Below are 43771 nucleotides of genomic sequence, written 5' to 3' on the forward strand. Positions count from 1 at the left end.
GCTGTGTATACGCGACAGCTTGCGCTCGGCCATGGCCGTCACCGCCCGTTCGTCTCAGGAAGGCCCATGTGTGCGCCGTGGAGCGCGATCTCCCGCGCGGCGTCGACGTAGCTCATCGCCCCGCGCGAGCCGGGGTCGTAGGCCAGGACGGTCTGGCTGTAGCCGGGGGCTTCGGAGACCTTCACGCTGCGCGGGATCACGGTCCGCAGCACGGTGCCGCCGAAGTGCTGGCGCACCTCCGAGGTGACCTGGTCGGCCAGCTTCGTCCTGCCGTCGTACATCGTCAGCAGGATCGTCGAGACGTGCAGCCGGGTGTTGAGGTGGGAGCGGACCAGGTCGATGTTGCTGAGCAGCTGGCCGAGTCCCTCGAGCGCGTAGTACTCGCACTGGATCGGGATCAGCACCTCGGCGGCCGCCACCAGCGCGTTGACGGTGAGCAGACCGAGCGAGGGCGGGCAGTCGATGAGGACGTAGTCGACGTCGAGCTGGTCGAGCACGTGGTCGGCCAGCGCCTGCTTCAGCCGGGCCTCCCGGGCCACCATGCTGACGAGCTCGATCTCGGCGCCGGCGAGGTCGATGGTCGCCGGAACGCACAACAGGTTCGGCGAGGCCGTGCTCTGCGCGGCCGCCTCCAGCAGGCTGATCTCACCCAGCAGCGCCTCGTACACCGACGGGGTCCCGGCGCGGTGCTCCACCCCGAGGGCGGTGCTGGCGTTGCCCTGTGGGTCGAGGTCGATCACCAGGACACGGATCCCGTGCATGGCCAGGGCGGCGGCCACGTTGACCGTGCTGGTGGTCTTGCCGACACCGCCCTTCTGGTTGGCGACGGTGATGACCCGCCGATGGGTCGGGCGCGGCATGGAGTACCGGTCCGGGTGCAGCACGCGGGCTGCCCGCTCGGCCTCCTCGGCGATCGGCGTCCACCCGAGATGCATGCTGGAGTCCGATGTTTCACGTGGAACATCACCGATGGGACCGACCTGATGCGACACGTCGTGCGAGCGCGTCACGATCGCTGCTCCCTTCTCCGCCGGGGCCGCTCGGCGGAACCACCACGCCGATCGGCGACCCGTTCCACGAGCACGACCGTGCTCGGCGGATCGACGATTCCGGCGCCGCAGTGCACCACCCGCGGCTCCCCGCCACCTGACTTCCGGACAGCCCCGGCGTCGCGGGCGACCTCGTCGGCCGCCGACGCGCCCTTGACGGCCAACAGCGTCCCACCTGTCCGCAACAGCGGAAGAGCCCACCCGGCGAGTCGAGCGAGAGGGGCGACGGCACGTGCGGTCACCACGTCAGCCCCCTCCCATCGGCGTCGCACCGCGGACTCCTCCGCCCGTCCCCGCTCCACGAGGACCGGGATCTGCAGATCATCGATCACTTCGCCGAGCCAGTCGACCCGCCTCTGCAGCGGTTCGATCAGAACGATCTGGAGATCGGGACGAGCCAGCGCCAACGGTATCCCGGGAAGCCCCGCTCCCGAACCCACGTCCACGACACGGGCGCCGTGCGGGATCAACTCAGCGGCGACCGCGCAGTTCAGCACATGCCGGTCCCAGACCCGCGCCGTTTCGCGTGGTCCGATGAGGCCACGCTCCACCCCTGAGGTCGCGAGGTGCTCGGCATATCGGCCGGCCAGGGGCAACCTGTCGCCGAAGACGTCGGCAGCCACGGCCGGCGGATGTTTCACGTGAAACATGTCGTCGGCGGTGAGCCCGTCCGGGTCGGACGGGCTCACCGCCGGGGGCTGCTCACCCACTGCGGAAGACGACGACCTGCCGCCGCGGCTCCTCGCCCTCACTCTCGCTGGACACGCCCTCGACGCCGGCGACGGCGTCGTGCACGACCTTGCGTTCGAACGGTGTCATCGGCCGCAGCCGGACCGACTCACCGGTTTCGAGAACGTCCGAGGCGGTGCGGCGGCCCAGCTCGGTCAGCTCGTCGCGCCGGCTCTGCCGCCACCCGGCGATGTCGAGCATCAACCGGCTGCGGTTGCCCGACACCTGCTGCACCGCCAGTCGGGTCAGCTCCTGCACCGCCTCGAGGACGTTGCCCCGGTCGCCGACGAGCTTGATGAGATCGTCGCCGCCGTCGATGCTGACCACGGCACGGCCGGCCTCGACGTCGAGGTCGATGTCCCCGTCGTAGTCGAGGACGTCCAGTAGCCGTTCCAGGTAGTCGCCGGCGATGTCGCCCTCACGGATCAGCTGCTCCTCAGCAGACCTCGCCGCTGTTGGGGCCTCTACGGTCTCAGCGGGCCCATCCTCCGCAGTCTTGGGCACGTGTGTCTCCTCTCCGAGATGTTCCGGCGGAGTGCGGCACACCTCCGCACCCCCGCCGTGAGCGGCCGAACCATCAGCCCGGCCGCTCCCAGGCGCTGGTCAGCGGCGCTTTCGGCCGCGCCGGGCGGCCGGCGGCCGGGAACCGCCGCCGGTCGATCGGCCGTTGCGCGACGCGGCGGAGCCGTTCGTGCCACCGGACTTGCCGGTCGGCTTCGCCCCGTTGGGCGTCGTGCCGTTCGGCTTCGAGGTCACCGGCTTCGCACCCGGCTTCTTGGCCGGGCGGGCATCGGGGGCCTCCTCGGTGGCCGGCGTCGAGTCGTCGGCTGTGGCGTCGACCGCGGGCTCGGGGGCGTCGCCGCCCCGGTTCGGCTTCTGTCCCGGACGCGGGGCGCGGGCCTGGCGGACCGCAGCCTCCTCCTCGCGCTTCGCGGTCTCCTCGGCGTCGATGCGCTTGTACACGAAGTACTGCTGGCCCAGCGTCCACAGGTTGTTGGACACCCAGTAGAGAAGGACCGCCAGCGGCAGGAACGGGGCCCCGACCACGACACCGATCGGGAAGACGTAGAGCATCAGCTTGTTCATGATGGCGGCCTGCGGGTTCGCCGCCTGCGCCTCGGTCTGCCGGGCCACCGAGTGCCGTGCCGTGATGTGGGTGAAGATCCCCGCCGCGATCATCAGCGGGATCATCACGATCAGCATGTTCGGGATCGAGGTGCCGATCGCCCGCAGCGCCGCGTCGCCCTGGGTCACCCAGGCGCCGAGCTTGGCGCCGAACAGGCTGGCCTGGTTGAACGACTCGACCTCGGGGGCCCCGAAGAAGTAGTTCTCGGTCTTGCCAGGCCGGAACTCACGAAGCACGTGGAACAGGCCGATGAACACCGGGACCTGGACCAGAACCGGCAGGCAGCCGCCCAGCGGGTTGACGCCCTGCTGGCTCTGCAGCTTCTGCATCTCGGCAGCCATCTTCTGCCGGTCGCTGCCGTACTTCTTCTTGAGCTTCTGGATCTCCGGGGCGAACTCCTGCATCTTCCGCATGGAGCGCACCTGGCTCACGAACGGCTTGTACAGCAGCGCGCGCAGGGTGAAGACGAGGAACACCACGGACAGCGCCCAGGCGATGCCGCTCGCCTCGCCGAACACGAACCCGAAGGCCTTGTGCCAGAACCACATGATGGCCGAGACCGGGTAGTAGATGAAGTTCAGCACGGGGCTTGCTCCTTGTGGTCCTCGGCCGAGCAGGTTCCACGATCCCGGCGCGGCGGCACCGGATCGATACCGCCAGGGTGCCATGGCCCGCAGCGGAGAAGCCGACAAATCGTCAGCCATGAGCCGCGCAGTACGCCGTGCACCTGCAGCGCTTCCACCGCGTACGCACTACAGCTGGGGTAGAAGCGGCAGGTCGGCGGGAGTGCGGGAGAGATCCACCGCTGGTAGCCGCGGAGGAGACCGATCAGCGCCCGGCCGACCATTGACGGTCGGCGGGGCTCGGGAGCACTCATCGTGGTGTCCCGGGTGTCACGAGCCGGCGCAGCACGGTGCGCAACGCGGCATCGAGGTCTTCACCCAGTTGGGCCGAGTCGGCCGTGGCGGCAGGCGGCAACGCCCGGACCACGAGGCGTGATCCGGGCGGCAGCTCGGCGAGCCGGGGCAGGACGAGATGACGAAGTCGGCGTGTGACCCGGTGCCGGACCACGGCGTTGCCCACGGCCTTGCTCACGACGAATCCAGCGCGCGGTGCGTCGGAGCCCTCGACGTGAAGGTGCACGACGAGTCGCGGCCGGCCACTGCGCCGACCCCGGCGGATCGTCGAGGCGAACTCGTCCCGACGGGTCAGCCGGGCGCCGGCCGGCAACACTCCGACGCCGGCCGGATCAGGCGGAGAGCTTCTCGCGCCCCTTGCGGCGGCGCGCGGCGAGGATGGCGCGCCCGGCCCGGGTGCGCATCCGCAGCCGGAAGCCGTGCGTGCGCGCCCGACGGCGGTTGTTCGGCTGAAAAGTGCGCTTGCCCTTGCTCACGGTCGGCTCTCCCGGTCGACGGCGGCGGTACGGGGCCCGGGCCGTCGGTAGCTCTGCTGAAAGGTCTGACGGGTGGTATTGCGGTGGTACTCGTACTGCGTCGCACCGACTCGACGGCACGCAGAACGTGCCGGTCGGCAGACGCGGCTACGTTCAGGGTACGCAGCCGCGTCACAGGGGGTCAAACCGGCCCGACACGCCATCAGCCGCCCGGCTCTTGCGCCCGGGGCCGCCTTGTGGCAGACGCCGGGGATTGTTAGCGTTTCCGTCCTCATCCTTCGATCTGGCGGGATCGAGCCACACTCGGACACGCCGCTCCACCGCATCGCGATGGGCCCGCACGACGCCCGTCGCGCACCCCTGCGTACCGTTCTTACGCACATGTGTGGATAAGTCTGGGGATCGAGGACATCCCTGGGCCGTCCCGGGCGGGCCGGACAGGACCCGTCGGGAGCCCGATCGAGACACGGAGAGGGGGAGCAGACCGGTGGTCGACCAGCCAGGTGATCTGGGCCGGGTCTGGAACCGGGTCATCGCCGACCTCTCCGGCTCCTCCGCGGACTCCGGCGCGTCGAGCCTGTCCGCCCAGCAGCGCGCGTTCCTCCGGCTGACCCGGCCGCTCGGGTTGCTCGACGGCACCGCCCTGCTGGCCGCACCGAGCGAGTTCGCCAAGGACGCGATCGAGCGGATCCTGCGCCGGCCCATCAGCGATGCCCTCGGCCGCCACCTCGGCGTGGCGGTGAACCTCGCGGTCGTCGTCGACGCCTCGGCGGCGTCCGGTGGCACCGAGGTCCCCGATCCGCCGGACCGGGCCCCGCACGCACGCCCGGCACCACCGGACGTCGACGCCTATTCCCGCACCGCGCCACCCGATCTCGGATCCAGCGACGGTGGCCTGCTCGACCCGATGCTCCCCGGGACCGCCGAGGCCGTCCCCGGCCCCGAGGCCGCTCCCGACGTCGCGGCGAACGGCGCAGGGCAGGACCCGGCCCGTCCGGGCGGCGACGTGTGGCCGACGTACTCCGCACCACAGGCGGGCGACCAGATCACCCCGCGCTCGCAGACCCGGTTGAACGAGAAGTACACCTTCGACACCTTCGTCATCGGTGCCTCCAACCGGTTCAGCCACGCCGCCGCGGTCGCGGTGGCCGAGGCGCCGGCCCGCGCGTACAACCCGCTGTTCATCTGGGGCGACTCCGGGCTGGGCAAGACCCACCTGCTGCACGCGGTCGGGCACTACGCCCAGCGGCTGTTCCCCGGGATGCGGGTGCGGTACGTGTCGACCGAGGAGTTCACGAACGACTTCATCAACTCGCTGCGCGACGACCGCAAGGTGGCGTTCCAGCGCCGCTACCGCGACGTCGACGTGCTACTGGTGGACGACATCCAGTTCCTGGAGGGCAAGGAAGGCACCCAGGAGGAGTTCTTCCACACCTTCAACACTCTGCACAACGCGAACAAGCAGATCGTCGTGTCCTCGGACCGGCCGCCCAAGCGGCTGGAGACCCTGGAGGACCGGATGCGCACGCGGTTCGAGTGGGGCCTGATCACCGACATCCAGCCGCCCGAGCTCGAGACGCGCATCGCGATCCTGAGGAAGAAGGCCGCCCAGGACCGGCTCGCGGTTCCGGGTGACGTCCTGGAGTTCATCGCCGAGCGCATCGAGCGCAATATCCGCGAGCTCGAGGGCGCGCTGATCCGGGTGACGGCGTTCGCGTCGCTGAACCGGCAGCCGGTCGACACCCAGCTCGCCGAGATCGTGCTGCGCGACCTCATCCCGGACTCGGCGGCCTCGGAGATCACCGCGCCGACGATCATGGCGGTGACGGCCGACTTCTTCGGCGTGACGATGGACGAGCTGTGCGGGCCGGGGAAGACGAAGGCGCTCGCCCAGGCCCGTCAGATCGCCATGTATCTGTGCCGCGAGCTGACGGACCTGTCCCTGCCGCGCATCGGGCAGACCTTCGGCGGCCGCGACCACACGACGGTCATGCACGCGGACAAGAAGATCCGCAACGAGATCTCGCTACGCCGCAAGACGTTCGAGCAGGTTCAGGAGCTCACGGCGCGGATCAAGCAGCGCGCCCGGCACTGATCCCCGGGACTCCGCTGCTGTGAAGCGGGGCATCTCACCAGGAGCGCCCGACCGGACGCCTGCTCCCGGCGGTCACCGGGGGCCGTTCGGTGCCCGCTGCGCGGCCCGGGGACCGCGTGCATCTCCCGGGGGGCCTGCGGGAGGACGTGTCCGGTCTCCGTGAGGGACGTGAGGTCGGCCGGCGCGGCTGCGCGTCCCGCGGCCGGAGCCGGCCGGCTGGGGGCCCGGGCGACGGAGGCCGTCGAGTGCCGCCTGGCACGCACCCCCGTCACGCACAGCGACTACGAACGCCCCGGCGACGGCCGCGCCACCCCGCCGTTCCACGCACACAGCCACCTTCCGGTGGATTCCGGACCCACCGCGTGTCGCTGACCCGCCGACCGTTCGTCTTGCGCTAGAGGGCGTTCACCGCTCGGCACGATCGCGGACGGCTCGGCTGCGTAACCGCCGCGGTCACGCAGCGTTCAGATCCGTGTGCCGTGAGGGCACTCTGTGAGTTCCGCACCGCCCTTCGATCCCGCCACGAGCCGGGATTCCGGTCGCGGTGCGTCCACGCATGACCACGCTTCACCCACATCTGGGGACAACTCTGTGGATTGCCGGCTCCGAAGCGGTGGACTGCTCCACCCGGAACCGTGGACAACTCGCCTCCGGGCCGGGGACAGACCGGGGACAGCGGGGGACGGAACGGCTCCATCCACGGGTCCACCGATCCGCCCACCGGCCGTCCCCGGAGCGTATCCACAGGACGCCACACCGTCTGACCTGCGCCGACACCAACCATCCACACTACGCACAGGTCCTAGTACTACTGCTGGATATCTCTTCCAGTTGAACTTCAACAGAAACAACCCCGTGGATGGCCGAGTCACGCGTCGCCCGTCCGTGGCGTGGTTCCCTCGGGACGGGGTACCCCGACAGGCCGACGTGACACCCGGGCTTCGAAGGCTCTACGGTGAACCGACCGACCTGGTCCGCGCCGGGTGTCCGCCCGCTCCGCGTACCCGCATGAACCACCTCTGTATCCCCGCCATTCGGTCGCAACCAGTGACCGCCGGTGAAAGGTCCCTCTCGTCATGAAGTTCCGGGTCGAACGCGACGTACTGGCCGATGCGGCCGCGTGGGTGGCCCGCAGCCTGCCCGCACGACCGCCGGTCCCGGTTCTGGGCGGTGTGCTGATCCAGGCCGGCAGCGAACCCGATGGCGAGGGGTTGACCGTCTCCGGTTTCGACTACGAGACCTCGGCCCGCGTCGCGCTGGATGCGACCATCGGTGATCCGGGCCAGGTCCTGGTCTCCGGCCGGCTGCTCGCCGACATCACCCGCGCGCTACCGGCCAAGCCGGTCGACCTCGTCGTCGACGGGGCCCGGGCGACGATCAACTGTGGGAACAGCCGGTTCAGCCTGCCGACGATGCCGGTCGAGGACTATCCGCAGCTCCCGGCGATGCCTCAGCGGGCGGGTTCGGTCGCGGCCGATCAGCTGGCTGCGGCGGTGGCCCAGGTGGCGGTGGCCGCCGGCCGCGACGACACGCTGCCGATGCTGACCGGTGTCCGGGTGGAGATCGAGGGCTCGCGGCTGACGCTGGCCGCGACCGACCGGTTCCGGCTGGCGGTGCGCGAGCTGGAGTGGGAGCCCGAGGACCCCGGCCTGTCCACCGCCGTGCTGATCCCGGCCCGCACGCTCGCCGAGGTCGCCAAGACCCTCGCCGGCGCGGGCACCGTGGAGCTCGCGCTGTCGGCCGGCGACGGCATGCTGGGGATGACCGGCGCCGGCCGGCGGGCCACGACCCGGCTGCTCGACGCCGAGTTCCCCCGGTTCCGTCAGCTGATCCCGGCCGAGCACACCACCGCGGCCGAGCTCGAGGTCGCCGCGCTGGTCGAAGCGATCAAGCGCGTGTCGCTGGTCGCGGACCGGGTCGCGCAGATCCGGATGGAGTTCGGCGAGGAGGGGCTGCGGCTGGCCGCCGGCGGCGACGACGTGGGCAGCGCCGAGGAGCAGCTGCCCTGCATCCTCGACGGCGCCCCGCTGACCATCGCGTTCAACCCGGGCTATCTGCTCGACTCGCTGGGCGCGCTGCACACCGAGCGCGCCCAGCTCACCTTCACCACGCCGAACCGGCCGGCCCTGGTCCGTCCGGTGCTGCCGCCGCCTGCCGAGGACTCCGACGGCGGGGAACCGGATTCGGCTCCGCCGCCGGCGGGGTACCTGCACCTGCTCATGCCGGTGCGCCTGCCCGGCTGAGTCACGCAGCACGACAGACGTGCTGCGACGAAACCTGCATCACCTGCGTCCTCTCAAGGAGCGAGCCGTGCAACTCGGACTGATCGGCCTGGGCCGGATGGGTGGCAACATGCGGGATCGGCTGCGTGCAGCCGGTCACGACGTCGTCGGCTACGACCCCCGGCCCGAGGTCACCGACGTCGAGTCGCTGGAAGCGCTGGCCGGCGCGCTGACCGCGCCGCGCGTCGTCTGGGTGATGGTGCCCTCCGGGGAGCCGACGCGCAGCACGATCCGGGCGCTCGCGGAGGTGCTCGACCCCGGTGACCTGGTGATCGACGGGGGCAACTCGCGCTACACCGACGACCGGCCGAACGCCGAGCTGCTGGGCGAGCACGGGATCGGTTTCCTCGACGTCGGGGTGTCCGGCGGGATCTGGGGCAAGGAGAACGGCTACGGCCTGATGGTCGGTGGCTCGGCCGAGAACGTCGAGCGGGCGATGCCGATCTTCGACGCGCTCCGCCCGGAGGGGCCGCGCGAGGAGGGCTTCGCGCACGCCGGCCCGGTCGGCGCGGGGCACTACTCGAAGATGGTGCACAACGGCGTCGAGTACGGGTTGATGCAGGCCTACGCCGAGGGCTTCGAACTGCTCTCGGCCTCCGACCTGGTGACCAACGTGCCCTCGGTCCTGCAGGCCTGGTCGCGGGGCACCGTGGTGCGCTCCTGGCTACTCGACCTGCTGGTACTCGCGCTCAAGGACGACCCGACGCTGGCCCGCCTCGACGACTACGTCGACGACTCCGGCGAGGGCCGCTGGACGCTCGAGGAGGCGATCACGCACGCGGTGCCGCTGCCGGTGATCGCGGCCGCGCTGTTCGCCCGGTTCGCCTCCCGGCAGGACTCCTCGCCGGCGATGCGGGCGGTCGCGGCGCTGCGCCAGCAGTTCGGCGGGCATGCCGTGAAGCAGGCCGCCGGCCCGTCGGGCACCCCGGGCGAGATCGCCGGGCCGAGTTCGGGCACCGGCTCTACCCAGGGCTGACCGGGACGTGCACCTACGTCGCCTGGCCGTTGCGGACTTCCGCTCCTGGGAGCGTGCCGAGCTCGATCTGGAACCCGGCGTCACCGTGCTGGTCGGGTCGAACGGGGTCGGCAAGACCAACCTGGTCGAGGCGATCGGCTACCTGGCCACGTTGGGGTCGCACCGGGTGGCCACGGACGCGCCGCTGATCCGCCGCGGCGCGGACCGCGCGATCGTGCGCGGGCTGGTGGTGAACCAGGGCCGCGAGCTGGGCGTCGAGCTGGAGATCACGCCGGGGAAGGCGAACCGGGCGCGGGTCAACCGCGCCCCGGTGGCGCGGCCGCGGGACGTGCTGGGCATCCTGCGCAGCGTGCTGTTCGCCCCGGAGGATCTGGCCCTGGTCCGTGGCGATCCCGGTGAGCGCCGCCGCTTCCTCGACGATCTGCTCGTCGCCCGTTTCCCGCGGTTCGCCGCCGTGCGTACGGACTACGAGCGGGTGCTGCGGCAGCGCTCGGCGCTGCTCAAGACCGCCCGGGCTGGCGGGGACCTGCGTACCCTCGACGTGTGGGATGGTCACCTCGCCCGGCACGGCGCCCAGCTGCTGGCCGGTCGCCTCGACCTGGTCGTCGGGCTGGCGCCGTTGGCCGAGGCGGCGTTCGCCGAGGTCGCGCCCACATCGGACCCGGTCACGCTGGCGTATCGGTCCAGTGCGGATGCCCCTGGCGGTGAGCTGCCCCAGGCGGCGGGTGAGCTGGAGACGCTGCTGCTCGAGCAGTTGTCCCGGGTGCGCCGCCAGGAGGTGGAGCGCGGGGTGTGTCTCGTCGGGCCCCACCGCGACGACCTGGAACTGCGCCTCGGCGACGGTCCGGCGAAGGGCTACGCGAGCCACGGCGAGTCGTGGGCGCTGGCCCTGGCGCTGCGGCTCGCGTCCTACCGATTGCTGCAGGCAGACGACGTGGAGCCGGTGCTGATCCTCGACGATGTGTTCGCCGAGCTCGACGCCCGGCGGCGGCGCGCGCTGGCCGCGGTGGCGGCGCGCGCTGAGCAGGTCATCATCACCGCGGCGGTCTCGGAGGACGTGCCGGCCGAATTGGACGGGGTCCGGTTTGCGGTGGGCGGCGGCGTCGTCACCCGCATGGCGACCGAGCCGCCCGGTGAGGCGGAGTCGAACGCCTCCTGACGAGGGGCGGAACAGCCGGGGGTGAGGATGCGCAAGATCCACCCTTCCTGGGGACAAGGTTGTGGATACTGTGGATAACTCGCGCGCGACTGGTGATGGACGGGGAGATCGACCGTCCGACGACGCAGGAGTACCGCCGAACGTGCGTGAGCCGGACCACTCTGTCCCCATCCCTGGGGACAGCGAGGGCCCGACCGCTCGTCGCGGTGCCGACCTTGCGCGGGAGGCGTTGCGGGCGGCCCGCGAGGCGTCCGCGCAGCGCGCCGCCGAGCGCAGTGGGGTGCGCAAGCGCCCGGGTGGCACGCGGGGCCGGCGGCGGCGCTGGTCCGGCCCCGGCCCCGACGACCGGGATCCGCAGCCGTTCGGCCGCTTGATCTCCCGGGTGGCCATGGACCGCGGCTGGTCGCCGCGGCTGACCGACGCCACTGTGCTGGGCCGCTGGCCGCAACTGGTCGGTGCCGACATCGCCGACCACTGCACCCCGGTGTCGCTGCGCGACGGGGAGCTGACCCTGCAGGCGGAGTCGACGGCGTGGGCCACCCAGCTGCGCACGCTGCAGCGCCAGCTGCTGGCCCGGCTGGCCGCCGCGGTCGGCCCGGACGTGGTGCGCCGGATCCGCGTGGTGGGGCCGACGGGGCCGACGTGGCGGCACGGACCGCGGCACGTACGCGGCCGCGGGCCGCGCGACACCTACGGCTGACGACGGCTCGCGCTGCCCCGCCCGCCGGGAGCTGACCAGCGACGAAGCCTGCTCGGCCGTCCAGGAATCGTCAGGCCCGTCGCGTCGTTGAACTAAGGGTGAACGCCTGCCACGGATTTCCCGACGGGCAGGCGGCGCACTCAGAGCGACGTGACGCCGCGGCAGCCCATTCGCGCACCCCCTTCGGCCGTCGTGACCCGTCCGGGTCACCGTTCGGCGGTCTGTGACGATCCTGGGGGTGTCCTAGCCGTCGTTCTGTCGGTGCGGACCAGTAGAATCAATAGGGTGTTCCGAGCGACCCCCGAGCCGCTCGGTCGAACGGCCGGCACCTCCCACGCGCGCCGCGTGGGCGGGGCGGCTCTCGTGGCGAGGAGACAAGCAGCCCGTGGTTGCGGATAAGAAGAACGCCTACAGCGCGTCGTCGATCACTGTGCTCGAAGGCCTGGAGGCGGTCCGCAAACGCCCCGGCATGTACATCGGGTCCACCGGCGAGCGCGGCCTGCACCACCTGATCTGGGAGGTTGTGGACAACGCCGTCGACGAGGCGATGGCGGGGTACGCCAGCAAGGTCGAGGTGACGCTGCAGGACGACGGCGGCGTCCGCGTCGTCGACGACGGCCGCGGCATCCCGGTCGACATGCACCCGGTGGAGAAGCGGCCGGCGGTCGAGGTCGTGCTGACCGTGCTGCACGCGGGCGGCAAGTTCGACGGGAAGTCCTACGCGGTCTCCGGCGGTCTGCACGGCGTCGGCGTGTCGGTGGTCAACGCGCTGTCCAGCGCGCTCGACGTCGAGATCCACCTTGACAAGAAGGTCTGGCGGCAGCACTACGACCACTCGCGCCCCGGCCAGCTGCGCAAGGGTGAGGACACCACGCGGACCGGCACCGCGATCACGTTCTGGGCCGACCCGGACATCTTCGAGACCACGACCTACAACATCGAGACGATCCAGCGCCGGCTGCAGGAGATGGCGTTCCTGAACAAGGGGCTGACCATCGTGCTGCGCGACGAGCGCAACGGCGACAACGGCGAGGCTGCCGAGCCGGACGCCGAGGGGTACGTGGCGAAGGTCAAGGAGTTCACCTTCCACTACCCAGGCGGGCTCGAGGACTTCGTCGCGCACCTCAACCGCAGCAAGGACCCGATCCACAAGAAGCTCGTGTCCTTCTCCGGCGCGGCCGACAACCACCAGGTCGAGGTCGCGATGCAGTGGAACTCCGGCTACACCGAGTCGGTCTACACGTTCGCGAACACGATCAACACCCACGAGGGCGGAACCCACGAGGAGGGCTTCCGTGCGGCGCTGACCACCACGGTCAACCGGTACGCGCGGGAGAAGAAGCTGCTCAAGGAGAAGGATCCGGCGCTGTCCGGTGACGACATCCGCGAGGGGCTCGCGGCGATCGTGTCCGTCAAGGTCAAGGAGCCGCAGTTCGAGGGCCAGACCAAGACGAAGCTGGGCAACACCGAGGTGAAGTCGTTCGTCCAGCGGGTGAGCAACGAGTGGCTGGCCGACTGGTTCGAGCGCAACCCCACCGAGGCCAAGACCATCGTCAACAAGGCGGTGCAGTCGGCGCAGGCCCGGATCGCGGCGCGCAAGGCGCGTGAGCTGGTGCGGCGCAAGAGCGCCGGCGACATCGGTGGCCTGCCCGGCAAGCTGGCCGACTGCCGCTCGACCGACCCGAGCAAGTCCGAGGTCTATATCGTCGAGGGTGACTCGGCGGGTGGTTCGGCGAAGTCCGGCCGGGACTCGATGTTCCAGGCGATCCTGCCGATCCGCGGCAAGATCATCAACGTCGAGAAGGCCCGGATCGACCGGGTGCTCAAGAACACCGAGGTCCAGGCGATCATCACCGCGCTGGGCACCGGCATCCACGACGAGTTCGACCTGGCGAAGCTGCGCTACCACAAGATCGTGCTGATGGCCGACGCCGATGTGGACGGCCAGCACATTCGCACCCTGCTGCTGACCCTGTTGTTCCGCTTCATGCGGCCCCTGGTGGAGCACGGCCACGTGTTCCTCGCCCAGCCGCCGCTGTACAAGATCAAGTGGGGCGGCCGGGGCGCGGAGCCGGAGTTCGCCTACACCGATCGCGAGCGCGACGGCCTGATCGAGGCCGGCCGGGCCGCCGGCAAGAAGCTGCCCAAGGAAGAGGGTGTGCAGCGCTACAAGGGCCTCGGCGAGATGAACGCCAAGGAGCTGTGGGAGACCACGATGGACCCGGCCCACCGGGTGCTGCTGCAGGTCACACTCGACGACGCGGCGACCGCCGACGAGCTGTTCTCGGTCCTGATGGGCGAGGACGTCGAGTCCCGCCGTTCGTTCATCACCCGCAACGCAAAGGACGTCCGGTTCCTGGATGTGTGAGCGTCACCCGCTCCGTTCCTCGTAGCCGCACACCAACCAGAAGAAGGACCACGTGACCGACACGTTGCTGCCCCCTCCGCCGTCGGAGGGAGACCGGATCGAACCGGTCGACATCCAACAGGAGATGCAGCGCTCCTACATCGACTACGCGATGAGCGTCATCGTGGGCCGGGCGTTGCCACTCGTCGAGGATGGACTCAAGCCGGTACACCGGCGGGTCCTGTACTCGATGGGCGAGAACGGCTTCCGCCCCGACCGGGCGTACGTCAAGTGCGCGCGCGTCGTCGGCGAGGTGATGGGTAACTACCACCCGCACGGCGACAGCTCGATCTACGATGCGCTGGTGCGCCTGGCGCAGCCGTGGTCGATGCGCTACCCGCTGATCGACGGCCAGGGCAACTTCGGCTCCCGGGGCAACGACCCTGCGGCCGCCATGCGCTACACCGAGTGCCGTCTGTCGCCGCTGGCGATCGCGATGCTGCAGGACATCGACGAGGACACCGTCGACTTCCTCGACAACTACGACGGCAAGACCCAGGAGCCTGTGGTCCTGCCGTCGCGGGTGCCCAACCTGCTGATCAACGGCAGCGCCGGCATCGCGGTCGGGATGGCCACGAACATCCCGCCGCACAATCTGCGTGAGGTCGGCGACGGCGTCGTCTGGGCGCTGGAGAACCCCGAGGCGTCCGATGAGGAACTGCTCGCCGCGCTGATGGAACGGGTCAAGGGCCCGGACTTCCCGACCGCCGGCCTGATCGTCGGCCGGGACGGCATCGAGTCCGCCTACCGGACCGGCCGCGGCTCGGTCCGCATGCGCGCGGTCGTGGAGGCCGAGGAGGACGCCAAGGGGCGCACCATCCTCGTCGTCACCGAGCTGCCGTACCAGGTGAACCCGGACAACCTGATCGAGTCGATCGCCGGGATGATCCGCGACGGCAAGCTCGCGGGCATCTCCGAGATCAACGACGAGTCGTCGGACCGCGTCGGCATGCGCATCGTGTTCACGCTCAAGCGCGACGCGGTGGCCAAGGTCGTGCTGAACAACCTGTACAAGCACACCCAGCTGCAGTACAGCTTCGGCGTCAACATGCTGGCGATCGTCGACGGCGTGCCGCGCACGCTGCGCCTCGACCAGGTGGTGCGCAACTACGTCCGCCACCAGATCGAGGTCATCGTCCGGCGCACCCGCTACCGGCTGCGCAAGGCCGAGGAGCGGGCCCACATCCTGCGCGGTCTGGTCAAGGCACTCGACGCGCTCGACGAGGTCATCGCGCTCATCCGGGCGTCGGAGACCGTCGACGTCGCACGGCAGGGCCTGATTCAGCTCCTCGACGTGGACGAGGTGCAGGCCCAGGCGATCCTGGACATGCAGCTGCGGCGCCTTGCCGCCCTGGAGCGCCAGAAGATCATCGATGAGCTGGCCGAGATCGAGCGCGAGATCGCCGACCTCGAGGACATCCTGGCGCGGCCCGAGCGGCAGCGGCAGATCGTCCGCGACGAGCTCATGGAGATCGTCGAGAAGCACGGCGACGAGCGGCGCACGCGTCTGATCGCCGACGACGGCGACGTCACCAACGAGGACCTCATCGCCGTCGAGGACGTGGTCGTCACGATCACGCAGACCGGCTACGCCAAGCGCACCAAGACCGACCTGTACCGGGCGCAGAAGCGCGGCGGCAAGGGCGTGCAGGGCGCGACGCTGAAGCAGGACGACATCGTCGCCCACTTCTTCGTCTGCTCCACGCACGACTGGATCCTGTTCTTCACGAACAAGGGCCGGGTGTACCGGTTGAAGGCCTACGAGCTGCCGGAGGCCAACCGAAGCGCCCGCGGCCAGCACCTGGCGAACCTGCTCGCGCTGCAGCCCGACGAGCACATCGCCCAGGTCATGCAGATCAAGGACTACGAGGCGGCGCCGTATCTGGTGCTCGCCACCCGCACCGGGCTGGTGAAGAAGTCCAAGCTCACCGACTTCGACTCCAACCGCAGCGGCGGGCTGATCGGCATCAACCTGCGCGAGGACGACGAACTGGTCGGCGCCGTGCTGGCCGGGCCGGAGGACGACCTGCTGCTGGTTTCGGCCGAGGGCCAGTCGATCCGGTTCACCGCGTCCGACGAGGCGCTGCGCCCGATGGGCCGCGCGACGTCCGGCGTGCTGGGCATGCGGTTCAACGACGGTGACCGGTTGCTGTCGATCGGCGTGGTCCAGCCCGACATGTTCGTGCTGGTCGCCACGGCCGGCGGGTACGCGAAGCGCACCCCGATCGAGGACTACCCGGTGCAGGGCCGCGGTGGAAAGGGTGTTCTGACACTCCAGTACGACCGTCGGCGTGGCACCCTGGTCGGCGCGCTCATCGTCGGGATCGACGACGAGCTGTATGCGATCACCTCGACAGGAGGGGTGATCCGGACATCGGCCCGCGAAGTGCGCAAGGCCGGCCGGCAGACGAAGGGTGTTCGGCTGATGAACCTCGGCGAAGGCGCCACTCTGCTGGCGGTCGCGCGCAACGCCGAGGACGATGCGGACGACCCCATCTGATCGGCTGCCCTGAGCTGATCACCGCGCCGAGCACCGAGGAGACCTCGAGCCTGTGAGCGAGAACAAGAGCAGCCCGCAGGGGCCGGACGCCCGGAGTGGGCCGGTCGCCACTGGTGACCAGCCCGCCCCGGCCGCTCCGGGGAACGGCCGCGCCGCCGCCAAGGGCAGCGCGGCCGGCGGATCGGCGGCCGCGCCGAAGCCGAACCCCGGCGAGGGCAACGGTGCGAGTGCCACCGCCTCGGCGCCGGGCAACGACGAGAAGGCCGACGCGGAGAAGCCCGAACCGGGCGCGCCGACCTCGGGTGGGGACGCGGCGGCGGCCAACGGGGTGTCCAAGCCGTCCGCGGTCACGAGCCGGACCGGCGAGGCATCCCCGCCTGCTGCCGACGCGACCGGCCCGGGTGCGGCGCCGGCTCCCGAGGCGGCGCCGGCCGCGCCGCGCCCGGGCGGCACACCGTCCTCCGAAGCCGCGGCTGCGGCCGAGGCCGCTCCGGCTGCGTCGGCCCAGGTCCCCACGCCGGGGCCGGCGGCGACACCGCCGCCCCCGTGGCGCCGGGTGCCCGGCGACGACGCGCCGCCGCCGGGACCGGCGGCGGAACCCGCCGGCCCGCCGCGGGTGGCGGGTGGCCTCCTCGACGCCCCGACGGCCTACATCGAGCGGCCGGCGGGGGAGCAGGGGCCGCAGGCCCGGGGCCCGGTTCCCGGCGGCGAGCCGGAGGCCACACGCGGCGGTGAGCGTGGCTGGTCGGCCGTGCGGGCGGTGCGGAACCGGCCCCCGCGCCAGGCCGCCCTGCAGCTCAAGCGGCTCGACCCGTGGTCGGTGCTCAAGCTCGCGCTGGTGCTCGCGGTCGTGCTGTTCTTCATCTGGCTGGTCGCGGTGGGCGTGCTCTACGGCGTCCTCGACGGCATGGGCGTGTGGGACCGGCTCAACGGCACCTATAACGATCTGGTGTCGGGTGAGACCCAATCGGGTGGGGCCCTGATCAGCGCCGGCCGGGTCTTCGGCCTGGCCGCCGTGGTGGGCGCCATCAACAGCCTGCTGTTCGCCGTCGCGGTGACGGTCGCGGCGTTCGTCTACAACGTCTCGGCCGATCTTGTCGGCGGCATCGAGGTCACGCTCTCGGAGCGCGACTGACCTGCGGTTTCCTCCTTTCGCACCGGCTCCGGGGCGTTGTACCGGAGCCGGTGCGAGGAGCGGTTGAGGCGTGGGGTAACGTCTGCTCCGCAGCAAGGGCCCATAGCTCAGTTGGTTAGAGCGCGTCGCTGATAACGACGAGGTCGCTGGTTCAAATCCAGCTGGGCCCACTCCCATCGCCGGGACAGGCAAGGACGTGATCGCGATGAAGAAGCTGCTTGCTCTCGCCGCTGCCGCCGGAGCAGCCTTCCTGGTGTTCTCCAAGGTTCGGTCCTCCCGCTCGGAGACCGACCTCTGGCACGAGGCCACCACTCGCTGAGCGAGCCGGTCACCCCGATGAGCGGGTAACGTCGCCAGCTCAGCACGGGGACGTAGCTCAATTGGCAGAGCACTGCCTTTGCAAGGCAGGGGTTAGGGGTTCGATTCCCCTCGTCTCCACAACAGCCTGACCAGCCAGAACATGGCGCTCAGGCCTGCCGCTCGCGAGGCCGACGAGCTGTTCGTGCCCCTCCGCCTCGGGATCGTGCCCATCGTGCCCCTTCGTGGGCGCTCTGCCACGGTGCTTCGTGATCTGCTCGCTCAGCCCGTCGGCGATCTTCCGGTCCCGGTCGCGGGTGGCGTGCTGGTAGATCAGCGCGGCCCGCATGCTCGCCTGCCCCATCCGCGCCATCAGCTCCTTCGTCGTCGCGCCGGTGAGGGCCGCCAGCTGGTTGCCTGTGTGGCGAAGGTCGTGGACGTGAACGTCCCGATCGGCGAGCTTGACCTCGTCGAGCGCGAGAGTCCGTTGCCAGAGCCGGCGGAAGTTGCGTGCGCATCGACCACGGCATGGCCGAGCGGGAGCAGCCGTACTACACCTGATCGGTCAGGCCGACCTCTTCGATCCAGCGCTCCGCGCGTCACCGCGCCCAGCCGCTCGGCCATGCCGCGGTCGAGGGCCTGGATGACGTGGTGGTCAGGGCCGTAGCGGGCGCGGACGTCGTCCATCCGCTCGTGGAAGGTCATGCACTGCCCGTCCGGGCCGATCGTCATGTCCGAGTACCAGAGCAGGTCCCGCGTCAGTGTCCCTCATCCGAGAACGCGGCGAGCTGGTCCGCGACACCGAACAGCTCCGACCGGGCGAGTGCCGACGAGTGGAACGCGACCAAGCCGACCAGCCGCTCCGGCACATCAGTGCCCTGGAGGAACCGGGCACCGCCGAGCGGATGGAACCCGGTCTTCGCCAGTCGTTCAACGCCCCCGCGAGACGATCCCGGGCGACATCCTCCGCCCACTCCACGAGCTGCACCGGACGACGAGGAAGCCAGCTCCAGACCGCGGGTCGCACTGCCGGAATGACCTCTTATGGATCAAGGCGCCGCCTTGCGGCGGCGCGGGGCCGGCTACCCAGCCACGCCACCACCAACAGGACGCGCCCGATCCCCGGAACGAACACGAGCAGCGCGACGATTGCGGACGACGATCCAGCCGTCGTGATCGACGGGCCGCCTGATGGTGAACCGCCAGCGAGCACGTGTCGACCTGAGCATGTACGGCCTGTCCTCGGTGCGGTCCCGCCGGGACGGTCCGCGGATTGCTCCGCCGACGCCGATGAGTTCGTGACTTGCTCCGAGTCGTCACCGGCATGAGCGATACGGATGCGGGCCTGGGCAAGGTCGTTGTGAACAGGGCGATGTCGCTGGACGGCTTCATCGCCGGCCCCGACGACACGATGGACTGGGTCATCGAGTACTTCAAAGACGACCCGTTTCCCGAGGTCATGTCGGCCACCGGCGCCATGCTTGCCGGCCGGGCCACCTATGAGGTCGGCAAGCGGATGTCCGACAAGGACACCGACTACGACGGGGGACCGGTGTTCGTCCTGACGCACCAGCCGCCGGACGAGCCGGAGCAAGGGGTCACATTCCTCACCTGCGACCTCGCGGAGGCCGTCGCCACGGCGCGCGCCGCCGCGGGCGGGAAGAACCTGGAGATCCTCGGTGCCGACATGGCCAGTCAGTGCCTGCAGCGAGGGCTCGTCGACGAGGTGCTGGTGTATGTCCTGCCGGTGCTGCTCGGCGACGGCGTGCGCTTCTCGACCTCGGGCCTCGGCAGGATCGACCTGGAACCGTTCAGCAACAGGCAGTCAGGTCCCGTGACGATGCTCCGCTTCCGCGTGCGGAAGTAGGCGCGGGGGGTCCAGCAATCAAGGGTGTGTGGTGGGCCTCGGTGGGCTTGAACTCCGACCTCTTGCTCAACGACCCGCACGCCTCGAACACCCGGGGCGCTGCCCCGGACCCCGGCACCGCTCGGAGATCGGGGGAGGGCCACCAGGACCCCGCGTGCGAGGGTCAAGAACGACCCATGCGGACTCTGCACGGACGCAGACGAGTGGTACGCGGCTTCACCGCAGGTCAGAGGCGGTATGTCAGCGCACTGTAAATCCACTCCCTCTCACCGCGACGGTCCACGCTGAGCCGTTGACACCCACTCGCACGACGAGTTCGAGCAACGGCATGAGCGAGGGGATGGCCCGTGCCCGCGGCGTGCCCCATCCGTGCCCGTACCCGCCGGTCGCCAGCGGGGACTCACCGGTACTCACCGCCGCGCCCAGGTCAGCGCATCGTCAGGTCAGGCGCCGCAAGCGCCCGAAGCTTTGCAAGGCAGGGCTTAGGGTTTCGATTCCCCTCGTCTCCACCACCAACGACCAGCGGAAGCGTTGGGTCGGATCGGGCGGCGAGCCCGTTCGTGACACGAGTCATGACACGATCGTCCACACTCCCCGCGTCATGACCCGATCCAAGGGCCCGCGGAAGCGCAGCAGGGCAGCATCGCCGAGCTCCCGAGCGGAGCTCTGCGCGTGCGCGTCTACACCGGCATGGACCCGATCACCAGGCGCCGTCACAACCTGGTCGAGACGGTCTCGGCCGGCCCGACGGCATAGGACGAGGCCGAGCGCGTCCGGCCGTTCATCGGGCAGATGAAGATCGGATCGCTCGACGCCGACGTGCTGAACTCGCTCCACGCCACTGCACTCCGACCGCACACGGGGGCGGTGGGACGGGGATGTGGTGGGCGATGACCAGCGCGACCACCGGGTCGGCCCAGTACCAGCCGAGCAGGCTGTTGAGCAGCAGCCCGACGACCGAGGCGGAGATCCGGCCCTGATCCTGCCAGGCGGAGTCGGCTGCCTGCCGTTCCTCCCGGTTGGCGGATGCGTTGTCGTTCCCACGGCTCGACCGCGAGCTCCCGAAGCCGGATCCGACCCGCTGACCTGTGGTTCTTCGGCTCGGTGATCCGCAGCCCACCGCCCGAGCGTTGAATTGCCGTCTGAACGACGAGAACGGGTTCGTCCAGATCGACGTCCGACCAGCGCAGCCCCAGCAGCTCGGCCAGCCGTTCCGGTCTGGCGTCAAACGCAGCGTCGGGGCCGCTCCGATTGTCGTGCTCGATCTCGACGAGGTCACCTTCCGCGGCTCGATCGCCACAGCGACCATCATCGAGGCGATCCGAACGCTCATGGACCACCAGGCGCTCAAGCTCATCACCGGGCAGACCACCGCACAGGTGGTTGACGTCATGGACGGTTCGAGCCGACGAATCGGACAGCTGGTTTCTCAGCATGGTTCTCCGTGGTTCTCGCCACGGAAATGGAGAGATTCGAAGAACAAGGGGATATTCATCAAAGCGGGCATGGTCTGGGTCACTGTCGTGGTCTGCCCCATTTCCGGGTACCTGACGAAAAGTCGGCACCTCGCGCTGGTGGAGACCGCGAGCAGCCCTCCGCGGAGACGGGACGCTCATCGAGAACCCGTACTACATCTCTCCCGACGAGTGCCGTCCCAGCGCCAGCCGGTACGAGGTTGCGGCTAGACCCTCCGCTGATCCCCCCGGCACGGACGGGAGTCGCACGGGTCCCTCGGTACTTCCCGGCTAGCGACGACCGGGCACCCGGTCATCGGCGCCCGCTCCAGAACAGCCGAGGACACTCGACGGCGGGCAGGACCCGGCCGAACACAGCCACCACGCCGGCACACGTCCGGGTGGTTTCGAGCGGCCTCGGTATCACCGCCACCGCACACGACACATCCTCGGTGGACAGGGCAGCCACCGGACACGCTGCGGTGCATGTCGTTGCGGCCCGGACGTGCGCGTTCCGCAGTGGGGCCGGCGCGAGCGGAGCGGCAGGCCGCGCGAGCGGGCTAACGTGACCCGCGAACCTGTCTCCTGTAACGAGGTCATCACCGGCTGCGACGTGCCGACCGCATCCGCAGCCTGCCGGGCCCCGAGGCCGAAGGGCAGCAACCCATGATCTTCATCGTCGTCAAGTTCACCATTCGTCCCGAGCGGAGCGAGGAGTGGCTCACGCTCGTCGACGACTTCACCCAGGCCACCCGGCAGGAGCCGGGCAACATCTTCTTCGAGTGGTCCAAGAGCGTCGACATGCCCGGCCAGTTCGTCCTGGTCGAGGCGTTCGCGGACGCCAAGGCCGGCGAGGCACACGTGAACTCCGACCACTTCAAGACCTTCGTCGAGTGGGCTCCCGAAGTGGTCGCGACGACACCGGAGATCGTCCACGTCGAGGTGCCGCAGGACGGGTGGGGCCGGATGGGCGAGATCGCGCCGCGCGAGGGCAAGTAGGGCCCTGGTCCTCCGGCTCCGGCCCCGCCGGAGATATCGATCTGAGGCACGGCCGCGCTGCCGCGGAGTGGCGGCGCAGCCGTCCACCATCTCTGGGACGATGCGGTCCTCCGTCTTTCTCGTCAGAACGACGAGAAAAAGTGGACTGGTCGCGTCCACCTTGTTCTCGTCATGCTGCCGTGAATCCGCTGCCTGCGAAAACGCCGCCGGCACGCGACTTCTCGTCATTTCGACGATAACCGGGGTGAACGGTCCGAGCGCGGTCCCGGGGCTTCGGGTCGGCGAGTTCTGCGGGCGTAGCTGCTTGCGACGCGACCGGCGACGAAGCCGGTGACGGACGACGCGGCGCGCCCCGCACGGATCCGGTCGGGATCCGCAGCGGGGCGCGCCGCGTCGGAGTGTTGCTCTTAGCGGCCGACGTTGTAGCCGCTGACCTGGGTGCCGTTCGCCAGCTGGTGCGCGACCGCCTGAGTGGCGGCGGCGGCGTCGAGGGCCGGAACGCCCCCGATGTTGTTGCTGCCGGTGAGGTGCGACGGGTCGATTCCGGCCTGCTGCACCGCGCCGGCGGCGTCGAAGTTGCCGTGCTGCCCGATCGCGTCGGTGACCGGGTTGCTCGGCAGCTGGTCGGTGCTGAACGCCGTGTCCTGCGGCAGGGACGGCGCGGCCGGCAGGGACGGCGCACCCGGCAGGGACGGCGCACCCGGCAGGTCCGGGGTGGCCGGCAGCTGCGGGGCCGCCGGCGCCTCCGGCAGGCCGGCGGTGCGGATGCCGGTGCTGTCCGGGTGCGTCTGGGTGTCGACGTTCGGCATCTCGAAGTGGAACAGCTCCGGAAGCCCGGCGGCCTCCGGCGACGGAGCCGCGTCCTGCAGACCGGCGATCAGGTCCTTGGCCTGCGAGGCGTCGGGGGCCTGCGAGAGGTCCGGCGCCGTGGGGGTCGGCAGGGCGTCGGTGCCCGGGGCCTGCGGAACGTCCGGCAGCGCCGGGGCGGCGAAGGCGCTGCCGGCGAAGCCGACGCCCAGGGCCGCGATGCCAGCGGCGGTGACGGTCGTGCGCACACTGCGCCGAGCGAGGGTGCTCATTTCGTAGATCCTTCCGATCGGGGTCTCGGATATCGCGACGGTTGATCTCCAAGCACAACGAAGGGCCGCCCGTTCGGTTGTGCGGTTAACGGCGCGGTTACAGCACTTCACCCGTTTCGGTGGTCGAAAACGTTCCGTTCTGACGGTTTTCATCCATTCGGGTGGCGTTTCGGTGCTTGACGTTGCAGATCCTGGAGATGATCTGTCGGGCCGGATGCTCCATCATCACCGTGTGGCTCGGATCGGATGGTTCGGAAGCGGCCTGAGTGTCGGAATCGGTGCCGGCGTCGTCGGGATCGGTTGGTACTACTCGAGCGTCCTGCTCGATGTGCGGCAGTGGCGGCTGTTCCCGGACCGCGTCCTGGACGCCCGTGACGGCACCGTGACGCTCGCCCGCAGCCGACTCGTCGAGCAGCCCGGAACCTGGGGGCTGCGCTGGGTCGATGGACTGGCCGTGCTGGGGCCGGTGCTCGCGGTGCACGACGACCGCGTCGTCCGCACTCTGCTCGCCGGCCCGGTGCCGCCTCCGGGCACCCCGGTCGTCGTCGACGCCGGTCCGTTCGATCCGGATCCGTCGGCCCGGGGGCTCGCGTTCCGCGAGATCCACGTCGCGACCCCGCTCGGTCCCGCGCCGGCCTGGTGGGTTCCGGGCGACCGGGACACCTGGGTGGTGCATGTGCACGGGCGCGGCGGCACGCGGCGGGAGGCGCTGCGGATCCTGCCCGCGCTGCACCGTCTGGGTCATTCCCAACTGGTGATCAGCTACCGCAACGACGAGAGCGCCCCCGCCAGCCCCGACGGGCGCTACCACCTCGGCGACACCGAGTGGGAGGACGTCGAGGCGGCGGTACGGCACGCCTGCGCCGCCGGTGCCCGGCGGGTCGTCCTCTTCGGCTGGTCGATGGGCGCGGCCATCATCGGGGCGTTCCTCGACCGCTCGGCCGCAGCCGCCGCCGTGGCCGCGGTGATCTGGGACGCGCCGCTCGTGGACTGGCGGGAGACCCTGCGCCAGCAGGCCCGCAACCGCGGGTTGCCCGGGCTGCTCAGCCCGATCGCCGCCACCATCACCAGCAGGCGGATCGGGATCGACTTCGACCACTTCACGTTGCGGACCCACCCACCGGCGGTGCGCCCGCCGACGCTCGTCGTGCACAGCACCGGCGACAGCGCGGTACCGGTCGGGACGAGCCGGGAACTGGTCGCCGCCGCGCCCGGGTTGGACTGGCCGATGCGCTACCTCGAGGTGCCCGACGTCGAGCACACCGCATCGTGGAACGCCGACCCGGTCCGCTACGAGGACGCCGTCACCGGCTTCCTGTGTGAGCACCTCGGCTGACGGCGGCCGTGCCCTCCCGGGTCAGTCGCCGGAGTGGCCGTTGCGGGACGCCGGCCCGCCGGCCGCGCTGAACGCGGGGTCGCCGGTGATGCTCGTGCCGCCGGGCGGGGTGGCCGGCACCGGCCAGGGGGTGCTCGACGGCGCGTCGACCTGCTGCGGGCGCCGCGACAACACCGCCCAGACCAGCGCGGAGACGGCGGTGACGACCAGGCCCGCCAGCAGCCAGCGCCGCCGGCGGCGCGGCCGTCCGTCCGGGTCGAGGCGCCCGGCGAGCTCGCGGCGGGCCTGCCTGACGCCGTCCTTGATCTCCCCGGAGAGCTCGGGGACGACCTCGGAAAGGGTGTCGCGGACGCCGTCGGAGAGCCGGCGCGCCCCGTACGTGACCGCGTCCACCGCCTCGCCGATCGAACCCGGTGCCGAGTCCGCCTGTTCACGAACTCGAGTCAGCGTCGTCGGCGCATTCATGATCGGACCTGCTTCCCGCGTGGGCGTCGTTCTCCGGTGCTGGCACGATGGTGGATGTGACTGACCCAGGCAACTCGAAGCAGACCGCCACGCTGCGGACGTCCGAGGGTGACATCAGGATCAACCTGTTCCCGGACCACGCCCCGAAGACGGTGTCCAACTTCGTCGGTCTGGCGACCGGTGAGAAGGCCTACTCCCAGCCGAATGCCAGCGGGGGCGACAGCGGGCCGTTCTACGACGGCTCGGTGTTCCACCGGGTGATCGGCGGATTCATGATCCAGGGCGGTGACCCGACGGGAACCGGCCGCGGCGGCCCGGGCTACCAGTTCGAGGACGAGTTCCATCCCGAGCTGAAGTTCGACCGCCCGTACCTGCTGGCCATGGCGAACGCCGGCCCCGGCACCAACGGCTCGCAGTTCTTCATCACGGTCGGCCCGACCCCGCACCTGAACCGCCGGCACACGATCTTCGGTGAGGTCGCCGACGCAGAGTCGCGTGCGGTCGTCGACGCGATCGCCAACACCGCCACCGACCGGGCGGACCGGCCGCTCAACGACGTCACCATCCAGCACGTCGAGATCTCTTGATGGACCGGTGAGCTACCCCGCCGGACCGCCCCAGCCACCGCATCCGGGCGGGTCACCGCCCGGGGCGGGACCTGTTGGATGCGTCCGGCACCCGGACCGGCCGACCGGACTCCGCTGCACGCGCTGCGACCGGCCGGCCTGTCCGGAATGTCTGCGCGAGGCCTCCGTGGGCTACCAGTGCGTGGACTGCGTGGCCGAGGGCAACCGCAGCGTCCGTCGCGGGACGACAATGGCCGGGGCCGAAGTGGCCGTCCGCCCGATCGCCGTGCCTGCGCTCATCGCGCTGAACGCAGTCGTGTTCGTGCTGACCGTGGCGCAGGCCGGCAGCCTCAACGCGAATGCCGCTGCACCGCTGTTCCAACAGTGGTCGCTGATTCCCGGCCTGGCCGCCAACGGCCAGTGGTGGCGGGTGCTCACCTCCGGCTTCCTGCACTACGGCCCGCTGCATCTGCTGTTCAACATGATGGCCCTGTGGCTCATCGGCAAGGACCTCGAGATGGTCCTCGGCCGGGCCCGCTTCCTGGCCGTCTACGTTGTCGCGCTGCTCGGCGGCTCCGCCGCCGTGATGGTGTTCTACCCACCGAACGCCCAGGTCGCCGGCGCCTCCGGTGCGGTCTTCGGGCTGATGGGCGGGCTCGCCGTCGTCCTGCGCCGGCTCCGGGCGCCCATGGGCCAGGTCATCGGGCTGATCGCGGTCAACATCGTGCTCAGCGTCGTGCTGCCCGGGGTGTCGCTGATCGGCCACCTCGGAGGGCTGGTGATCGGATCGGCCGCCACGGCGGCGCTGGTCTACGCACCCGCCCGCAACCGGCTCGGCTATCAGGTCGGAGCACTCGTCGGCTTGACCGTTCTGCTACTCGCAGTGATCGTCGGGGCTGCGGGCCTGGTGCTCTGACCCCGCGGCTGCGAGTTCGCTATCTCATCCGCCGGGAGTCCAGTTGGCCGGCGACGTCCTCGGGGTCCTCGCCCAGGTCCAGCCGGCCGAACAGCAGCAGTCGCTCCGCGCCGCCCTCGTCGAGGACGTCCAGTTCGACCAGCGAGGTGTCGCGGCCCAGCCGCCGGGTGCGCAGCACGCGGATGCCCTCGACCCGCGACCATGGATAACGCCGCGGCCCGAACAGGCCGCGCACCGTCACGCCGCCCGGGTCGGCGGCCAGTCGCGGCCGGGCCACGGTGCCGAACAGCGCGGCGACGAGCAGGCCCAGTGCGGCCACCCCGGCGACCAGCCGGCCGGTGGCGTCGGCGTGGGCGAGGATGAGCAGTACGAGCCACACCGCAGCTCCGGCCGCACCGAGCCAGGCCAGCGCCACGAGTGCGGCCGGCGGGCTCCAGCGCTGCTCCTCCACGCCGTCACTCACCGTAGCCAAAGTGCTTGTCCACAGCGGTTATCCACATGGGGATGACTTACATCACTGTCGTTACGTCAGCTCAGCGCCACCTCATCGTCATGAGCAGGCCGATCACGATCAGTGCGAATCCGATCAGGAAGTTCCAGGCTCCGAGAGCGACCATGAAGCCGATGGACTGCCCCGCGAGGTAGTTCACGACCAGCCAGGCCAGCCCGACCAGCATCAGGCCGAGCATCACCACGACGTAGACCGGGTGTGTCGGGCCGGCGGCGCGCGCGGCGGCCTTCTGGACGGTGGGCGGCGGGGTGTACGCGACCTTCTTGCGGACCTTGGACTTGGGCATCGGGACCTCGCGTGACGGTGTGCTCACCGGGGCGTCTCACCCGGCGTCTGCAACCACCGTAACGTGATCGGGCCGCCGCTGGTCAGCGGCCGTCCATCGGGACTCAGGCGTGCGCGGTGAGCCCGGCGGTCTCCGCGGTCAGCGCGGCGACGACCTGCTCCGCCACCGGGTGCCCGGCGCCCTCCATCCAGTTGGCCAGCAGCCGGTGCCCGTCCTGGGTGAGCACGGACTCCGGGTGGAACTGGACACCCTCCACCGGCAGGTCCCGGTGCCGCACGGCCATGATCAGTCCGGTTTCGGTGCGACCGGTGACCTCGAGCTCGACCGGCAGCGTGTCCGGCCTGATCGACAGTGAGTGGTAGCGGGTCGCGACGAACGGATCGGGCAGACCGCGCAGCACCCCGAGGCCCTCGTGATGAACCAGCGAGGTCTTCCCGTGCAGCAGCTCGGGTGCGCGCTCCACCACGCCGCCCCACGCGACGCCGATCGCCTGATGACCGAGGCAGACGCCGAGCAGCGGCAGGTTCTTGTCGGCGGCGCGGCGGATCACCTCGATGCTGCGCCCGGCCCGCTCCGGCGTGCCCGGCCCGGGGCTCACCAGCACGCCGTCGACCTCGTCGAGCTCGTCGAACTCGACCTCGTCGTTGCGCCGCACGATGACCTCGGCGCCCAGCTGGGCCAGGTACTGGACGAGGTTGTAGACGAAGCTGTCGTAGTTGTCGACGACCAGCACGCGCATCTCAGTTGCCCCCGCCCGTCCCGTTGCCATTTCCGGTCCCTGTGCCGTTCCCGTTCCCGGTCCCGGTGCCGTTGCCGAAGAGGCCGCCCGGGAACTGTCCGATCGTCAGCACGACGGGCTTGTTCGGGTCGGCCTGCGAGCCCCCCGCCGGCGACTGCGCGATGACCCGGCCGTCTTGGGTACGGTCGGTGACCTGCTGGCCCTGCAGCGTGGATTGGAAGCCCGCGTCGGAGAGCTCCTGCATGGCGTCCCGAGCCTGCATCCCGACGACGTTGGGCACCGTCTGCTGATTGGGGCTGCTGCCCTTCGACACCTGCAGGGTGACCGTGCTGTTCTTCGGCACGCGCTGGCCCGCCGCGGGGTTCGTACCCACCACCTGGCCGGCGTCGCTGTTGCTGTCGACCTGCTGGACCTGCACCTGGAAGCCCGCATTCGACAACGTCTGCTGTGCGGTGTTCTGGTCCTGACCGGTGACGTCGGGGACCGCGACCGTGGTCGGGGCCTTGCCGATCACCACGGCGACCGCGCTGCCACCCGGGGCGTTCTCACCGGCGGCCGGGTTCGACGAAATGATCTTCCCGACCATGGTGGGGTCGGAGGTCTCCTGCTCCGTCTGATCGCCGAGGGTCAACCCCCGGCTCTGGAGCTGCTGCTCGGCATCGGTGACCGTGCGTCCGACGAGCGGGGGGACGGCGGCCTGGGCGGGGCCCTGGCCGTAGAACAGCGTGACCCGGCTGCGCTCGGCGATCTGGGTGTTGCCGCTCGGCTCGGTGCGGACGATCTTCCCGATGTCCTCGACCTTGGACTCCGTCGGCTGCAGGTCCGCCAGCAGGTTCGCCGCCACGACCTGAGCGCGTGCGGCCTCCTTCTGCTGGCCGACCACATCGGGCACGGTGACCTGCTTGGGCTGGGCCGGCCCGCCGAACACCTGGTAGCCGACGAACGCGATCAACCCGAGCACGGCCAGCAGCCCCACCGCGATGCCGACCTTGCGGCCGGTCCGCCGTGGCGGCTCGTCCTCCCACACCGGAACCGCGTCCGGCGGCAGCGTGTGGCGCCCCCCACCGCCGCCGGCGGCAGCGCTGATCCGCCGGGTCGCGCCGGTGGGGGTGGCGGCGAGCAGCGCGGTGCGCTCGTCCTCGCTCATCACCGTCGGTGCGAGTGGGGCCTGCCCGGAGCGGACGCGAACCAGGTCGGTGCGCATCTCGGCGGCGGACTGGTAGCGGTTGGCCGGGTTCTTGCTCAGTGCCTTGAGGACCACGGCGTCGAGCGCCGCGGGTACCGACGGATTCACCTCGGACGGGCGCTTCGGGTCCTCACGGACGTGCTGGTAGGCGACCGCCACCGGAGTGTCGCCGGTGAACGGGGGCTCGCCGGTGAGCAGTTCGAAGAGCACACAGCCGGCTGCGTAGACATCGCTGCGGGCGTCGACGGCCTCACCGCGGGCCTGTTCGGGCGAGAGGTACTGGGCGGTGCCGATGACCGCCGCGGTCTGGGTGACGTTCTGGCCCTCACCCAGGGCGCGGGCGATGCCGAAGTCCATGACCTTCACCGCGCCACCGCGGTTGATCATGATGTTGGCCGGCTTCACGTCACGGTGGATGATGCTGTGTCGGTGGCTGAAGTCGAGGGCGGCGCAGACGTCGGCCATCACCGCGATGACCTTCTGCTGGGTCAGCGGGCCCTGCGTCTTGACGATCTCGCGCAGCGTCTGCCCGTCGACGAACTCCATGACGATGTAGGGCAGCGGGCCGAACTCGGTGCCCACCTCGCCGGTGTCGTAGACCGCGACGATGGCCGGGTGGTTCAGCGCCGCAGCGTTCTGCGCCTCGCGGCGGAAACGCAGTTGAAACTGCGGGTCGCGGGCGAGGTCGGCGCGCAGCACCTTGATGGCGACGTCGCGACCCAGCCGCGTGTCGCGCCCCTTGTGGACCTCGGACATGCCGCCATAACCGAGCGTGTCGCCCAGCTCATAGCGCTCGGACAGCAGTCGGGGGGTCGTCATCAGTTCCGATTCCTGGGGGGTTTCATGGGTCGAGTCATCATGCCGGGTCGCACCGCCCGTTGGAGTGTCGCTCTGATGGGGTAGCGCCGGAGGGCGGGTTGTACGGGCTCACCGGACCCTCTCTGTGACGATCCTCGCTTCGAACAGCTCACCGGCCGCCGGACCGGCCAGGCCTGCCTCTTGGCCCGTCACGGTACCGCCGAGTGCCCCGGCCGGTGCCGGGTTCGATGGTGTGGGCTCCGACTCGAACAGCCCCGGGAGGATGAACACAGCCAACGCGATCGCCGCCAGGGTGAGCACGAGGAACAGTACAAGGAGTAGCGATCCGCTCGGGCCGGACGACGGGTCCAGCCGCAGCGGCTCGGTCGGCGGCGCCGGGACCGCGCGTACGGGTTCGGGCGTCGACGCGTCGGCGAGCGGTGCGGGAGAAGCGGCGGGCGCAGGTGTCAGGACCGGGTCGGCCGGGGGCGGGGTACCGGTGGGGTCGGAGTCCGACTCCGAGGCCGGCTCCGTGTGGGGTGCCGGAGTGGGGACCGGCGTGCGGGCGGGTGTCCGCGGCGTGGACTGCGCACTCTTCTCACCCTTGACCGCGCGCTCGGCCCGCCTGCTCACCTTCTGCCCGCGGCGCTCGGCCTTCTGGCTCCGGAGGCGCTCGACACGTTCCTGGATGACCGATGTCACGCCTCCGGGCGCCGCGTCGGCATCGGCCGTGATCACCGGTTCGGCGGCGGGCATGCGCGAGGGCCGCGGCAGCGGCTCACCGCGCCGGACGGCGGCTACCGCGGCCGCGAACTCGCCGCCGTCGGCGTAGCGGTGATCGGGGTTCTTGACGAGCACCGCGTCGATCAACTCCCGGGCCGCGTCCGGGACGTGCTCGGGCAGCGGCGGCGGTTCCTCGCGGACCTGCATCATCGCCACCGCGACCGCGTTGTCGGCCCGGAAGGGCCGGTGCCCGGCGAGGCACTCGTAGCCGACGATGCCGAGGGAGTAGACGTCGCCGGCCGGGCCGGCCTCGCCGCCGCTGGCCTGCTCCGGGGCGATGTAGTGGGCCGTGCCCATGACCATCCCCGACCGGGTGACCGGCACCGCGTCGGCCGCCTTGGCGATACCGAAGTCGGTCAGCTTCACCACGCCGTCGGTGCGGATGAGGATGTTGCCGGGTTTCACGTCCCGGTGCACGAAGCCCCGGGCGTGCGCGGCCTGCAGCGCCCGCGCGGCCTGTTCGATGATCTCCAGTGTCTCGTCGGCGTCGATCGGCCCCCGGCTGATCTTCGAGGACAGCGGCTCACCGCGGACCAGTTCCATGACCAGGTAGGCGGTACGGCCACCGCCGACCGGGCCGTCGTCCTCGCCGTAGTCGTGCACCAGCGCGATCCCGCTGTGGTCGAGGGAGGCGACGGTGCGCGCCTCGATCCGGAACCGGTGCAGGAACTCGGGGTCGTCGGAGAGCTCAGGGCGCAACACCTTGACGGCCACGCTGCGGCCGAGGCGGGTGTCGGAGGCCTCCCAGACCTCGCCCATCCCGCCGACGGCGATCCGCCGGTCCAGCTGATACCGGTCGGCGATGCGCTGGCCTTCGGCGAGCACGGTCACGATGCCGCCTCCGCGGGAAAGAGGCCCGTCGGCGGTCACCGGCCGCCCCGCAGTGCCTCGGCGATGACCGCCCGTCCGATCGGAGCCGCGACCGAGCCGCCGGTGGCCTCCAGGGCGCGGTCCCCGCCGTTCTCGACCAGCACCGCCACCGCGACCACCGGGTTGACCGCCGGCGCGAACGCCACGTACCAGGCGTGCGGCGGGGTGTTCTTCGGGTCGCTGCCGTGCTCGGCGGTCCCGGTCTTCGACGCGATCTGGACGCCGGTGATCTTGCCGCCGCCCTGGGTCCGGTTCTCCGAGCCGATCATCAGGTCGGTCAGCGTCGCCGCCACGTTCGCCGGCACGGCCCGGCCCAACCGGTCCACCGCCGTGGTGTCGATGGTGTCGAGCTCCGGGCCCTGGATCTCCTTGATCAGGTGCGGGGCCATCATCTGCCCGCCGTTCGCGATCGCGGCCACGATCATCGCGTTCTGCAGCGGGGTGAGCCGCACGTCGCGCTGGCCGATGCCGGACTGCTGCAGCGCCGCGGTGTCGGGGATGTCGCCCAGCGACGACGGGACCACCGGCATGGGCACGGCCAGGGTCGACGAGCCGATGCCGAACGCCTCCGCCTGCTTGCGCAGCGTGTCCTCGCCGAGGTTGCCGGCCATCTGGGCGAACGCGGTGTTGCAGGACCGGGCGAGCGCCTCGCGCAGGGACGCGGTGGCCCCGGTGCCGCACGGCGTGCCGGCGAAGTTCTGCAACGTGGTGTTCGTGCCGGTCAGGGTGATGTTCGGAGCCGCGGTCAGCTGGCTGTCCGGCGTGTAGCCGTTCTGCAGCGCCGCCGCGGTGTCGATCAGCTTGAACGTCGAGCCCGGCGGATACGTCTCGGAGATCGCCCGGTTGGTCAGCACCGCCGGGTCGGCGTCGTTGTACTCGGTCCAGGCGTTCTTCTGGGTGGACGAGTGGTGGCTGGCGAGCGGGTTCGGGTCGTACGACGGCGTCGAGGCCATGGCCAGGATCTCACCGGTCTGCGGCCTGATCGCGACGACGGCGCCGGTGAAACCCTTGTCCGTCATCGCCTGGTATGCCCGCTGCTGCACCGACGGCTTGATCGTCAGCACGACGTTGCCGCCGCTCGGGTCGCGACCGGTGATCAGGTCGGAGAGCCGGCGGCCGAACAGCCGGTCGTCACTGCCGTTCAGCACGGCGTCGGCGGATCGTTCGATCCCGCTCGAGCTGTAGATCACCGAGTAGTAGCCGGTCAGCGACGCGTAGGCGGGGCCGTCGGGGTACTGGCGCCGGAACCGCAGCCGGTCGTTGGTCTCCACGCTGCTGGCCAGCACCTGGCCGTCGGCGCTGATCTGGCCGCGCTTGCGCGCGTACTCGGCGAGCAGCACGCGCTGGTTGCGCGGGTCGTTGCGATAGTCGCCCGCCTTCACCACCTGCACGTAGGTCAGGTTGCCGAGCAGCATCAGGATCATCACCATCACGGCGATGGCGATCCGCCGGACCGGAGTGTTCACGGGCGCTGCACCAACTCGGTGTTGGCCTCCGCGATCGGCGCCTGCGGTTGCGCCGGCCGACGCGGCAGCGGGGCCCGCGCCGCGTTGGAGATCCGCAGCAGCAACGCGATCAGCGCGTAGTTCGCGACCAACGAGGAACCGCCGTAGGACAGGAAGGGCATGGTCAGGCCGGTCAGCGGAATCAGCTTCGTCACGCCGCCGATCACCACGAAGATCTGCAGCGCGACGGCGAACGCCAACCCGGTGGCCAGCAGCTTGCCGAAACTGTCACGCACGGCCAGCGCGCTGCGCAGCCCGCGGGTGACCAACACCAGATAGATCAGGAGCACCGCGGCCAGCCCGATGAGCCCCAGCTCCTCGCCGAGCGAGGACCAGATGAAGTCGCTCTCGGCGAAGGGCACCAGGTCGGGACGCCCGGCGCCCAGCCCGGTGCCGCCCACGCCACCGGTGCCGAGCCCGAACAGCGCCTGGCCGATCTGGTACCCCGTGCCGTTGAAGTCGGCGAACGGGTCCAGCCAGATCTGCACCCGGACCCGCACGTGGCCGAACAGCTGGTAGGCGATGAGGCCGCCGCCCACGAAGAAGCTCAGCCCGATCAGCAGCCAGGAGATGCGCTCGGTGGCCGCGTAGAGCAGGACGAGCACGATCCCGAAGAACAGCAGCGAGGTCCCGAGGTCGCGCTCGAGGACGAGCACGCCGACCGAGAACCCCCAGGCCAGCAGCAGCGGGGCCAGGTCACGGGCCCGCGGCAACTCCATGCCGAGGAACGTGCGGCCGGCGGTGCTGAACAGGGCGCGCTTCTGCACCAGGAACCCGGCGAAGAAGGTGATCAGCAGGATCTTGGCGAACTCACCGGGCTGGATGGACAGCACACCCAACCGCAGCCAGATCTTCGCCCCGTTGACCTCGGACAGCGACGACGGCAGCAGGCCCGGCAGGGCGAGCAGGATCAGCCCGGCGAACCCGGCGGTGTAGGTGTAGCGGGACAGCGTGCGGTGGTCGCGGACGAGGAACAGCACCCCGATGAACAGCGCGAGGCCGATCGTCGTCCAGGCCACCTGGCGGCCGATCAGCTCGGTCGGCGCGGTCGACCCCAGCTGCGCCGCCTTGTCCGCCCCGGCCAGGTCCAACCGGTGGATCATCACCAGACCCAGCCCGTTGAGCAGCGCCACCGAGGGCAGGATCAGCGGGTCGGCGTAGGGCGCCCACTTCCGCACCGCGAGGTGGGCCACGGTGAACAGACCGAGGTAGGCGGCACCCAGGTAGAGCAGCGACTGGGTGAGCTGCTGCTCCTGGTTGGCCTCCACCAGCACCAGCGCGCTGGTGACGAGCGTGGCGGCGAAGGCCAGCAGGAGGAGCTCGATCCCTCGTCCGGTCGGCAGCGGCGGAGGTGAGGGCTTGCCCGGCGCCTGCGGCTCGGGGCCGCTCTGGTCGGGAGCTGCCATCAGCTCGCCGACCGGCAGGTCGTCCCCGGCTCGGGCGGAACCGTCTGCAGGGGCGTGGTCTCGGTCTGGGGGAGCGACGGGTCGACGGGTGTCACCGGCGCAGCCGTGGGCGGTCCCAGCAGGGACGGCTGCTGGGTGACGGTCGGACACGGAGCCAGCATGCGGGCCCGCAGCCGCTCGACCGTGCTCCGGGCGCTGGCCAGGCCGTCGGACGCGACGATGCCGTCACGGACCTGGCTGCGCGCGTCCTCCGGGAGGTCCATCAGCGTGATGCCGGACTGCTCGGCGACCTGCTGCAGCGGAATGCCGAGCACGCTGCCGCGAACCCCCTGGAAGATCGTCACCTGGTCGCCCGCCGCGCCCACGTAGTACTGCTGCATCACCCAGGTGCGGGCCAGGAACCCCCCGGCGACCAGCACTGCGAGCGCGACGAACACCCCGACCACCAGCCGCAGCCGCGGCCGCCGGCGCGAGACCGGCTCCTCCAGGACGGGCTCGACACGGCGCGGCAGCGCACGGGGGAGCGTGGTCGCCGAAGCCCGGGCGGCAGCCGTGTCGGCGCCGGGACCGTGCTCGTCGCTTCCGTCGCCGGCGGCACCCCCGACGATCGGGGCGTCCTCGCCGTACTCGATGTCGACGACATCGGCGACGATGCAGGTGATGTTGTCCGGGCCGCCGCCGCGCAGCGCCAGCTCGATCAGCCGGTCGGCGCATTCCCGGGGATCGGGGTAGTCGCGCAGCGTGTCGGCCAGCGTCTCGTCGCTGACCGGGCCGGACAGCCCGTCGGAGCAGAGCAGATAGCGATCGCCCGCGCGGGCCTCGCGGATCGTCAGTGAGGGGTCGACGTCCTGGCCGGTGATGGCGCGCAGCAGCAGCGAACGCTGCGGGTGCGTGTGCGCCTCCTCCTCGGTGATCCGGCCCTCGTCGATCAGCGACTGGACGAAGGTGTCGTCCTTGGTGATCTGGGTGAACTCGCCGTTGCGCAGCTGGTAGGCGCGCGAGTCGCCGACGTGCACCAGGCCCAGCCGGGAGCCCGCGAACAGGATGGCGGTGAGCGTGGTGCCCATGCCCTCCAGATCGGGGGCGTCGGCGACGTGCCGGGTGATGGCCGCATTGCCCTGGTACATCGCGTCCCGGAGTTCGCCGAGCAGATCATCGCCCGGGTCGTCCTCGTCGAGCGGGGCGAGCGCGGAGATCACCAGCGAGGACGCGACCTCGCCGGCGGCGTGCCCGCCCATGCCGTCGGCCAGCGCGAGCAGGCGCGGGCCGGCGTACACCGCGTCCTGATTGTTCTGCCGGACGAGCCCGCGGTCACTGCGGGCCGAGTAGCGCAGGACCAGGGTCATCGTTCGACTCCGCGTGCACCATCGGCTCGATCCTGCCTGCAGTGACCGGCGCGATCGGCGCGATCGGCGCGATCGGCTGCGTCCTGCGTGCAGGTCTCGCGATCACGGCCCTGCCCGCAGCGTCGGCGACCGGGTTGCGGCCTCACGAGCGCAGCTCGATCACGGTCTTGCCGATACGGACAGGGACCCCCAGGGGGACCCGGGTGGGTCCGGTGACCTTAGCCCGATCCAGGTAGGTGCCATTGGTCGACCCGAGATCTTCGACGTACCACTCCTCGCCCTGCTGCGAGATCCGCGCATGCCGGGTGGAGGCGTAGTCGTCGTCGAGCTTCAGGGTGGAGTCGTCGGCCCGGCCGATCAGGATCGGCCGGGAGTCCAGCGTGATCCGGCTGCCCGCCAGCGGGCCCTGGGTGACCAGGAGTTGGCGGGCCGCCCGGCTACGTCCCGACCGCGCCTTCGCCCGGCCGCCCGGGAGGATCGCCCGCAGCCCGGAGGCCGCGTAGAGGTCCGAGCGCACGACGCGGAGCGCGACCAGCACGAACAACCAGAGCAGGGCCAGGAAGCCTGCCCTGGTCAGCTGCAGTACCAACTCCGGCACTCGCCGTGAACTCCGATCTCAGTGACGGGGAACGGGAATCGATGCTCAGGCCTGCGTCCGGAAGACCAGGCTCGAGTGTCCGACGCGGATCACGTCGCCGTCGGTCAGCTGCCAGCTCTGCACCGGGTTGCCGTTGACCGTGGTGCCGTTGGTCGAACCCAGGTCGTTCAGCGTCGCCTGCTGCCCGTCCCAGCTGATCTCGAGGTGCCGCCGGGACACACCGGTGTCGGGGAGCCGGAAGTTCGAGTCCTGGCCGCGGCCGATGACGTGGGCGCCCTCGGTCAGCTGGTAACTGCGGCCGGAGCCGTCGTCCAGGCTGATCGAGGCGGTCAGCTGGCCCTGGTGGCCGTAGCCGCCCCAGCCCTGCTGGCCGTAGCCCTGCTGCCCGTAGCCCTGCTGGTCGTACCCGGCGTCGTAGCCCTGGTCGTACTGCTGCTGGCCGTAGCTGGCGTCGTAGCCGGGCGCGTAGCCCTGCTGCTGCCCGTAGCCGCCCTGCTGGCCGTAGCCGCCCTCGTACCCGGGGGCGTAACCCTGCTGGTCGTACCCGCCCTGTTGGTAGCCCTGGGCGCCCTGCTGGCCGTAGCCCTGCTGGCCGTAGCCCTGCTGGTCGTAACCCGGCTGCTGGCCGTAGCCCTGGTCATAGCCCGGCTGCTGGCCGTAGCCCTGGTCATAGCCCGGCTGCTGGCCGTGGCCCGGCTGGCCGTAGCCCTGCTGGTCGTAACCCGGCTGCTGGCCGTAGCCCTGGTCGTAGCCCGGCTGCTGGCCGTAGCCCTGCTGGTCGTAACCCGGCTGCTGGCCGTAGCCTTCGCGGCCGCGCGCCTGCTGCTCACCGCGGTCGTGGCCGGCGGGCGGGGCATACGTCTGCTGCCCATATCCGCCGGGGGCGCCCCGGTCGTATCCGTACTGCCCGTTCTCCTCGGGGTGGCCCGGTTGCTGGCTCATGGGTGCTTCTCCTGCGTTGCGTGCTCTGATGGGGTCCCGACGGGAAGCGTCGGGGTCCACGGACGAGCGGGTGCGGAACTGTCCCGTGTGCAGCGCCTCGGAGCGCTCCAGAAAGACTACGACCTCGCCGTAGGTGTCCCATCCCTGGTCGGCGAGTTGTTCGGTGACGTAGCCGGACAGCGAGGCCTCGATCTGTTCCGTGTCACCGGCCATGCGCTCGAGATCGGCGGGGCTGAGCTGCACCGTGTACCGGTTCGGCGCCAGCAGGCGCCCTCCCGCGAGCTGCTCGATGTGGTCTTCGGCTTCCCTGAGCAGTGCTTGCGCGACTTCCTGGGGAACGACGCTGCCTCCGAAGACCCGCGCGAAGGCATCTCCCACCATCCCCTGGAGACGGCGTTCGAATCGCCCTACGCGGCCCAACCGATCTTCCTCCGTTCGCATCGGCGTGTTACCGGCAACCCTGATCGTATCTGTGCTAGCCAGCACGTCGAGTCTGCCCGACACGGACCCCCCTCGCGCGGCCTGTTTTCGGGTCGTGCTAACTTTCCCTCCGTCAGGGCGAGTGGCGGAATGGCAGACGCGCACGGTTCAGGTCCGTGTGTCCGTAAGGACGTGAGGGTTCAACTCCCTCCTCGCCCACCAGTGGGTCTCCCCTCATCAGTCGCGGACCGCGGGCCGGTCCGGATGGTCAGCCAGTACGAGTAGGTCGGCTTCGCCGGCCGGGTCTCGTTCGCGGTCGTACCGCTCGAAGGCCGGCAGCGTCCAGCGTTCCGCCTCGGCCGTGCGCCGGGCCAGCGCGGCCGGGCCCATCCGCAGGTGCACCGAGAGATCCAGCGGCAGCCCGCGGCCAAGCAGCAGCGACCCGCTCAGCAGCACCACGCCGTCGTCGGCGAGCGTCCGGTAGTCGTCCCGGTAGGCCCGGTCGAGTTCGGCGTTCCACAGTCGCGGCAACACCCGGCCCGATCCGTCCGGCGCGGCCGGTGCCAGCACCTCGCGGCACAGCGCGCGCTCGTCGAGCCAGCCGTCGAGGAACATGTCGACGTCGGTGTGCCCGTACTCGAGCCGGACCGACGCCGGGCGCAGGAAGTCCGCGGCCGCCACGACGAGCACGTCGCGCCCCCGGGCGCGCAGTTGCGCCGCCGCCTCGGTGGCGAGTTCCTCCGGCCGCGTCGGCGGCGCACCGTCCAGGGCCATCCGGACGCGTCGTCCCGGCCGATCGACGACCAGATCGGCGATCTTCCCGGCCAGCGCGGCGGGGGTCGTCGGGGTGATCGGTCCGGGGGTGGTCGGCACGGGACCGATCCTGCACGACCGGGCGGCGGGCGGCTGCTCTACTGGCGGTAGTTCTCCACCACGTCCGCCGACCGCTCCCGCGCCTCGTCGGCGTCCAGGCCGGCCCTGCGGCGGGCCTGGCGCTGCCGCAGCAGATCCCACAGCCGGTCCAGTTCGACCCCCAGCCGCTCGAGCCTGGCCACTTCGGCCTCGGACGGCGACTTGCCCACGTGGGCGCGTTCCAGCCGGTGCTCCTCGTCGACGAGCGCGTTGATCCGGTCCCGGAGTTCCTGGTCGTCCATCGCGATCTCCTCAGGTCGGTACGGCTCCGCAACGCCCGATCGGAGCATGCGCGTGCGGTACCCGTACCGAAGACTGTGACGTATGGCACGTGAGGAGGGGGCCGCCGGCAGTTCGATCCTGCGTGCCCTGCGGGTCGTGGAGGCCGTCGCGGCCGCCGGCGACGGGGTCACGGCCAAGGCGATCGCCCGCCGCCTCGGCTGCCCACTGCCCACCATCTACCGGGTGCTCGGCACGCTGGTGGCGGAGGGCTACCTGGTCCGGTTGCAGGACGTCCGCGGCTACGGCCTCGGCTACCGCATCGCCGAGTTGCACCGCAGCCTCGCCGAGCAGGTCGAGCCGTCGCACTCGGTGCGGATGATCCTGCACGAGGTGCACGGCGCGGCCCGGGCGGCGACGTACCTGGCCGTGTTCCGTGACGTCGACGTGGTCATCGCGCACCTCGATCACTGCGCCGATCATGCGGGGCCGGAGGGGATGCGGGTGGGGGAGCCCGCGCCGGCGCACGCGACAGCCGGGGGCAAGGTGCTGCTCGCCGGCCTCGAGACGGGCCGGCTCGGCGAGCTGCTCGCCCACGCCGGGCTGCCGCGGCTCACCGCGCGCACCGTCGCCGACCGCCGGGCGCTGGACCGCGAGCTCATGCGGGTCCGATCGGCGGGCGCCGCGGTGGAGCTGGAGGAGTACCGGCGCGGGGTGGCCGGGATCGCCGTTCCGGTGCGTGGGCCGGGCGGTGAGGTGGCCGGTGCGCTGGGGGTGACGGTGAGCCGCGCCGAGTTCGGGGCGCGGCGCTGGGAACTCGAGCACGAGGTGCGCCAGGGCGCCGGGCGGGTGGCGCGGTCGATCGCCGCGCTCCCCGGGGCGGCGGCGCAGAGCTGAGCCGCCGGGGATGTCCGGCCCTACGCTGCGGGGTGTGGAGCAGACGGTGCGCTACGACCTCGCCGGGCACGTCGCGACGATCACCTACGACCGGCCGGAGAAGCTCAACGCGATCGACGGGGCGATGCGCGAGCAGATCAACGCGGCGTTCAGCCGGTTCCGCGTGGACGACGAGGCGTGGGTGGCGGTCGTGACCGGCAGTGGGCGGGCGTTCTGCGTCGGCGCGGACATGCGCTCGGAGACCGGCAGCGCCGCGGGGGACTTCCCGGGCAGCTTCTGGGAGCGGCCGACGGTGAACTCGTTCGAGAGCGGCTGGGAGATCAACAAGCCGGTGATCGCCGCGGTCAACGGGCACTGCCTCGGTTACGGGCTCACCCTGGTGACCTGGTGCGACTTCGTGATCGCCAGTGAGCGGGCCACGTTCGGCTTCCCCGAGGTCACGGTCGGGATCCCGACGATCGTCGGTGCGATCCGGCTGCCCCAGAAGATCAACTGGCAGTACGCGATGGAGCTGCTGCTCACCGGCGAGCGGATCGACGCTGCCCGGGCCAAGGAGATCGGCCTGGCCGGCTGGGTGGTGCCGCACGACACGTTGCTCGACGAGGCGCGGGCACTCGCCGCCCGGCTCGTGCGCGCCGCACCGCTGGCGGCCCGGGCGACCAAGGAGATGGCCGTGCGGGCGCCCGGGCTCGGCGCGGTGGACGCGATCCGGTTCGGCGAGGCCATGCGCCGGGTCGCCGCCGCGACGGAGGACGCGGCGGAGGGCGCCGCAGCGTTCCGGGAGCGGCGCGAGCCGGTGTGGCGGGGGCGCTGATCCAGGGCGTGCGGTCGGGCCGGAGAGCGCGCGGAAACACCGCGACCCGCCGGCCGGAATGCCGCGACTCGCGGGCGGGAGAACCGCGACTCCCGGGTCAGCGGGCCAGCTCGGCCAGGCGGTCCAGTTCGCGCAGTGCCGCGTCGGTGCCGCGGTCGTCGTCGCTGCCGAGGTCGGGTAGCTCGAACAGCACCCGGTCCACCCCCGCCTCGGCGTACGACGCGAGTGCCTCGGGCTTGCTCGCCGCGCCGTAGAGGGTCACCGGGATGTGCCCGCGCCCGGCGTCGGCCGCGCGCTGCTGCAGCTCGGCGACCCGCTTGGTGAACTCGTCGAGCGCGGACATCGGCACCCGCAGCGGGATCCAGCCGTCGCCGTGGGAAAGCACCCGGTCCAGCACGGTCGGGCCGCCGCCGCCGATGAGCACCGGTGGCACCTGGACCGGCTTGGGCCAGGACCAGATCGGGTCGAAGTCGACGAACCGGCCGTGGAACTCCGGCTCGGGCTCGGTCCAGATCGTCTTCATCGCGGCGACCTGCTCGAGCATCCGCGCGGTCCGGGTCGTGGGGTCGACGCCGTGGTTGGCCATCTCCTCGCGGTTCCAGCCCGGTCCGATGCCGAACTCGAAGCGCCCGCCCGAGATCTGGTCGACGCTCGCGACCTGCTTGGCCAGCACGATGGGGTCGTGCTGGTTGACCAGCGACACCGCGGTGCCCAGGGAGATCCGCTCGGTCACCGCGGCCATCGCGCCCAGCGCCACGAACGGGTCGAAGGTGTGCGCGTACTGCCGCGGTAGCTCGCTGCCGCCGGGCCACGGCGATTCGCGACTGGTGGGGATGTGCGTGTGCTCGGTGAGGAACAGCGAGCCGAAGCCACGCTCCTCGACGGCCCTCGCGAGCACGAGCGGCTCGATCCCGTAGTCGGTCAGGAAGGTGACGACGCCGTAGTCCACGAGGGAAGCCTGCCAGCCACCGGAAACGACGGCAGCGCGACACGCCTGACCGGGCTAGGTTGCCGCATATGCATGGGCGCACCGAACCGCCGTTCCGGGCCGACCACGTCGGCAGCCTGCTCCGCCCGCCCGAGCTGCTGAAGGCGCGGGAGGAGTTCGCCGCCGGCACGCTGGACGCCGCCGGCCTGCGGGCCGTCGAGGACGAGGCGATCCGGGGCGTGGTCAGGGTCCAGGAGGAGATCGGCCTCCGGTCGGCGACGGACGGCGAGTTCCGCCGCACGTCCTGGCACATGGACTTCATCTACCAGCTCGGCGGGATCAGCAAGACCGACGAGCAGATCCACGTGAAGATGCACAACGCGCAGGGCGACAGCGAGTTCACCTCGGCCGGCCTGGCCGTGCACGAGAGGGTGCGGCTGGAGAAGCCGATCTTCGCCGATGACTTCCGGTTCCTCGCCGAGCAGACCACCACCGCGCTGCCCAAGCTGACGATCCCGTCGCCGAGCATGGTCCACTACCGCGGCGGGACGGCGGCGATCGACCGCAGCGTGTACCCCGACGTCGAAGAGTTCTGGGCGGACCTGTCGGCCGCCTATGCCGACGAGGTACGTGCGCTCGGGGAGCTGGGCTGCCGCTACCTGCAGCTCGACGACACCAGCCTGGCCTATCTCAACGATCCGGCCCGGCGCGCCGAGATGGCGGCCAAGGGGGAGGACGCCGACCACCAGCACCTGCGCTACATCAAGCAGATCAACGCCGCGCTGGCCGACCGCCCGGAGGGCATGCGGGTGACCACGCACATGTGCCGGGGCAACTTCCGTTCGTCCTGGGCCGCCGAGGGCGGCTACGACTTCGTGGCCGAGGCGCTGTTCGGCGAGCTCGACGTCGACGGCTTCTTCTGCGAGTTCGACGACGAGCGCTCCGGAGGGTTCGCCCCGCTGCGGTTCGTCCCGCCGGGCAAGCAGGTCGTGCTCGGCCTGGTGACGACCAAGAGCGGTGCGCTCGAGGACCCCGACGTGCTCAAGCGGCGCATCGAGGAGGCGTCGAAGTACATCCCGCTCGATCAGCTGTGCCTGTCCCCGCAGTGCGGGTTCTCCTCCACTGTGGAGGGCAACGCGCTCAGCTTTGACGAGCAGGTGGCAAAGCTGCGGCTCATCGTGCAGGTCGCCGAGGACGTCTGGGGCTGAATCCACGCGCGGTCGTCTGTCCACCCCGGATTCGACCGGCCGCGGGGGCTGCCGGATGCCGGGCCGCGCAGCTAGCCTGCGCCGATGGACGAGGGCCCACACGGCTGGGGCAGGCCGCTGTACGAGCGGGTGCTCGCCGAGGTGAAACCCGGCGCGCGCCTGCTCGACCTGGGGTGCGGGACGGGCACCTTCGCCCGGCTGGCCGCTGATCGCGGTGTGCAGGTGGCCGGCCTCGACACCGACCGGTACGCCGTCGCGGCCGCCGCCGAGCGGGTGCCGGAGGGGGAGTTCCGGGTCGGGGACGCACACGACCTGGCCTGGCCGGACGCCGTGTTCGACGTCGTGGCGGCCGTCCAGCTGCTCGCCCACGTGACGAACCCGCTGAAGGTGCTGCGGGAGGCTGCGCGGGTGGCGGGCCCCGGCGGCACCGTCGTCGCCACGGTGTGGGGCCGCGAGCACGAGTGCGACGTCCGGGTCTTCGGCGAGGCCCTGGCCGGGTTCCTGCCACCCCGTTCGGCCCGGCGCGCCCCGGCCGGCGGGCCGCCGCTGACCGAACCCGACCGGTTGCGCAAGATGGCCGGCCTCGCCGGCCTGGAGGTGACGGCCGTCGATGAGGTGACCTGCGCGTTCCGCTACGCCGACGAGGATGCGCTGCTCGATCCGCTGCTCGCCTCCGACATCGGCCGGGCCGCGGCGCACCGAGCCGGCCCGTCCGCCGTCCGGGGGGCGGTCCTCCAGGCCCTGGCCCCCTACCGCGAGCCCACCGGCGCCTACCGCCTGGACAACCTCTTGCGGGTCCTGACCTCCCGCGTCCCCCCGCCCCCGTGACAAACGGGGGCGGGGCGGAGCGGGGTGGGCGCGCCCGGGTGAAGT

41 protein-coding genes and 3 tRNA genes are annotated in these 43771 nt (G+C 71.0%); 22 read left to right on the forward strand and 22 right to left on the reverse strand.

What is annotated here, in order from left to right; all coding sequences use genetic code 11:
* Window positions 1-38: 38 nt before the first annotated feature.
* The 7 genes from HF526_RS24780 to rpmH all read right to left on the reverse strand — a co-directional run bounded on the left by HF526_RS24780 (window position 39) and on the right by rpmH (window position 4297).
* On the reverse strand, window positions 39-935 hold the full coding sequence (locus HF526_RS24780) for a ParA family protein (protein ID WP_169383976.1): 897 nt from the start codon (window positions 933-935) through the stop codon (window positions 39-41).
* Between the two features lie 71 nt (window positions 936-1006).
* Window positions 1007-1699, reverse strand: coding sequence for a 16S rRNA (guanine(527)-N(7))-methyltransferase RsmG (rsmG, locus tag HF526_RS24785; protein ID WP_169384006.1), 693 nt, complete (start codon window positions 1697-1699; stop codon window positions 1007-1009).
* 52 nt (window positions 1700-1751) lie between these two features.
* Complete coding sequence (locus tag HF526_RS24790) at window positions 1752-2282, reverse strand: R3H domain-containing nucleic acid-binding protein (protein WP_169383977.1); 531 nt, start codon at window positions 2280-2282, stop codon at window positions 1752-1754.
* Window positions 2283-2381: 99 nt separating this feature from the next.
* Window positions 2382-3488, reverse strand: coding sequence for a membrane protein insertase YidC (gene yidC, locus HF526_RS24795; RefSeq protein WP_169383978.1), 1107 nt, complete (start codon window positions 3486-3488; stop codon window positions 2382-2384).
* Window positions 3482-3781 (reverse strand): membrane protein insertion efficiency factor YidD, encoded by a 300-nt coding sequence (yidD, locus tag HF526_RS24800; RefSeq protein ID WP_169383979.1) that lies wholly within the window; start codon window positions 3779-3781, stop codon window positions 3482-3484. Before yidD ends, yidC begins: the two co-directional genes overlap by 7 nt.
* On the reverse strand, window positions 3778-4137 hold the full coding sequence (gene rnpA, locus HF526_RS24805) for a ribonuclease P protein component (protein ID WP_169383980.1): 360 nt from the start codon (window positions 4135-4137) through the stop codon (window positions 3778-3780). The genes yidD and rnpA overlap by 4 nt, the downstream gene beginning before the upstream one ends.
* A gap of 16 nt (window positions 4138-4153) precedes the next feature.
* Complete coding sequence (gene rpmH, locus HF526_RS24810) at window positions 4154-4297, reverse strand: 50S ribosomal protein L34 (RefSeq protein ID WP_027941633.1); 144 nt, start codon at window positions 4295-4297, stop codon at window positions 4154-4156.
* Window positions 4298-4784: 487 nt separating this feature from the next.
* On the opposite strand from rpmH, the gene dnaA reads away from it, so the two are divergent.
* The 14 genes from dnaA to HF526_RS24880 all read left to right on the forward strand — a co-directional run bounded on the left by dnaA (window position 4785) and on the right by HF526_RS24880 (window position 22168).
* On the forward strand, window positions 4785-6392 hold the full coding sequence (gene dnaA / locus HF526_RS24815; protein WP_169383981.1) for a chromosomal replication initiator protein DnaA: 1608 nt from the start codon (window positions 4785-4787) through the stop codon (window positions 6390-6392).
* A 1076-nt stretch (window positions 6393-7468) separates the two neighbouring features.
* Window positions 7469-8635, forward strand: a complete 1167-nt coding sequence (gene dnaN / locus HF526_RS24820; protein ID WP_169383982.1) for a DNA polymerase III subunit beta — start codon at window positions 7469-7471, stop codon at window positions 8633-8635.
* A 67-nt stretch (window positions 8636-8702) separates the two neighbouring features.
* Window positions 8703-9650: a phosphogluconate dehydrogenase (NAD(+)-dependent, decarboxylating) gene (gene gnd / locus HF526_RS24825; protein ID WP_169383983.1), complete on the forward strand. Its 948-nt coding sequence runs from the start codon at window positions 8703-8705 to the stop codon at window positions 9648-9650.
* A gap of 7 nt (window positions 9651-9657) precedes the next feature.
* A complete protein-coding gene (gene recF, locus HF526_RS24830) occupies window positions 9658-10809 on the forward strand; it encodes a DNA replication/repair protein RecF (RefSeq protein WP_169383984.1) in 1152 nt (383 codons plus the stop codon).
* A gap of 142 nt (window positions 10810-10951) precedes the next feature.
* Entirely contained in the window at window positions 10952-11509 is a 558-nt protein-coding gene (locus HF526_RS24835) for a DciA family protein (RefSeq protein ID WP_338051719.1), read from the forward strand.
* A gap of 385 nt (window positions 11510-11894) precedes the next feature.
* A complete protein-coding gene (gene gyrB, locus HF526_RS24840) occupies window positions 11895-13877 on the forward strand; it encodes a DNA topoisomerase (ATP-hydrolyzing) subunit B (RefSeq protein ID WP_169383985.1) in 1983 nt (660 codons plus the stop codon).
* A 52-nt stretch (window positions 13878-13929) separates the two neighbouring features.
* Window positions 13930-16416 carry a DNA gyrase subunit A gene (gene gyrA / locus HF526_RS24845; protein WP_169383986.1) on the forward strand — a complete coding sequence of 829 codons (2487 nt, stop codon included), beginning with the start codon at window positions 13930-13932 and terminating at the stop codon, window positions 16414-16416.
* A gap of 52 nt (window positions 16417-16468) precedes the next feature.
* Window positions 16469-17551: a DUF3566 domain-containing protein gene (locus HF526_RS37085; protein WP_420821653.1), complete on the forward strand. Its 1083-nt coding sequence runs from the start codon at window positions 16469-16471 to the stop codon at window positions 17549-17551.
* Between the two features lie 96 nt (window positions 17552-17647).
* Window positions 17648-17721: transfer RNA gene (locus HF526_RS24855), tRNA-Ile, on the forward strand.
* Window positions 17722-17756: 35 nt separating this feature from the next.
* On the forward strand, window positions 17757-17870 hold the full coding sequence (locus tag HF526_RS34750; RefSeq protein ID WP_211177763.1) for a DLW-39 family protein: 114 nt from the start codon (window positions 17757-17759) through the stop codon (window positions 17868-17870).
* A gap of 46 nt (window positions 17871-17916) precedes the next feature.
* Window positions 17917-17989, forward strand: a tRNA-Ala gene (locus HF526_RS24860).
* Between the two features lie 1162 nt (window positions 17990-19151).
* Window positions 19152-19715, forward strand: a complete 564-nt coding sequence (locus HF526_RS24865; RefSeq protein ID WP_239029120.1) for a dihydrofolate reductase family protein — start codon at window positions 19152-19154, stop codon at window positions 19713-19715.
* 1088 nt (window positions 19716-20803) lie between these two features.
* Complete coding sequence (locus tag HF526_RS24875; RefSeq protein WP_169383975.1) at window positions 20804-21400, forward strand: hypothetical protein; 597 nt, start codon at window positions 20804-20806, stop codon at window positions 21398-21400.
* A 435-nt stretch (window positions 21401-21835) separates the two neighbouring features.
* Window positions 21836-22168, forward strand: a complete 333-nt coding sequence (locus tag HF526_RS24880; RefSeq protein ID WP_169383987.1) for a putative quinol monooxygenase — start codon at window positions 21836-21838, stop codon at window positions 22166-22168.
* 407 nt (window positions 22169-22575) lie between these two features.
* On the opposite strand, the gene HF526_RS24885 is transcribed toward HF526_RS24880, so the two are convergent.
* The gene (locus tag HF526_RS24885) at window positions 22576-23247 is read right to left on the reverse strand and encodes a hypothetical protein (RefSeq protein ID WP_169383988.1); all 672 of its coding nucleotides are present in this window, start codon (window positions 23245-23247) and stop codon (window positions 22576-22578) included.
* A 232-nt stretch (window positions 23248-23479) separates the two neighbouring features.
* Between HF526_RS24885 and HF526_RS24890 the strand changes: the two genes are divergently transcribed.
* Window positions 23480-24583, forward strand: a complete 1104-nt coding sequence (locus HF526_RS24890; RefSeq protein ID WP_338051720.1) for an alpha/beta hydrolase family protein — start codon at window positions 23480-23482, stop codon at window positions 24581-24583.
* A gap of 21 nt (window positions 24584-24604) precedes the next feature.
* On the opposite strand, the gene HF526_RS24895 is transcribed toward HF526_RS24890, so the two are convergent.
* A complete protein-coding gene (locus tag HF526_RS24895) occupies window positions 24605-25048 on the reverse strand; it encodes a hypothetical protein (RefSeq protein ID WP_169383990.1) in 444 nt (147 codons plus the stop codon).
* 47 nt (window positions 25049-25095) lie between these two features.
* On the opposite strand from HF526_RS24895, the gene HF526_RS24900 reads away from it, so the two are divergent.
* Window positions 25096-25635, forward strand: coding sequence for a peptidylprolyl isomerase (locus HF526_RS24900; RefSeq protein WP_169383991.1), 540 nt, complete (start codon window positions 25096-25098; stop codon window positions 25633-25635).
* 166 nt (window positions 25636-25801) lie between these two features.
* On the forward strand, window positions 25802-26530 hold the full coding sequence (locus HF526_RS24905) for a rhomboid family intramembrane serine protease (protein WP_338051721.1): 729 nt from the start codon (window positions 25802-25804) through the stop codon (window positions 26528-26530).
* Between the two features lie 19 nt (window positions 26531-26549).
* On the opposite strand, the gene HF526_RS24910 is transcribed toward HF526_RS24905, so the two are convergent.
* The 10 genes from HF526_RS24910 to HF526_RS24955 all read right to left on the reverse strand — a co-directional run bounded on the left by HF526_RS24910 (window position 26550) and on the right by HF526_RS24955 (window position 37920).
* On the reverse strand, window positions 26550-26993 hold the full coding sequence (locus HF526_RS24910) for a PH domain-containing protein (protein ID WP_169383993.1): 444 nt from the start codon (window positions 26991-26993) through the stop codon (window positions 26550-26552).
* Between the two features lie 70 nt (window positions 26994-27063).
* A complete protein-coding gene (crgA, locus tag HF526_RS24915; RefSeq protein ID WP_169384010.1) occupies window positions 27064-27327 on the reverse strand; it encodes a cell division protein CrgA in 264 nt (87 codons plus the stop codon).
* Between the two features lie 103 nt (window positions 27328-27430).
* Window positions 27431-28066, reverse strand: a complete 636-nt coding sequence (locus tag HF526_RS24920) for an aminodeoxychorismate/anthranilate synthase component II (protein WP_169384011.1) — start codon at window positions 28064-28066, stop codon at window positions 27431-27433.
* A 1-nt stretch (window position 28067) separates the two neighbouring features.
* Window positions 28068-30071: a Stk1 family PASTA domain-containing Ser/Thr kinase gene (gene pknB / locus HF526_RS24925; protein WP_169383994.1), complete on the reverse strand. Its 2004-nt coding sequence runs from the start codon at window positions 30069-30071 to the stop codon at window positions 28068-28070.
* Window positions 30072-30179: 108 nt separating this feature from the next.
* Complete coding sequence (locus HF526_RS36540) at window positions 30180-31658, reverse strand: serine/threonine-protein kinase (protein WP_338051724.1); 1479 nt, start codon at window positions 31656-31658, stop codon at window positions 30180-30182.
* Window positions 31659-31699: 41 nt separating this feature from the next.
* The gene (locus HF526_RS24935) at window positions 31700-33169 is read right to left on the reverse strand and encodes a penicillin-binding transpeptidase domain-containing protein (RefSeq protein WP_169383995.1); all 1470 of its coding nucleotides are present in this window, start codon (window positions 33167-33169) and stop codon (window positions 31700-31702) included.
* A complete protein-coding gene (locus tag HF526_RS24940; RefSeq protein WP_169383996.1) occupies window positions 33166-34614 on the reverse strand; it encodes an FtsW/RodA/SpoVE family cell cycle protein in 1449 nt (482 codons plus the stop codon). Before HF526_RS24940 ends, HF526_RS24935 begins: the two co-directional genes overlap by 4 nt.
* A complete protein-coding gene (locus tag HF526_RS24945; RefSeq protein ID WP_169383997.1) occupies window positions 34614-35960 on the reverse strand; it encodes a PP2C family protein-serine/threonine phosphatase in 1347 nt (448 codons plus the stop codon). The genes HF526_RS24940 and HF526_RS24945 overlap by 1 nt, the downstream gene beginning before the upstream one ends.
* Before the next feature lie 142 nt (window positions 35961-36102).
* Complete coding sequence (locus HF526_RS24950; RefSeq protein ID WP_169383998.1) at window positions 36103-36558, reverse strand: FHA domain-containing protein FhaB/FipA; 456 nt, start codon at window positions 36556-36558, stop codon at window positions 36103-36105.
* Window positions 36559-36603: 45 nt separating this feature from the next.
* The gene (locus tag HF526_RS24955; protein WP_275404186.1) at window positions 36604-37920 is read right to left on the reverse strand and encodes a DUF3662 and FHA domain-containing protein; all 1317 of its coding nucleotides are present in this window, start codon (window positions 37918-37920) and stop codon (window positions 36604-36606) included.
* Between the two features lie 136 nt (window positions 37921-38056).
* Here HF526_RS24955 and HF526_RS24960 point away from each other — a divergent pair.
* Window positions 38057-38142: transfer RNA gene (locus HF526_RS24960), tRNA-Leu, on the forward strand.
* A 15-nt stretch (window positions 38143-38157) separates the two neighbouring features.
* Here the strand turns inward: HF526_RS24960 and HF526_RS24965 are convergent.
* Both HF526_RS24965 and HF526_RS24970 read right to left on the reverse strand, forming a co-directional pair.
* Window positions 38158-38793 (reverse strand): nucleoside/nucleotide kinase family protein, encoded by a 636-nt coding sequence (locus tag HF526_RS24965; protein WP_338051722.1) that lies wholly within the window; start codon window positions 38791-38793, stop codon window positions 38158-38160.
* A 38-nt stretch (window positions 38794-38831) separates the two neighbouring features.
* A complete protein-coding gene (locus HF526_RS24970; protein ID WP_169384000.1) occupies window positions 38832-39074 on the reverse strand; it encodes a DUF2630 family protein in 243 nt (80 codons plus the stop codon).
* Between the two features lie 82 nt (window positions 39075-39156).
* Between HF526_RS24970 and HF526_RS24975 the strand changes: the two genes are divergently transcribed.
* Both HF526_RS24975 and HF526_RS24980 read left to right on the forward strand, forming a co-directional pair.
* The gene (locus HF526_RS24975; protein ID WP_169384001.1) at window positions 39157-39948 is read left to right on the forward strand and encodes an IclR family transcriptional regulator; all 792 of its coding nucleotides are present in this window, start codon (window positions 39157-39159) and stop codon (window positions 39946-39948) included.
* 34 nt (window positions 39949-39982) lie between these two features.
* Entirely contained in the window at window positions 39983-40762 is a 780-nt protein-coding gene (locus tag HF526_RS24980) for an enoyl-CoA hydratase/isomerase family protein (RefSeq protein ID WP_338051723.1), read from the forward strand.
* A 97-nt stretch (window positions 40763-40859) separates the two neighbouring features.
* Here the strand turns inward: HF526_RS24980 and HF526_RS24985 are convergent, their stop codons facing one another.
* Window positions 40860-41711 carry a TIGR03619 family F420-dependent LLM class oxidoreductase gene (locus tag HF526_RS24985; protein WP_169384003.1) on the reverse strand — a complete coding sequence of 284 codons (852 nt, stop codon included), beginning with the start codon at window positions 41709-41711 and terminating at the stop codon, window positions 40860-40862.
* A gap of 68 nt (window positions 41712-41779) precedes the next feature.
* Here HF526_RS24985 and HF526_RS24990 point away from each other — a divergent pair, with 68 nt between their 5' ends.
* Complete coding sequence (locus tag HF526_RS24990; RefSeq protein WP_169384004.1) at window positions 41780-42898, forward strand: 5-methyltetrahydropteroyltriglutamate--homocysteine S-methyltransferase; 1119 nt, start codon at window positions 41780-41782, stop codon at window positions 42896-42898.
* Window positions 42899-42982: 84 nt separating this feature from the next.
* The gene (locus HF526_RS24995; RefSeq protein ID WP_169384005.1) at window positions 42983-43726 is read left to right on the forward strand and encodes a class I SAM-dependent methyltransferase; all 744 of its coding nucleotides are present in this window, start codon (window positions 42983-42985) and stop codon (window positions 43724-43726) included.
* The last annotated feature ends 45 nt before the right edge of the window (window positions 43727-43771 follow it).

The sequence above is a fragment of the Pseudonocardia acidicola genome (assembly GCF_012911935.1).
GTDB lineage: Bacteria > Actinomycetota > Actinomycetes > Mycobacteriales > Pseudonocardiaceae > Pseudonocardia > Pseudonocardia acidicola.

Excerpts from the sequence above, each read along its gene's own strand:
- HF526_RS24880 (WP_169383987.1), top strand. The coding sequence starts at position 21,836 with ATGATCTTCATCGTCGTCAAGTTCACCATTCGTCCCGAGCGGAGCGAG.
- yidD (WP_169383979.1), bottom strand. The coding sequence starts at position 3,781 with ATGAGTGCTCCCGAGCCCCGCCGACCGTCAATGGTCGGCCGGGCGCTG.
- HF526_RS24975 (WP_169384001.1), top strand. The coding sequence starts at position 39,157 with ATGGCACGTGAGGAGGGGGCCGCCGGCAGTTCGATCCTGCGTGCCCTG.
- crgA (WP_169384010.1), bottom strand. The coding sequence starts at position 27,327 with ATGCCCAAGTCCAAGGTCCGCAAGAAGGTCGCGTACACCCCGCCGCCC.
- HF526_RS24780 (WP_169383976.1), bottom strand. The coding sequence starts at position 935 with ATGCATCTCGGGTGGACGCCGATCGCCGAGGAGGCCGAGCGGGCAGCC.
- dnaN (WP_169383982.1), top strand. The coding sequence starts at position 7,469 with ATGAAGTTCCGGGTCGAACGCGACGTACTGGCCGATGCGGCCGCGTGG.
- HF526_RS24995 (WP_169384005.1), top strand. The coding sequence starts at position 42,983 with ATGGACGAGGGCCCACACGGCTGGGGCAGGCCGCTGTACGAGCGGGTG.
- HF526_RS24885 (WP_169383988.1), bottom strand. The coding sequence starts at position 23,247 with ATGAGCACCCTCGCTCGGCGCAGTGTGCGCACGACCGTCACCGCCGCT.
- HF526_RS24970 (WP_169384000.1), bottom strand. The coding sequence starts at position 39,074 with ATGGACGACCAGGAACTCCGGGACCGGATCAACGCGCTCGTCGACGAG.
- HF526_RS24895 (WP_169383990.1), bottom strand. The coding sequence starts at position 25,048 with ATGAATGCGCCGACGACGCTGACTCGAGTTCGTGAACAGGCGGACTCG.
- HF526_RS24940 (WP_169383996.1), bottom strand. The coding sequence starts at position 34,614 with ATGGCAGCTCCCGACCAGAGCGGCCCCGAGCCGCAGGCGCCGGGCAAG.
- rsmG (WP_169384006.1), bottom strand. The coding sequence starts at position 1,699 with ATGTTTCACGTGAAACATCCGCCGGCCGTGGCTGCCGACGTCTTCGGC.
- HF526_RS24990 (WP_169384004.1), top strand. The coding sequence starts at position 41,780 with ATGCATGGGCGCACCGAACCGCCGTTCCGGGCCGACCACGTCGGCAGC.
- HF526_RS34750 (WP_211177763.1), top strand. The coding sequence starts at position 17,757 with ATGAAGAAGCTGCTTGCTCTCGCCGCTGCCGCCGGAGCAGCCTTCCTG.
- HF526_RS24920 (WP_169384011.1), bottom strand. The coding sequence starts at position 28,066 with ATGCGCGTGCTGGTCGTCGACAACTACGACAGCTTCGTCTACAACCTC.
- HF526_RS24900 (WP_169383991.1), top strand. The coding sequence starts at position 25,096 with ATGGTGGATGTGACTGACCCAGGCAACTCGAAGCAGACCGCCACGCTG.
- HF526_RS24945 (WP_169383997.1), bottom strand. The coding sequence starts at position 35,960 with ATGACCCTGGTCCTGCGCTACTCGGCCCGCAGTGACCGCGGGCTCGTC.
- pknB (WP_169383994.1), bottom strand. The coding sequence starts at position 30,071 with ATGACGACCCCCCGACTGCTGTCCGAGCGCTATGAGCTGGGCGACACG.